Source organism: Geodermatophilus sp. SYSU D00663 (assembly GCF_054050655.1).
On record NZ_JBJGZT010000008.1, the window covers coordinates 1 to 55,256 of the forward strand.

General features: G+C 76.7%; 60 protein-coding genes (1 of these 60 running past the window's edge). 26 read left to right on the plus strand and 34 right to left on the minus strand.

The window, feature by feature from the left end:
• Positions 1-98 precede the first annotated feature (98 nt).
• From ACI79Z_RS07715 to ACI79Z_RS07730, 4 genes are all read right to left on the minus strand, one after another.
• The gene (locus ACI79Z_RS07715) at positions 99-833 is read right to left on the minus strand and encodes a DUF6542 domain-containing protein (protein ID WP_456902240.1); all 735 of its coding nucleotides are present in this window, start codon (positions 831-833) and stop codon (positions 99-101) included.
• Between the two features lie 204 nt (positions 834-1,037).
• Entirely contained in the window at positions 1,038-2,162 is a 1,125-nt protein-coding gene (locus ACI79Z_RS07720; RefSeq protein ID WP_456902241.1) for a DNA recombination protein RmuC, read from the minus strand.
• Positions 2,163-2,278: 116 nt separating this feature from the next.
• Positions 2,279-2,815: a methylated-DNA--[protein]-cysteine S-methyltransferase gene (locus tag ACI79Z_RS07725; RefSeq protein ID WP_456902242.1), complete on the minus strand. Its 537-nt coding sequence runs from the start codon at positions 2,813-2,815 to the stop codon at positions 2,279-2,281.
• Entirely contained in the window at positions 2,812-4,296 is a 1,485-nt protein-coding gene (locus ACI79Z_RS07730; RefSeq protein WP_456902243.1) for an AlkA N-terminal domain-containing protein, read from the minus strand. The genes ACI79Z_RS07725 and ACI79Z_RS07730 overlap by 4 nt, the downstream gene beginning before the upstream one ends.
• Before the next feature lie 102 nt (positions 4,297-4,398).
• On the opposite strand from ACI79Z_RS07730, the gene ACI79Z_RS07735 reads away from it, so the two are divergent.
• From ACI79Z_RS07735 to ACI79Z_RS07755, 5 genes are all read left to right on the plus strand, one after another.
• Positions 4,399-4,998 (plus strand): hypothetical protein, encoded by a 600-nt coding sequence (locus ACI79Z_RS07735; RefSeq protein WP_456902244.1) that lies wholly within the window; start codon positions 4,399-4,401, stop codon positions 4,996-4,998.
• 91 nt (positions 4,999-5,089) lie between these two features.
• Entirely contained in the window at positions 5,090-5,995 is a 906-nt protein-coding gene (locus ACI79Z_RS07740) for an ABC transporter ATP-binding protein (protein WP_456902245.1), read from the plus strand.
• The gene (locus tag ACI79Z_RS07745; RefSeq protein WP_387986537.1) at positions 5,992-6,822 is read left to right on the plus strand and encodes an ABC transporter permease; all 831 of its coding nucleotides are present in this window, start codon (positions 5,992-5,994) and stop codon (positions 6,820-6,822) included. Before ACI79Z_RS07740 ends, ACI79Z_RS07745 begins: the two co-directional genes overlap by 4 nt.
• A complete protein-coding gene (locus ACI79Z_RS07750) occupies positions 6,819-8,054 on the plus strand; it encodes a sensor histidine kinase (protein ID WP_456902246.1) in 1,236 nt (411 codons plus the stop codon). Before ACI79Z_RS07745 ends, ACI79Z_RS07750 begins: the two co-directional genes overlap by 4 nt.
• Complete coding sequence (locus tag ACI79Z_RS07755; RefSeq protein WP_387986532.1) at positions 8,051-8,686, plus strand: response regulator; 636 nt, start codon at positions 8,051-8,053, stop codon at positions 8,684-8,686. Before ACI79Z_RS07750 ends, ACI79Z_RS07755 begins: the two co-directional genes overlap by 4 nt.
• Before the next feature lie 7 nt (positions 8,687-8,693).
• Here ACI79Z_RS07755 and ACI79Z_RS07760 read toward each other — a convergent pair whose 3' ends face one another.
• Entirely contained in the window at positions 8,694-9,647 is a 954-nt protein-coding gene (locus tag ACI79Z_RS07760) for a helix-turn-helix domain-containing protein (protein ID WP_456902247.1), read from the minus strand.
• 57 nt (positions 9,648-9,704) lie between these two features.
• Here ACI79Z_RS07760 and ACI79Z_RS07765 point away from each other — a divergent pair, with 57 nt between their 5' ends.
• The 3 genes from ACI79Z_RS07765 to ACI79Z_RS07775 all read left to right on the plus strand — a co-directional run bounded on the left by ACI79Z_RS07765 (position 9,705) and on the right by ACI79Z_RS07775 (position 13,646).
• Entirely contained in the window at positions 9,705-10,904 is a 1,200-nt protein-coding gene (locus tag ACI79Z_RS07765; RefSeq protein WP_456902248.1) for an MFS transporter, read from the plus strand.
• A 110-nt stretch (positions 10,905-11,014) separates the two neighbouring features.
• Entirely contained in the window at positions 11,015-12,139 is a 1,125-nt protein-coding gene (locus tag ACI79Z_RS07770; protein ID WP_456902364.1) for a DUF222 domain-containing protein, read from the plus strand.
• A 109-nt stretch (positions 12,140-12,248) separates the two neighbouring features.
• Positions 12,249-13,646, plus strand: a complete 1,398-nt coding sequence (locus tag ACI79Z_RS07775; RefSeq protein ID WP_387986522.1) for a TonB-dependent receptor — start codon at positions 12,249-12,251, stop codon at positions 13,644-13,646.
• Between the two features lie 7 nt (positions 13,647-13,653).
• On the opposite strand, the gene ACI79Z_RS07780 is transcribed toward ACI79Z_RS07775, so the two are convergent.
• Positions 13,654-14,694, minus strand: coding sequence for an alpha/beta fold hydrolase (locus ACI79Z_RS07780; protein ID WP_456902249.1), 1,041 nt, complete (start codon positions 14,692-14,694; stop codon positions 13,654-13,656).
• A 52-nt stretch (positions 14,695-14,746) separates the two neighbouring features.
• Positions 14,747-16,276, minus strand: a complete 1,530-nt coding sequence (locus tag ACI79Z_RS07785) for a flavin-containing monooxygenase (RefSeq protein WP_456902250.1) — start codon at positions 16,274-16,276, stop codon at positions 14,747-14,749.
• Positions 16,277-16,387: 111 nt separating this feature from the next.
• Between ACI79Z_RS07785 and ychF the strand changes: the two genes are divergently transcribed.
• Together ychF and ACI79Z_RS07795 are read left to right on the plus strand one after the other, a co-directional pair.
• Positions 16,388-17,461 carry a redox-regulated ATPase YchF gene (gene ychF / locus ACI79Z_RS07790; RefSeq protein WP_387986513.1) on the plus strand — a complete coding sequence of 358 codons (1,074 nt, stop codon included), beginning with the start codon at positions 16,388-16,390 and terminating at the stop codon, positions 17,459-17,461.
• Between the two features lie 148 nt (positions 17,462-17,609).
• The gene (locus tag ACI79Z_RS07795; RefSeq protein WP_456902251.1) at positions 17,610-18,971 is read left to right on the plus strand and encodes an ammonium transporter; all 1,362 of its coding nucleotides are present in this window, start codon (positions 17,610-17,612) and stop codon (positions 18,969-18,971) included.
• Between the two features lie 71 nt (positions 18,972-19,042).
• Here the strand turns inward: ACI79Z_RS07795 and ACI79Z_RS07800 are convergent, their stop codons facing one another.
• On the minus strand, positions 19,043-19,657 hold the full coding sequence (locus ACI79Z_RS07800; protein WP_387986507.1) for a helix-turn-helix domain-containing protein: 615 nt from the start codon (positions 19,655-19,657) through the stop codon (positions 19,043-19,045).
• Positions 19,658-19,789: 132 nt separating this feature from the next.
• Between ACI79Z_RS07800 and ACI79Z_RS07805 the strand changes: the two genes are divergently transcribed.
• The 10 genes from ACI79Z_RS07805 (at position 19,790) to ACI79Z_RS07850 (ending at position 28,890) form a co-directional block, all read left to right on the plus strand.
• Positions 19,790-20,146, plus strand: a complete 357-nt coding sequence (locus ACI79Z_RS07805) for a cupin domain-containing protein (RefSeq protein WP_456902252.1) — start codon at positions 19,790-19,792, stop codon at positions 20,144-20,146.
• A gap of 57 nt (positions 20,147-20,203) precedes the next feature.
• Positions 20,204-20,665 (plus strand): dimethylamine monooxygenase subunit DmmA family protein, encoded by a 462-nt coding sequence (locus ACI79Z_RS07810; RefSeq protein ID WP_456902253.1) that lies wholly within the window; start codon positions 20,204-20,206, stop codon positions 20,663-20,665.
• Positions 20,662-21,642, plus strand: a complete 981-nt coding sequence (locus tag ACI79Z_RS07815) for a PDR/VanB family oxidoreductase (RefSeq protein ID WP_456902254.1) — start codon at positions 20,662-20,664, stop codon at positions 21,640-21,642. The genes ACI79Z_RS07810 and ACI79Z_RS07815 overlap by 4 nt, the downstream gene beginning before the upstream one ends.
• A complete protein-coding gene (locus ACI79Z_RS07820) occupies positions 21,639-22,610 on the plus strand; it encodes a heme-dependent oxidative N-demethylase family protein (protein ID WP_456902255.1) in 972 nt (323 codons plus the stop codon). The genes ACI79Z_RS07815 and ACI79Z_RS07820 overlap by 4 nt, the downstream gene beginning before the upstream one ends.
• Positions 22,611-22,808: 198 nt before the next feature.
• Complete coding sequence (glnT, locus tag ACI79Z_RS07825; protein ID WP_387986493.1) at positions 22,809-24,167, plus strand: type III glutamate--ammonia ligase; 1,359 nt, start codon at positions 22,809-22,811, stop codon at positions 24,165-24,167.
• A 32-nt stretch (positions 24,168-24,199) separates the two neighbouring features.
• Positions 24,200-25,093 carry a hypothetical protein gene (locus tag ACI79Z_RS07830; protein ID WP_456902256.1) on the plus strand — a complete coding sequence of 298 codons (894 nt, stop codon included), beginning with the start codon at positions 24,200-24,202 and terminating at the stop codon, positions 25,091-25,093.
• Positions 25,081-25,800 carry a GltB/FmdC/FwdC-like GXGXG domain-containing protein gene (locus ACI79Z_RS07835; RefSeq protein WP_456902257.1) on the plus strand — a complete coding sequence of 240 codons (720 nt, stop codon included), beginning with the start codon at positions 25,081-25,083 and terminating at the stop codon, positions 25,798-25,800. The genes ACI79Z_RS07830 and ACI79Z_RS07835 overlap by 13 nt, the downstream gene beginning before the upstream one ends.
• Before the next feature lie 11 nt (positions 25,801-25,811).
• On the plus strand, positions 25,812-27,116 hold the full coding sequence (locus tag ACI79Z_RS07840) for an FMN-binding glutamate synthase family protein (RefSeq protein ID WP_456902258.1): 1,305 nt from the start codon (positions 25,812-25,814) through the stop codon (positions 27,114-27,116).
• Entirely contained in the window at positions 27,113-28,222 is a 1,110-nt protein-coding gene (locus ACI79Z_RS07845) for an FAD-dependent oxidoreductase (protein ID WP_456902259.1), read from the plus strand. Before ACI79Z_RS07840 ends, ACI79Z_RS07845 begins: the two co-directional genes overlap by 4 nt.
• Before the next feature lie 206 nt (positions 28,223-28,428).
• Positions 28,429-28,890: a hypothetical protein gene (locus ACI79Z_RS07850; RefSeq protein ID WP_456902260.1), complete on the plus strand. Its 462-nt coding sequence runs from the start codon at positions 28,429-28,431 to the stop codon at positions 28,888-28,890.
• A gap of 102 nt (positions 28,891-28,992) precedes the next feature.
• On the opposite strand, the gene ACI79Z_RS07855 is transcribed toward ACI79Z_RS07850, so the two are convergent.
• From ACI79Z_RS07855 to ACI79Z_RS07870, 4 genes are all read right to left on the minus strand, one after another.
• Complete coding sequence (locus ACI79Z_RS07855) at positions 28,993-29,862, minus strand: RNA polymerase sigma-70 factor (protein WP_456902261.1); 870 nt, start codon at positions 29,860-29,862, stop codon at positions 28,993-28,995.
• A complete protein-coding gene (locus ACI79Z_RS07860) occupies positions 29,859-30,452 on the minus strand; it encodes a carboxymuconolactone decarboxylase family protein (RefSeq protein ID WP_456902262.1) in 594 nt (197 codons plus the stop codon). Before ACI79Z_RS07860 ends, ACI79Z_RS07855 begins: the two co-directional genes overlap by 4 nt.
• A 94-nt stretch (positions 30,453-30,546) precedes the next feature.
• On the minus strand, positions 30,547-31,014 hold the full coding sequence (locus tag ACI79Z_RS07865) for a hypothetical protein (RefSeq protein ID WP_456902263.1): 468 nt from the start codon (positions 31,012-31,014) through the stop codon (positions 30,547-30,549).
• Positions 31,015-31,090: 76 nt separating this feature from the next.
• Complete coding sequence (locus ACI79Z_RS07870) at positions 31,091-32,089, minus strand: LLM class flavin-dependent oxidoreductase (protein WP_456902264.1); 999 nt, start codon at positions 32,087-32,089, stop codon at positions 31,091-31,093.
• A gap of 111 nt (positions 32,090-32,200) precedes the next feature.
• Between ACI79Z_RS07870 and ACI79Z_RS07875 the strand changes: the two genes are divergently transcribed.
• The 3 genes from ACI79Z_RS07875 (at position 32,201) to ACI79Z_RS07885 (ending at position 37,103) form a co-directional block, all read left to right on the plus strand.
• A complete protein-coding gene (locus ACI79Z_RS07875; RefSeq protein ID WP_456902265.1) occupies positions 32,201-35,053 on the plus strand; it encodes an AfsR/SARP family transcriptional regulator in 2,853 nt (950 codons plus the stop codon).
• Between the two features lie 99 nt (positions 35,054-35,152).
• Positions 35,153-35,986 (plus strand): class I SAM-dependent methyltransferase, encoded by an 834-nt coding sequence (locus ACI79Z_RS07880; protein WP_387986468.1) that lies wholly within the window; start codon positions 35,153-35,155, stop codon positions 35,984-35,986.
• 61 nt (positions 35,987-36,047) lie between these two features.
• Positions 36,048-37,103, plus strand: coding sequence for a DUF2855 family protein (locus tag ACI79Z_RS07885; RefSeq protein ID WP_456902266.1), 1,056 nt, complete (start codon positions 36,048-36,050; stop codon positions 37,101-37,103).
• A 22-nt stretch (positions 37,104-37,125) separates the two neighbouring features.
• Here ACI79Z_RS07885 and ACI79Z_RS07890 read toward each other — a convergent pair whose 3' ends face one another.
• The 5 genes from ACI79Z_RS07890 to ACI79Z_RS07910 all read right to left on the minus strand — a co-directional run bounded on the left by ACI79Z_RS07890 (position 37,126) and on the right by ACI79Z_RS07910 (position 39,234).
• Positions 37,126-37,452 carry a hypothetical protein gene (locus ACI79Z_RS07890; RefSeq protein ID WP_456902267.1) on the minus strand — a complete coding sequence of 109 codons (327 nt, stop codon included), beginning with the start codon at positions 37,450-37,452 and terminating at the stop codon, positions 37,126-37,128.
• On the minus strand, positions 37,449-37,757 hold the full coding sequence (locus ACI79Z_RS07895) for a hypothetical protein (RefSeq protein ID WP_387986462.1): 309 nt from the start codon (positions 37,755-37,757) through the stop codon (positions 37,449-37,451). Before ACI79Z_RS07895 ends, ACI79Z_RS07890 begins: the two co-directional genes overlap by 4 nt.
• Positions 37,758-37,960: 203 nt before the next feature.
• Entirely contained in the window at positions 37,961-38,407 is a 447-nt protein-coding gene (locus ACI79Z_RS07900) for a YdeI/OmpD-associated family protein (protein ID WP_456902268.1), read from the minus strand.
• A gap of 42 nt (positions 38,408-38,449) precedes the next feature.
• Positions 38,450-38,953, minus strand: a complete 504-nt coding sequence (locus ACI79Z_RS07905; RefSeq protein ID WP_387986457.1) for an inorganic diphosphatase — start codon at positions 38,951-38,953, stop codon at positions 38,450-38,452.
• Between the two features lie 68 nt (positions 38,954-39,021).
• On the minus strand, positions 39,022-39,234 hold the full coding sequence (locus ACI79Z_RS07910; protein WP_456902269.1) for a response regulator transcription factor: 213 nt from the start codon (positions 39,232-39,234) through the stop codon (positions 39,022-39,024).
• 54 nt (positions 39,235-39,288) lie between these two features.
• On the opposite strand from ACI79Z_RS07910, the gene ACI79Z_RS07915 reads away from it, so the two are divergent.
• Positions 39,289-40,149: an SRPBCC family protein gene (locus ACI79Z_RS07915; protein WP_387986452.1), complete on the plus strand. Its 861-nt coding sequence runs from the start codon at positions 39,289-39,291 to the stop codon at positions 40,147-40,149.
• Here the strand turns inward: ACI79Z_RS07915 and ACI79Z_RS07920 are convergent, their stop codons facing one another.
• From ACI79Z_RS07920 to ACI79Z_RS07950, 7 genes are all read right to left on the minus strand, one after another.
• Complete coding sequence (locus ACI79Z_RS07920; protein WP_456902270.1) at positions 40,150-41,259, minus strand: winged helix DNA-binding domain-containing protein; 1,110 nt, start codon at positions 41,257-41,259, stop codon at positions 40,150-40,152.
• 31 nt (positions 41,260-41,290) lie between these two features.
• A complete protein-coding gene (locus ACI79Z_RS07925) occupies positions 41,291-41,626 on the minus strand; it encodes a hypothetical protein (RefSeq protein ID WP_456902271.1) in 336 nt (111 codons plus the stop codon).
• Positions 41,627-41,687: 61 nt separating this feature from the next.
• A complete protein-coding gene (dhaM, locus tag ACI79Z_RS07930) occupies positions 41,688-42,095 on the minus strand; it encodes a dihydroxyacetone kinase phosphoryl donor subunit DhaM (protein ID WP_387986445.1) in 408 nt (135 codons plus the stop codon).
• The gene (gene dhaL / locus ACI79Z_RS07935) at positions 42,092-42,724 is read right to left on the minus strand and encodes a dihydroxyacetone kinase subunit DhaL (RefSeq protein ID WP_387986443.1); all 633 of its coding nucleotides are present in this window, start codon (positions 42,722-42,724) and stop codon (positions 42,092-42,094) included. The genes dhaM and dhaL overlap by 4 nt, the downstream gene beginning before the upstream one ends.
• A 2-nt stretch (positions 42,725-42,726) precedes the next feature.
• Positions 42,727-43,725 carry a dihydroxyacetone kinase subunit DhaK gene (dhaK, locus tag ACI79Z_RS07940; protein ID WP_387986441.1) on the minus strand — a complete coding sequence of 333 codons (999 nt, stop codon included), beginning with the start codon at positions 43,723-43,725 and terminating at the stop codon, positions 42,727-42,729.
• 131 nt (positions 43,726-43,856) lie between these two features.
• The gene (locus ACI79Z_RS07945; protein WP_456902272.1) at positions 43,857-45,170 is read right to left on the minus strand and encodes a PRC-barrel domain-containing protein; all 1,314 of its coding nucleotides are present in this window, start codon (positions 45,168-45,170) and stop codon (positions 43,857-43,859) included.
• 125 nt (positions 45,171-45,295) lie between these two features.
• Positions 45,296-46,135: an alpha/beta hydrolase gene (locus tag ACI79Z_RS07950; protein ID WP_456902273.1), complete on the minus strand. Its 840-nt coding sequence runs from the start codon at positions 46,133-46,135 to the stop codon at positions 45,296-45,298.
• Between the two features lie 225 nt (positions 46,136-46,360).
• On the opposite strand from ACI79Z_RS07950, the gene ACI79Z_RS07955 reads away from it, so the two are divergent.
• Positions 46,361-47,326: a helix-turn-helix domain-containing protein gene (locus ACI79Z_RS07955; RefSeq protein WP_456902274.1), complete on the plus strand. Its 966-nt coding sequence runs from the start codon at positions 46,361-46,363 to the stop codon at positions 47,324-47,326.
• Positions 47,327-47,387: 61 nt separating this feature from the next.
• Here the strand turns inward: ACI79Z_RS07955 and ACI79Z_RS07960 are convergent, their stop codons facing one another.
• From ACI79Z_RS07960 to ACI79Z_RS07995, 8 genes are all read right to left on the minus strand, one after another.
• A complete protein-coding gene (locus tag ACI79Z_RS07960; RefSeq protein ID WP_456902275.1) occupies positions 47,388-47,780 on the minus strand; it encodes a DUF1761 domain-containing protein in 393 nt (130 codons plus the stop codon).
• Positions 47,777-47,971: a DUF1905 domain-containing protein gene (locus ACI79Z_RS07965; RefSeq protein WP_456902276.1), complete on the minus strand. Its 195-nt coding sequence runs from the start codon at positions 47,969-47,971 to the stop codon at positions 47,777-47,779. Before ACI79Z_RS07965 ends, ACI79Z_RS07960 begins: the two co-directional genes overlap by 4 nt.
• Positions 47,972-48,030: 59 nt before the next feature.
• A complete protein-coding gene (locus ACI79Z_RS07970) occupies positions 48,031-48,672 on the minus strand; it encodes an SDR family NAD(P)-dependent oxidoreductase (RefSeq protein ID WP_387986426.1) in 642 nt (213 codons plus the stop codon).
• Entirely contained in the window at positions 48,669-50,612 is a 1,944-nt protein-coding gene (gene nhaA / locus ACI79Z_RS07975; protein ID WP_456902277.1) for a Na+/H+ antiporter NhaA, read from the minus strand. The genes ACI79Z_RS07970 and nhaA overlap by 4 nt, the downstream gene beginning before the upstream one ends.
• Positions 50,609-51,430, minus strand: coding sequence for an SDR family oxidoreductase (locus ACI79Z_RS07980; RefSeq protein ID WP_387986420.1), 822 nt, complete (start codon positions 51,428-51,430; stop codon positions 50,609-50,611). Before ACI79Z_RS07980 ends, nhaA begins: the two co-directional genes overlap by 4 nt.
• Before the next feature lie 104 nt (positions 51,431-51,534).
• Positions 51,535-52,359, minus strand: coding sequence for a VOC family protein (locus ACI79Z_RS07985; RefSeq protein WP_387986417.1), 825 nt, complete (start codon positions 52,357-52,359; stop codon positions 51,535-51,537).
• On the minus strand, positions 52,356-52,760 hold the full coding sequence (locus ACI79Z_RS07990; RefSeq protein ID WP_456902278.1) for an SRPBCC family protein: 405 nt from the start codon (positions 52,758-52,760) through the stop codon (positions 52,356-52,358). Before ACI79Z_RS07990 ends, ACI79Z_RS07985 begins: the two co-directional genes overlap by 4 nt.
• A 78-nt stretch (positions 52,761-52,838) precedes the next feature.
• Positions 52,839-53,093 carry a glutaredoxin family protein gene (locus tag ACI79Z_RS07995; protein ID WP_387986411.1) on the minus strand — a complete coding sequence of 85 codons (255 nt, stop codon included), beginning with the start codon at positions 53,091-53,093 and terminating at the stop codon, positions 52,839-52,841.
• Between the two features lie 266 nt (positions 53,094-53,359).
• Here ACI79Z_RS07995 and ACI79Z_RS08000 point away from each other — a divergent pair, with 266 nt between their 5' ends.
• On the plus strand, positions 53,360-53,638 hold the full coding sequence (locus ACI79Z_RS08000; RefSeq protein WP_387986409.1) for a DUF1905 domain-containing protein: 279 nt from the start codon (positions 53,360-53,362) through the stop codon (positions 53,636-53,638).
• On the opposite strand, the gene ACI79Z_RS08005 is transcribed toward ACI79Z_RS08000, so the two are convergent.
• Positions 53,599-54,441: a PIG-L deacetylase family protein gene (locus ACI79Z_RS08005; RefSeq protein ID WP_456902279.1), complete on the minus strand. Its 843-nt coding sequence runs from the start codon at positions 54,439-54,441 to the stop codon at positions 53,599-53,601. The two genes, ACI79Z_RS08000 and ACI79Z_RS08005, sit on opposite strands and share 40 nt — an antisense overlap.
• A 10-nt stretch (positions 54,442-54,451) precedes the next feature.
• Positions 54,452-55,256: the 3' portion of a glycosyltransferase family 4 protein gene (locus tag ACI79Z_RS08010; RefSeq protein ID WP_456902280.1), read on the minus strand. The gene runs 404 nt beyond the window's last position; 805 of the gene's 1,209 nt are visible here — the last part of the coding sequence; its start codon lies beyond the right edge, outside the window; it ends in the stop codon at positions 54,452-54,454.

Genomic DNA, 55,256 nt, shown 5'->3' on the forward strand with positions numbered 1-55,256 from the left:
CCGGGGCCGCGCCACCCCCCCGCGCGGGACCCATGGCCCCGGGGCCCCCCGCCCCCCCCCCCCGGCCGGGGGGGGGGGGGGGGGGGGCCGGGAGGCGTCTAGCGCCGGGCGGCCCAGCGGACGATCGCCAGGACCAGGGCCACGGCGGTGGCGACGGCCATCGTGGGGAAGCCGCGGATGAGCACCGTCGCGAGCGTCGGCAGGCTGAACGTCGCCGACGGCGCCAGGCCGATGTTGACCAGCGCGACCGCCACGAACACCAGCGGCGGCGCGACGACGACCGAGAGCAGGTCGCGGCGGCGCACCAGCAGCGTGCCGACGGCGGCGGCCGCGACCAGCGTGACGAGGGTCAGCGTGCCCAGGCCCGTGCCGAGGAACGAGTCGACGGCGCCCCCGGCGAGGGTGATGACGAAGACGCCGAGGACGACGAGCAGGCCGCGCATCCGGCTCCCCTGGGTCGGCTCCGCGGCGGCCCGCCCGGCCGCGCGCGCGGCGGCACGGGTGCCGTGGGCGCGGGGCGGCGTCGCGGGCTCGGGACGCTCGGCGAGCGGGTGGACGCCCGGGTGGGGGGTGCGCTGCTGCGCCGGACGCGCGGCCGGAGGGCGGGCCACGGGCCGGGCCTCGACGGGCGGGCGCGCCGGGACGGCGCCGCGGCCGGCGCCACGGTCGCCGGGGCGGCCGCGCGGCGGGGGCGGCGGCACCGGCGGGAGGCCCATGCGCAGCGAGCGGTCCGGGCCGGTGGCGTCGGGACGCCCCGCGCGCGGGCCGGCGTAGGGGCGCTGCGCACCCACCCCGCTGTCCCGCCAGGTGTCGGCAGTGCTCGCCGAGGCCATGGCGTACCTCCCGGTCCGGACGTCCTGGCCCCTCCGGGCCGCTGTCGGTCCTCACGGTAGCGACGGGGAGCCGCCAGCAGGGGGAGTTGCCGGGCTCGACGCGCGACAGGTCGGCCTGTCGATTTGGCAACTCTGGGTGAGCCGCGGGGTGGGTGTGACGGGCGTGTCGCCCGGGCCGGGCGGGACGACCCGCGGGGAGGACGCTCAGCGCCCCTCGGGCAGCCGCCAGCGCAGCGGGGGAGCGGCGGCGGCGTCGTCGGCGTCGTCGGCGTCGTCGGCGTCGTCGGGGAGGGGCAGGTCCTCCGCGGCCGGCCGCAGCTGCCGGACCACCGCCTCGACCTCCGCCGGGACGGGCACCGGCGTCTCGCCGACGCCGAGGTCGTCGAAGCGGCGCGCGGCGGCGAGCACGGAGCGCTCGTAGGAGCCGACCGTCTCGTTGTAGCGGGTCAGCGTCGAGCCCAGCGCCGAGCCGAGGCGGGTGAGGTGGCCGGAGAGCGTGGTGAGCCGGGCGTGCAGCCGGCGGCCGGTCTCGATGACCTGGTCGGCGTCGCGGGCCAGGCGCTCCTGCCGCCAGGAGTGCGCCACCGTGCGCAGCAGCGCGAGCAGCGTGCTCGGAGTGGCGATGACGACGTCGCGGCCGAAGCCGTACTCGAGCAGGCCGGGCTCGGCCTCCAGGGCGGTGGTGAGGAACCCGTCGGAGGGGACGAACAGCACGGTGAACGGCGCGGCCGGGCGGAACGCGGTGGGGTAGCGGCGCTGGGCGAGGGCGTCGACGTGCGCGCGCAGCTGCCGGGCGTGCGCGGCGACCCGCTGCACCCGCACCGTCTCCTCGGTCGCCTGGGTGGCCTCGATGTAGCCGGTGAAGGGGACCTTCGCGTCGACGACGACCTGCCGGCCGTCGGCGAGGGTGACCACGAGGTCGGGCCGGACGCCGGCGCCCTCGTCGTTGGTCGACGACGGCTGCTCGACGAAGTCGCAGTGCTCGAGCAGGCCGGCCACCTCGACCACCCGGCGCAGCTGGATCTCGCCCCAGCGGCCACGGACGTGCGGCGTGCGCAGCGCGGTGACCAGCGCCGCGGTCTCCTGGCGCAGCATCGCACTGGTCTGCCCGACGGTGCCCATCTGCTCACGCAGCTCGCCGTGCGCGGTGGCCCGGGCCTGTTCCATGCCGGCGAGCAGCCGGTGCAGGTGGTCCAGCGACTCGTGCAGCGGGTCCAGCCCGGCCTCGGCGGGGCGGCGGCGGGCCAGCAGCGCGACCACCCCGAGGGTCACGGCCGCCCCCAGCAGCACCCCGAGGAGCAGACCGAGCAGGAGGGAGGCAGCGTCCACGGACAGCAGGGTGCAACACCCGGCCGACAACTCCCGGGAGGCGGCCCCGTCCCACCTCCCGTGGCCCCCCTGCAGGGTCCGCCGCGAGCCTGCGGGGGGCAGGGGGGTCCTCCTTTTCAGGCGTCGACGGGGACCGGGGCGTGTGCCGCCTCGTGGTCGAGCAGCCAGCGCTTGACCGGCGTGCCCCAGCGGAAGCCGCCCAGCCCGCCGTCGGAGCCGAGCACCCGGTGGCACGGGACGAACAGCGCGGCGGCGTTGCGGGCGCACGCGTTGGCCGCGGCCCGCACCGCCGAGGGGCGGCCGCAGCGGGCGGCGAACTCGGCGTAGGTGTCCGGCTGCCCCGGCGGCACGGTCCGCAGCACCTCCCAGGCGTCCTCGAGGAACGGCCCGGAGCGCTGCCGGACGGGGACGGTGTCGATCGCGCCGACGTCGCCGGCGGCGTGCGCCTCCACGACGTCGAGGACCGGCAGGTGCTCCACCCGCTCGACCCAGGTGGGCCGCAGCGCGCGGTGCACGACGGGCAGCAGCTCGGCGACGTCGCCGGTCCAGCCGGCGGCCAGGACGACGTCGCCGCCGTCGGGCCCGGGTGTGACGACGACGGTGAAGGGACCGGGCGGGGTGGCCACGGTCGCGTAGCGGGCGGACGGGGTCATGACGCACTCCGATCGGCGGGGGAGCGGGTGAACAGTGTGGGCGCCGCGAGCGCCCAGAGGTGCACCGCGGCGTACGAGCGCCACGGCCGCCAGCGCCCGGCGGCCTCGGCGTCGGAGCTGCCGAGGGCGGCAAGGGCGCGGCGCAGCGCGAGGTCACCGGGCAGCCACACGTCGGGGTCGCCGAGGCCGCGCATCACCACCAGCGCCGCCGTCCACGGCCCGATGCCGGGCAGCGCCAGCAGGTCGCGGGCGGCCGCCTCGCGGTCGCAGCCGGGGTCGAGGACCACCCGCCCGTCGGCGAGCGCGGCGGCCAGGCCGCCCAGCGTGCGGCGGCGGGCCCCGGTCAGGCCGACGGCGGACAGGTCGGCGTCGGCCAGGGCCTCCGGCCGGGGGAAGGCGTGCGTGAGGGTGCCGACCGGCTCGGCCAGCGGCGTCCCGGCCAGCGTCAGCACCCGCGTGGTGAGCGTGCGGGCGCCGGCGACCGACACCTGCTGGCCGAGCACCGCCCGCGCCGCCGACTCCGGGGCGTCGGGGGAGGCGGGCACCCGGCGGCCGGGCGCGACGGCGACCAGCGGGGCCAGCGCCGGGTCGGCGCCGAGGACCTCGTCGACGGCGGCGGGGTCCGCGTCGAGGTCCAGCAGCCGCCGGCAGCGGGGGACGGCGGCGCGCAGGTCGCGCAGGTCGGTGAGCAGCAGCCGGGCGGTCACCGCGGCGCCGCCGTCGGCGGCGGGGGACAGCCGGACGACGCCGGGACCGGCGGGCAGGTCGAGGACGCGGGAGAACGTCGTCCCGTCCCACTCCTCCAGGCCCGGGACCGCGTGCGCGCCGAGGAAGTGCAGCACCTCGGCGGCGTCGAACGGGGCGCGGGCGGCCAGCCGCAGGGTCAGCCAGCCCGGTGTCCCGCCGACCGTGCCCGGACGGCGGCCGCGCAGCTCGGTCGGGGTGCAGGCGAAGACCTCGCGGACGGTGTCGTTGAACTGCCGGATGCTGGCGAACCCGGCGGCGAAGGCGACGTCGGCCATCGGCAGGTCGGTGGTCTCGACCAGGACCCGGGCGGTCTGCGCTCGCTGGGCGCGGGCCACCGCCAGCGGGCCGACGCCGAGCTCGCCGACCAGCAGGCGGTGCACCTGCCGCTCGGAGTAGCCGAGCCGGGCGGCCAGCCCGGGCACGCCGGTGCGCTCGACCTCGCCGTCGGCGATCAGCCGCATGGCGCGGGCGACGACGTCGGCGCGCACGTCCCACTCGGGCGAGCCGGGGACGGCGTCGGGCCGGCAGCGGCGGCAGGCGCGGTAGCCCGCGGCCTGGGCGCCGGCGGCGGTGCCGAAGAAGGAGACGTTGGCGGCCGCCGGCGTGCGCGCCGGGCACGAGGGGCGGCAGTAGATGCCGGTGGTGCGCACCGCGGTGAAGAACCAGCCGTCGAACCGGGCGTCGCGGCTGGCGACCGCGCGGTAGCAGCGTTCGGCGTCGAGGGGGGAGAGCACGATCCCGAGCATGGCACCGGTCGGAGCCGGGGACCGGCGGTTTCCGGACGCGGCCGTGGACCCTCCGGGGACCTCCGCGGCCCGCCGTCCGTTGACCGGTGTGTGCAGACGCCGGAGGCCGCCCCGCCCCGGCAGCGGCAGGTGGCGGCCCTCGTCGTCGGCGTCCTGGTGCTGCTGGCGGCGTTCCTCGTGGTGCGCCAGGTGACGACGCCGCCGCGGTCGGCGGACTGCGCGGCCGCCGGGCCCGGGGTGCGGGTCGACCCGGCCGCCGTGCCGGGCGGGCCGGTCGCCGGGTACGGCGGGGAGCAGCTGGCCAACGCCGCGGCGATCGTGAACGCGGCCGCGGTGCTGGGCCTGGACGCCTGCGCGCAGGTCATCGGGGTCATGACGGCGATGGGGGAGTCCTCGCTGCTGGTGCTGGACCGCGGCGACGCCGCCGGGCCCGACTCCCGGGGGCTGTTCCAGCAGCGCGACAACGGCGCCTGGGGCTCCTACGAGGACCGGATGGACCCCACCACCAGCGCCACCAACTTCTTCCTGGCGCTGCAGGAGGTCCCGGGCTGGCAGGCGCTGCCGCCGACGATCGCCGCGCACCGCACCCAGCGCAACGCCGACCCGTACCACTACGAGCGCTGGTGGGACGACGCCGTCGAGGTGGTCAACGCCCTGGCCGGGCGGCCGGTGCTCGGCACCGGGACCTGACCGGGGGACCCCGGCCGTCCACCGACCGGTGGACGCAAGGACCCACCGCGAGGCCGTCCCGGCTGCCGGTGCGCGGCGACAGGCTCGGGTCGTGACAGCGACCTCCCCCGCCCCGGCCGGCACGGCCGCGGCGCGCGACGACGACACGGCGGTCCGCGTGCGCGGACTGGTCAAGCGGTACGGCGACCGGACGGTGGTCGACGACCTCGACCTCGAGGTCCGGCGCGGCGAGGTGTTCGCCCTGCTCGGACCCAACGGCGCGGGCAAGACGACGACCGTCGAGATCCTGGAGGGCGTGCGGCGCCGCGACGGCGGCGACGTCAGCGTGCTCGGGCAGGACCCGGCCCGCGCCGGCCGGGCCTGGCGCGACCGGACCGGCGTCGTCGGCCAGAGCACCGGCGGCGGCAACGCGCTCACCGTGCGGGAGACCCTCGAGCACTTCGCCCGCTACCACGCGACGCCGGTGCCGACCGGGGAGCTGCTGGACGACGTCGGGCTGACCGGGTCCGCCCGGACCCGGGTGGACCGGCTCTCCGGCGGCCAGCGGCGCCGGCTGGAGGTGGCGCTCGGCGTGCAGGGGCGCCCGGAGCTGCTGTTCCTCGACGAGCCCACCACCGGGATGGACCCGGTGGCCCGGCGCTCGTTCTGGACGCTGGTCGAGGGTCTGCGGGACCGCGGCACCACCGTGCTGCTCACCACCCACTACCTCGACGAGGCCGCGCACCTCGCCACCCGGGTCGGCGTCATCACCGCGGGCCGGCTGGTCGACGTCGCCCCGCCCGACGAGCTCGGCGCCGAGCTGCGGCGGGTGGCCACCGTCCGCTGGCTGGAGGGCGGTGAGCTCCGCGAGGTCACCACCCCGGAGCCGGCCGCCCTGCTGCGCGACCTGGTCGCGGCCTCGCCGACCGGCGAGGTCCCCGGCCTGACCGTCACCCGTCCCGGCCTGGAGGACGTCTACCTCCGGATGGTCGCCACCCCGGAGGGGCAGGACCGATGACCGCCGTCCGCACCACCCCCGCCACCCGTCCCGCCCCGCCCTCGGCCGCCGCCATCGGGCTGGCCCGCATCGGCCTGGAGCTGCGGCTGTTCGCCCGCGACCCCGGGCAGGTGGTCTTCTCCTTCGCCTACCCGGTGATCATGCTGGTGATCTTCGGGTCGGTCTTCGGCGACGAGGTCGTCGTGCCGGGGGTCGGCTTCCGGCAGTACTTCCTCGCCGGGATCGCCGCGACCGGCGTCATGCTGACCAGCTTCCAGGCCGTGGGCACCGCGGTCACCGAGGAACGCGACCGCGGCGACCTCGCCCGGCTGCAGACGCTCGGGACGCCCGCGCTGGCCTACGCGATCGGCAAGGCCGGCCAGGTCGTGATCACGACCGTCGTCCAGCTGGCCCTGCTGCTGGTGGTGGCCGCCTACGCCTACGACGTCCCGCTGCCCACCGAGGCCTCGCGGTGGCTGACCTTCGGCTGGGTCGTCGTCCTCGGCATCCTGGCCGGCACCGTCCTCGGCCTCGCGGTGGCCTCGTTCATCGGCAGCTCGCGGTCGGCCGGCGCCGGGATCCCCGCCTTCGCCGTCGTCCTGCAGTTCATCTCCGGCGTCTTCTTCATCGGCTCGGACCTGCCGGCCTGGATGGACCAGGTCGCGGCGCTGTTCCCGCTCAAGTGGATGGTGCAGGGCATGCGGTCGGTGTTCCTGCCCGACTCCGCCGCCGTCGCCGAGCAGGCCGGCAGCTGGGAGCACGGGACCACTGCCCTGGTGCTGGCCGCGTGGGTGATCATCGGTGCCGTGGTGTGCGCCCGGACCTTCCGCTGGCGCCGGGCCGCGTGAGCCTGACCCGCCGCCTGGCCGCCGCCGTCGTCCCCCCGCGGGACGACGGCGGCGAGCCGCTGCCCGAGCGCGGCTGGCGGGCCACCGTCACCGGCGTGCACGTGATCTCCACCGTCGTGTGGGGCCTGGCCGTGGTGTCCGCGACCGCCGGGGACGCCGTCGACGACGACCGGCGCGCGGCGGCGCTGGCGGTGCTGGGTGGGCTGGCCGTCGCGTACGCCGTCCTCGGCGTCCCCGCGATCGGCCGGGGAGCGCGGCGGCGGGCGGTGGCCTACCTGCTCGTGCTGGTCACCGCGTTCGCCCTGCTCGGCTGGGTGGCGCCGGGGCTGCTGTTCCTGCTCTTCCTCGCCTACCCCCAGGTCTGGTTCGCCGTCCAGGGCACCCTCACCGGCGTCACCTGGACCCTGCTGCTCGGGCTGGCCAGCGCGGCCGGCCCGGTGCTGGGCGCGGCCTCGGACCGCAGCGCCGCCGACGTGTTGCTCGAGACCGGCATCGGCATCGGCTTCAGCCTGGCGCTGGGCGTCTGGATCAGCCGGGTGCTGCACGAGAGCGCCGAGCGCGCGTCGCTGATCGCGCAGCTGGAGGCGACCCGGTCGGAGCTCGCGGCCGCCGAGCGCGAGCGCGGGGTGCTGGCCGAGCGGGAGCGGCTGGCGCAGGAGGTGCACGACACCCTGGCGCAGGGCTACACGTCGATCGTCGTGCTGTCCCAGACCGCGGCGGCGCTCGTCTCCTCCGACCCCGCCGCCGCCCGCGAGCGGCTGGCGGTGATCGAGGAGGTCGCCCGCGACAACCTGGCCGAGGCGCGGGCGGTGGTCGCGGCGTTCCGGCCGGTGGCGCTGGACGGCTCGACGCTGGTGGAGGCGCTGGAGCACCTCGCGGGCCGGTTCGCCCGCGAGACCGGGCTGCCGGTGCGCGTGGACACGCAGGCGCTGGACGGGGGGACCGGGCTGCGCACCGACGAGGAGGTCGTGCTGCTGCGCGGGGCGCAGGAGGCGCTGACCAACGTCCGGCGGCACGCGGACGCCACCGCTGTGGTGCTGCGGCTGGCGCGGGTCGGCGGGCAGGTGTCGGTGAACGTCGAGGACGACGGCGTGGGCTTCGACCCGTCGTCGGTCGCGGTGTCCGGGCTCGACGGCCTGCGCGGGCGGGTGGCGCAGGTCGGGGGCGAGGTCGACGTGGCCTCGGTGCCGGGCTCGGGCACCCGGGTGACCGTGCGGGTGCCCGGCCCGTGATCCGCGTGCTCGTGGTCGACGACCACCCGGTGGTGCGCGGCGGGCTGGTCGGCTGGCTGACCGCGCAGCCCGACCTCGACGTCGTCGGGGAGGCCGGTGACGGGCAGGAGGCCCTGGCGCAGGTCGCCGCGACGCGGCCCGACGTCGTCCTCATGGACCTGCGGATGCCGCGGATGGACGGCGTCACCGCGATCGAGCGGCTGGCCGTCACGCACCCCGGCGTCCGGGTGCTGGTGCTGACCACCTACGACACCGACGCCGACATCGTGCGCGCCGTCGCCGCCGGGGCGACCGGTTACCTGCTCAAGGACGCGCCGCTGCCGCAGCTGGCCGACGCCGTCCGGGCGGCCGCCCGCGGGGAGACCGTGCTCGCGCCGCCGGTGGCCGCCCGGCTTGTCTCCCGCATGCGGGCGCCCGCGGCGGAGGAGCCGACGCCGCGGGAGCTCGAGGTGCTCGCCGGGGTCGCGCGCGGGCTGACCAACGCCGAGATCGGCCGGGAGCTGTACATCGGCGAGGCCACGGTGAAGACCCACCTGCTGCGGGTGTTCGCCAAGCTCGGCGTCGACGACCGCACCCGCGCGGTGATGGTCGCCGTCGAGCGCGGCCTGCTCCCCGGCCCCGGCTCCGGCTGAGCGCGGGTCACCCGGCGGCCTCGAGGAGGGCCTCGCCGGCGCCGCTGCGCCAGTAGAGGACCTCGCGTCCCGACCGGCGGCGCTCGAGCAGGCCGGCGTCGAGCAGCACCCGCAGGTGCCCGCCGACGCTGCCCAGCGGCAGGCCGGTCCCGGCGACCAGCGCGCTGGTGCTGCGCGGCGCGTCGAGCGCGGTGAGGACGCGGGCGCGGTTGCGGCCGAGCAGGCGGACCAGCGGCTCGGGCAGCGGGGCGGGGCCCGACGCCAGGGTGCCGGTGACCGGGTAGACGACGGCGTAGGTGTCCGGCAGCCGCCAGCTCACCCAGCTGCCGCGGCTGTGCGCGGCGATGAACAGCAGGTCGCGGCCGCGGACGTCGCGCGGCGGGTAGGGGTGCGCGTTGACCTGCAGCCGGCCGTCCCGGAGCCAGCGGACCCCGGGCGCGATGCCGTCGAGCGCACCCGACCAGCCCTCGCGGCTCAGCCGGGCGGTCCGCGCGACGACGTCGGCGCGCAGCACCCGGAGCCGCCGCGGCCACTCGTCGCGGATCGTGTGCTCCCACGTCCAGCGCAGCAGGTCCGCGGCGGTGCGGGCGAGGCCGGTGCCGTGCAGCGCGGGCGGCACCGGTCCGGTGGCCACCTCGAGGTCGGCGCGGACGGCGTCGTCGTCGAGCGACTCGAGGGGGGCCAGTTCCTCGTCGAGCGCGAGGTCGGGCGCGGCGGGCGGCACGGTGAGGAAGTCGGCGGTCCAGGTGGCGCCGAACGCGGCGCGGAGCAGGGCGGCGCCGACCGGGTCGGCGTCGAGGCGGTCGCGCAGCGCGGCGGCGTGGGTGTCGCGCCAGGGGCGGTGCCACGGCGGGACCTGCCGGGAGAGCAGCAGCCGCAGCCCGGCGAGGGTCTCGGTGAGCTGCGAGGTGCCGAAGCGGGCGCGCGCCATGACGTCGGCGTCGACGATGAACTCACCCACCTTTCGACCGTAGGCGAAAGTGTGGGCCGGGGGCGTCCCGCGCCGCACGGTCCTGACGTGCTCACCTACCGGGCGCTGTTCGCCCTCCCGGAGTTCCGGGCGCTGTGGACCGGCACCGCGCTGACGACGACGGCCGCGACGACGTCGTCGCTGGCCCTGGCCACGCTGGTGCACCGGCAGACCGGCTCGGCGCTGCTCACGGCGCTGGCGGTGTCCGGCCCGTCGGTGGCGCAGGCCCTCGGCGCGACGACGCTCATGTCGGCGGCGGACGCCGGCCCGCCGCGGCGCACGCTGGTCCTCGTCGGGGCGCTGTCCACCGTGGCGCTGGGTCTGCAGGCGCTGCCCGGCCTGGACCCCGCGGTGCGGCTGCTGCTCGTCGTCGCCACGGCGTACGTGGTCTCGGTGGGGTCGGGGGCGCGCTGGGGGCTGCTGTCGGAGCTCGTGCCCGCCGAGGCGTTCCCGCTGGCCCGGTCGACGGTGAACGTCGCGGGCGGCGCCTTCCAGGTGGTCGGCTTCGCGGCCGGCGGCCTGCTGCTCACCGCCCTGACGACGACGCAGGTGTTCGTGGTGGCCGCGGTCGTGTCCGCCGCCGCCGTGCCGGTGCTCCGGTTCGGGCTGGCCGAGCGGCCGCCGCGCCGGCGCGGGGGGACCGGTCTGGCGGAGACGCTGCGCGGCAACCGCCTGCTGCTGGCACGGCGGGACACGCGCACGCTGCTCGCGGCGCTGTGCGTCCCGAACGGGCTGGTCGTCGGCTGCGAGGCGCTGTTCGTGCCGTACGCGGGGGAGCGGGGCGGCTGGCTGCTGGCGGCCGGCGCCGTCGGCATGACGACCGGCGACCTGGTGGTCGGGCGGTTCCTGACCCCGGCCGGCCGGCGGCGGTCGAACGCCGCGCTGCGGCTGCTGCTGGCCGCGCCGTTCCTCGCCTTCGCGCTCGGGCCGTCCGTGCCGGTCGCCGTCGTGCTGGTGGCGCTCGCCTCGGTCGGCTACGCCGCGTCGCTCGCGCAGCAGGAGTGGCTCGTCGTGCTCACGCCGCCCGGCCTGCGCGGCCAGGTGCTCGGTGTCGAGTCCGCGACGCGGTTGACCGGGCAGGGGGTGTTCGCGGTGCTGGCCGGGGTGCTGGGCGACGCCGTCCAGCCGGGGGCCGCGATGGCGGTGTTCGCGGCGGCGTCGCTGGCCGTGTCCCTCGCACTGACACCCGGGCTCCGGCGGGTGGCCGGCCGGGCGGCCGACTGTCAATGGCGGGCGCGGATCTGTTGACAGGCGTTTGACCTGCGGGTTCAGGATGCAGGCGGTCGTCGAACCCACTAGACTTCGTACATGTGTTCGGGTGAGCCGGGAGCGGTGACGTCCTCGAGGACGTCGCCGCGCTGGTCGCCGAGCGCAACCGGATCGACGCCCGCCTGGCCCGCGCGGTCCGTGCCGCGGAGCTGTCCCAGGCGCCGGAGCGGGACGGGCTGGCGTCGATGGCGTCGTGGCTGCGCGGGCACTGCCGGCTGTCGACGGCGGAGGCGTCGCGCCTGGTGCGCACCGGGCGGGCGCTGGAGCACCTGCCGGCTCTCGCCGAGGCGCACGACGCCGGTCTCGTGTCCGCCGACCAGGTCGCCGTCGCGGCGAAGGCGGTGACACCCGAACGCCTCACCGCAGCTGCGGCCGCCGGGGTGGACCTGGCGGCGGTCGACGCGGTGCTCACCGGTGTGGCGGTCGAGCAGTCGCACCCCGACCTCGTCGCGGTGGTGCAGCACTACTGCAACGACCTCGATCCCGACGGGCCGGAACCGGACCCGACCGAGGGGCGGTCGTTGACGCTGGCCCGGCACGCCGACGGCTCCCTCACGATCCGCGGGCACCTGGACGCGGTCGGCGGGGAGAGGCTGCAGACCGCCCTGGAGGCGCACGTGCAGGCCGACCGGCCGGCCGGAGACGAGCGCAGCCGCGCCCAGCGCCTCGGCGACGCGCTGGTGCAGGTGGCCGACAACGCCCTGGCCGCCGGGTCGCTGCCGCAGCTGCGCGGGCACAGGCCGCAGGTCGCCGTCGTCATCGACGTGGCGGACCTGGCCGATCCGCACGGGCGGCCGAACGCCGGACGGATGGGCTTCGGCGCCGCCATCTCCGCCGCCCGCGCCCGCTGGCTGGCCTGCGACGGGGCGGTGTCCCGGGTGGTGTTCGGTCCCGACGGCGCACCGCTGGACCTGGGCCGCGAGCGGCGGCTGGTGAGCCGCCACATCCGCAAGGCCGCCGAGCTCCGTGACGGGGGGTGCGTGTTCGCCGGCTGCGGCGCCCCGACGTGGTGGTGCGACGTCCACCACCTGGTCCACTGGATCGACGGCGGCGACACCTCGCTGGAGAACTCGGCGCTGCTCTGCGAGCGCCACCACACCAAGGTCCACCACGGCTTCCGGGTGGAACGACGACCGGACGGCCGATGGCGCTCCTACCGGCCTGACGGCACCGAGATCACCACCCCGGCACCCCTGCTCGCTCCCGCCGCCTGACCGCCTCCCAGGGGATCGACGGCGGTGCCTGCGGCGATGTCGCGGGAGGTGATGTGGGTCACAGGTGGCTACGCTCGCGCAGCACCCGGACCGCACCCGGAGGTGCCCCATGGACGCCGGTGTCGACACGCTGCAGAAGGCCCTGCAGATCAACCTGGACCTGCGCTGGTACGGCACGATCGCCGAGATCGGGGCCGGGCAGGAGGTCGCCCGGTGGTTCTTCCGCGCCGGCGGCGCGGCGGGCACGGTGGCCAAGTCGATGTCGGCCTACGACATGGCGGTCAGCGACGCCGTCTACGGCAAGGCCGACCGCTACGTCTCCAAGGGCCGGCTGCAGGCGATGCTCGACCGCGAGTTCCAGCTCAACGTCGACCGGCTCGGCGACCAGCGCGGCGACGACACGTCGTTCTTCGCCTTCGCCGACACCGTCGTCGCGCGCAGCTACCGCGGCGGCAACGAGTGCCACGGCTGGATGGGTGTGAAGTTCCAGGCCCACCCGCGCGACGAACCCAGCCAGGTCGTCGTCCACGTGCGGATGCTCGACGACGAGGCACCGCAGCAGCAGGAGGCGCTCGGCATCGTCGGCGTGAACCTGCTGCACGCCGCCTTCTTCCAGCACCACGAGCCCGACCGCCTGGTGGAGAGCCTGCTCGACCGGCTGACCACCGGCCGGATCGAGATCGACCTGCTGGAGATGAGCGGCATCGAGTTCCGGATGGTCGACAACCGGGTCATGGCGCTCAAGCTCGTGCAGGTCGGGCTCTCCGGCGCGGCCATGTTCGGGCCCGACCGGAAGGTGCTGCAGCCCAGCGAGGCGCTGCGCAAGAAGGCGATCCTGGTCGAGCGCGGCAGCTTCCGCCCGCCGACGGTGGTCAACCTCGACATGCTCGAGGCGGCCCGCACCGCCTTCGAGCGGGACCCGGCGGTCGCCGAGCGCGAGGTGCTCGTCCTCGCCGAGCTCACCATGGCCAACCTGCGCGCCGGCGGGGACGTCGTCGACCGGCGGGACTTCCTCGCCCGGGCCGACCTGCTCGCCGCCTGCGGCCTGCCGGTGCTGATCTCGGACTACCTGGCCCACCACCGGCTCGCCGCCTACCTGGCCTGGCGCACCGACGGCCGGATCGGCATGGTCATGGGGCTGCCCAGCCTCCTCGAGCTGTTCGACGAGGACCGGCACGCCGGGCTGCCCGGCGGCATCCTCGAGAGCTTCGGCCGGCTGTTCAAGAACGACCTGCGGCTGTTCGTCTACCCCATGCTGCGCGACGGCCAGGTGGTCACCGTCGACACCCTCGAGGTGGCCGAGCAGCTGCGGCCGCTGTTCGACTACCTGAACCGGCGCGGCAGCTTCGTCGGGCTCGACCACAAGCCCGACCACCTGCCGATCCTCAGCCGGGACGTGCTCCGGCGGATCCCGACCGAGGACACCGGCTGGGAGGCGATGGTGCCGCCCGAGGTGGCCGCGCTGATCAAGAAGCGCGGCTTCTTCGGCTACGACCGGTCGCGCTGAGACCTCCTCAGGCGCTGCGCTCCTCGAGCACGGGCGCCGCGGCCGCGGCGAGGGCCCGGTCGAGGAGCGCGAGCAGCCGGCGGCTGACCTCGGGACGGCACTCCAACTGCACCATGTGCCCGGCGCCCGGGTAGACGGCGAGCTCGGCGGTGGGCAGCGCCGCGGCGAGCGTCCGGCTGTGCTCGACGGGGCACAGCCTGTCGGCGTCGCCGACGACGACCAGCGTCGGGACCTCCGCCAGCGCCTCGAGCGCCGTGGCGCGGTCGTGGTCGGAGAAGGTGGGCAGGAAGGCGGCCACCGTCTCGGCCGAGCAGGCGCGGTGCACCTCCATCGCCGCCTGCAGGTCCGCCGGGTCGGCCGCGCCGCTGAAGATCAGCCACATGTCGGCCCTGCCGACCGCGCGCGGCTTGCCGGCCTGCTCGGCCCGGACCGCCCGCTCGTTGAGCACCGGCAGGGCCCGCTTGACGACCTTCGCCACCGGCCCGGGCAACCCCCAGGTGACCGCGTCCAGCCCGCCGGAGCTGGTGCCCACGAACGCGACGCCGGCGACGCGGTCGCCGAACAGCTCGGGCCGCTGCTCGGCCAGCGCCATGAGCGTCATGCCGCCCATCGAGTGGCCGCCGAGCAGGACCGGCCCGTCCGGGGCGACCGCGTCGAGCACCTCGGCCAGGTCGCGGCCGAGCTGGTCGATGGTGGCGCGCTCCCGCGGCGTCGGGCCGGAGGCGCCGTGGCCGCGGTGGTCGTAGGTGACCACCCGCAGGTCCGGGCGGGCCTCCAGCAGGTCGCGGACCTGGCCGGCCCACAGCCGCGAGGACTGCACGTAGCCGTGCGCGAGGACCACGGTCGCCGTCGGCCGCTCGGCGCCGAACTCCTCGACGTGCAGGTCGACGCCGTCCTCGGTGGTCACGGTCCGGACGCGGCCGCGCAGCGGGGGAGCCGGCTCGGGGGCAGGGGCCTGGGCGACGGCGGGACGGGCGGCGCGGCGGCGGGCGACGACGGCCCCGGCGGCGAGGACGGCGAGACCGGCGGCGGCGGTGGAGGTGCGCATGGGGGTCGGGGGCTCCAGGGTCGGGCGGCGGCGAGGTCGGGCGGGGACGAGGTCAGGCGGGGACGGGGACGCGGGGGGCCGCGCGCAGCTCGTACGCGTCGGCGTCGAACCGCTGCATCTCCCGCATGAACGTGTACGTGTGCGTCGGCCACAGGGTGAAGTTGCGGCCCTGCTCGTCGCGGTACCAGGAGCGGCAGCCGCCGGCGTTCCACACGGTGTCGGTGAGCTCGGCCTGCATCCGGGCGTCGTAGGCGTCCTGCGCCGAGCGGCGGACCTCCAGCGCGCCGGCGCCGGTCTCCCGCATCCGCTCCAGCGCCGCGACGACGTAGCCGATCTGCGCCTCGATCATCAGGACGACGGAGGTGTGGCCGAGCGCGGTGTTCGGCCCGAGCAGCAGGAACAGGTTGGGGAAGCCGGCGACGGTGGTGCCGCGGTGCGCGCGGACGCCGTCGCGGTCCCACTCCTCGCGCAGGGTCCGACCCTCGCGGCCGACCAGCCGGTGCCCGAGCGGGATGTCCATGGCGCGGAAGCCGGTGCCGTACACGACGACGTCGACCTCGTGCTCGGTGCCGTCGGCGTCGACCACCGCGTGCGGGCGGACCTCCGCCACCGGCGAGGCGACCACCTCGACGTTCGGCTGCGTGAGCGACCGCAGGTAGTCGTCGCTGACGATCACCCGCTTGCAGCCGATGGCGTAGTCGGGCGTCAGCTTGACGCGCAGCTCGGGGTCGGGCACCTGCTGCTCGAGGAACGCGAGCGCCTGCCTGGTGACGAAGCCGCGCAGCCGGCCGCTGCCGGTCCACATGCCGAGCCGGGCCTCCCGCGCCAGGTACTGCCCGCCCCGGGCCAGCCGGAGCAGCGCCGGGACGCGTGCCCACAGCCGGTGCTCGCGCTCGGTGTAGGGGCGGTCCTGCCGCGGCACCACCCACGGCGGCGTCCGCTGGAACACGACCACCTCGGCCGCCGTCTTCTGCAGCTCCGGCACGAACTGCGCGGCCGAGGCGCCGGTGCCGACGACGGCGACCCGCTTGCCCGCCAGGTCGACCGAGTGGTCCCAGCGGGCGGAGTGGAACGACGGGCCCTGGAACGTCCCGATGCCCGGGACGTCGGGCAGGTGCGGCTCGACCAGGCCGCCGGCGCCGCTCACCAGGACGTCGGCGGTGAGGCGGCCGCGCGAGGTCTCCAGGTGCCAGACCAGCGCGTCGTCGTCCCACCGGCCGGAGACGACGTCCGTGTCGCAGTGCAGGTGCGGCAGCACGCCGTGCCGGGTGGCGACGTCCTCCAGGTAGGCGCGGATCTCCGGCTGCCGCGAGTAGACGTGCGACCAGTCCCGCTTGGGCGCGAACGAGAACGAGTAGAGGTGGCTGGGGACGTCGCAGGCGGCGCCCGGGTACTCGTTGTCGCGCCAGGTGCCGCCCAGGCTGTCGGCGCGCTCGAGGACGACGAAGTCGTCGATGCCGGCGCGTTGCAGGGCGACGGCGGTGCCGATGCCGGAGAAGCCGCTGCCCACGATCGCCACGCGGGTGTGCGCGGGCAGCGGGCCGGTGGCGGTGGCGTGGCGTGACGTCGTCGTCAGGGTCACGGGACCTCCTGGTCTCGGTGGTGTGACGAGCGTCGCACGTGTTCCACCCGAGCCGGCAGGGACCCGCCGCTCGTCGTCCGCGCTCCGGGCGGACCCGTAGGCTGGACTCCCGTGAGTCTCACCATCGGGATCGTCGGGCTGCCCAACGTCGGCAAGTCGACGCTGTTCAACGCGCTGACCAAGAACGACGTCCTGGCGGCCAACTACCCCTTCGCCACCATCGAGCCGAACGTCGGCGTCGTCGGCGTGCCCGACGAGCGGCTGGGGAAGCTGGGCGAGCTGTTCGACTCGCAGAAGGTCGTCCCGGCGACGGTGTCGTTCGTGGACATCGCCGGCATCGTGCGCGGCGCCAGCGAGGGGCAGGGGCTGGGCAACAAGTTCCTCGCCAACATCCGCGAGAGCGACGCGATCTGCCAGGTGATCCGCGTGTTCAGCGACCCCGACGTCGTGCACGTCGAGGGCAAGGTCGACCCGGCCGACGACATCGAGACGATCAACACCGAGCTCGTCCTCGCCGACCTGCAGACGCTGGAGAAGGCCATCCCGCGGCTGGAGAAGGAGTCGCGCAAGGACAAGGAGCGGGCCGCGCTGCTGTCGGCGGCGCAGTCCGCCGTCGAGGTCCTGAACACGGGGAAGACGCTGTTCGCCGCCGGGGTGGACCCCGCGCCGCTGCGCGAGCTGACGCTGCTGACGACCAAGCCCTTCCTCTACGTCTTCAACGTCGACGCCGACGAGCTGGCCAACGAGGAGCTGATCTCCGAGCTGCGGGCGCTGGTCGCGCCGGCCGAGGCGATCCTGCTCGACGCCAAGACCGAGGCCGAGCTCGCCGAGCTCCCCGCCGAGGAGGCCGCCGAGCTGCTGGAGTCGATCGGGCAGAGCGAGCCGGGCCTGGACCAGCTGGCGAAGGTCGGCTTCCGGACGTTGGGCCTGCAGACCTACCTGACGGCGGGCCCGAAGGAGGCACGCGCCTGGACCATCCCGGTCGGCGCCACCGCCCCGCAGGCCGCCGGTGTCATCCACACCGACTTCCAGCGCGGCTTCATCAAGGCCGAGGTCGTCTCCTACGACCAGCTCATGGAGGCGGGCTCCATGACCGAGGCCCGCTCCCGCGGCTGGGTCCGCATCGAGGGCAAGGACTACGTGATGCAGGACGGCGACGTCGTGGAGTTCCGCTTCAACGTCTGACCGGGTACGTCCGCACCCGGTCGCCGCCGGAGCGCTCGAGGCGACCGGGCATGTCACACGGAAGTCACCTGCGGAGAGCGCGGGGGCAACACTCGGACCGTCTACTGCTGCCGAACAGTGACCACTGTCAGTAGACGAAAGGTGTGCCGTGGACGTCGGCAGCACTGCATTCATCCTCGCGGCCACGATGGCGGTCGCGCTCATGGTCCCGGGCCTCGCGCTCTTCTACGGCGGCATGGTCGGGTCCCGCTCGGTCCTGAACATGATCATGATGGTGTTCGGAGCCGTCGCCGTCGTCGGCGTCCTGTGGACCCTCTTCGGCTTCTCCGCGGTCTTCGGGAACAGCTACGGGAGCCTGGGCCTGCTGGGGGACGTCACCGAGTACCTCGGTCTCGGTGACCTCGTGGCCGGAGACGAGGCGGCCGCCCTGCCGCCGGCCCTGGTGGCGGTGTTCCAGGCCCTGTTCGCCGTCATCACGACCGCCCTCATCGCCGGCGCGGTGTCCGACCGCGTCCGGTTCGGCCCGTGGCTGCTGTTCACCGGGCTCTGGGCGGCGCTGGTCTACTTCCCCGTCGCGCACTGGGTGTTCGCCTTCGACTCCGCCGACGGCAGCGTCCAGGGCGGCTGGATCGCCAACACGCTCGGCGCCGTGGACTTCGCCGGCGGCACGGCCGTCCACATCAACGCGGGCGTGGCCGCCCTCGCCCTGGTGCTCGTGGTCGGCAAGCGCACCGGCTGGCCCCGGCAGGCCCGGCCGAACAACCTGCCCTTCGTCGCCCTCGGCGCCGGGATCCTGTGGTTCGGGTGGTTCGGCTTCAACGGCGGGTCGGCCCTGGCCGCGGGCAACAGCGCCTCGGTCGTCATGCTGACGACGTTCAACGCCACCTGCGCGGCGATCCTCGCCTGGCTCCTGGTGGAGCGGCTGCGCGACGGTCACGCCACCACCCTCGGCGGGATGTCCGGCGCCATCGCCGGGCTGGTGGCCATCACCCCGGCCTGCGGCGCCGTCACGCCGCTCGGCGCCCTGGCCGTCGGGGCCATCGCCGGTGCGGTCTGCCCGCTGGCCATCGCGCTGAAGTACCGCTTCGGCTACGACGACGCCCTGGACGTGGTCGGCGTCCACCTCGTCGGCGGCGTCGTCGGCACCCTCCTGGTCGGCCTGTTCGGCTCCGCCGAGGCGCCCAGTGGTCGGGCCGGCCTGTTCTACGGCGGGGGGCTGGGGCTCCTCGGCATGCAGGCCGTCGCCGTCGTGGCGGTCGTCGCCTACTCCTTCGTCGTCAGCCTGCTGATCGCCCTGGTCGTCAAGCACACGGTGGGCCTGCGGGTGTCGAAGGAGGGCGAGCTCGCCGGTCTCGACCTGACCGAGCACGCCGAGGTCGCCTACGACCTCGAGGGCGCCGTGCACACCCCGGGGAGCGGCCCGACCCCCGAGGCCGTCGTCGCCTCGGCCGAGCGGCTGGTCGCGGGCTCCGCGCCGGCCCCGCGCACCGGGAGCGGCACGCCGCACTGACCGTCCACGGACGACGGAGGCCGGTCCCGCGCCGCGGGACCGGCCTCCCGCGTGTCCGGGGGTGAGGAGGATCAGGTCAGGTGGCCGTAGGCCGTGACGCTGAGGAAGCGGACCGGCAGCTCGACGAGCTCGACCGGGCCGTGCGGCCCCTCGCCGTCGAAGACGAGGGAGTCCCCGGCGCGCATCTCGTACCGCGCCTCGCCGTGCCCGTAGACCAGGACCCCCTCCAGCATGTGCAGGAACTCCGTCCCCGGGTGCTGGAACAGGGGGAACACCTCGCTGGCCTCGGTGAGGGTGACCAGGAGCGGCTCCAGCCGCTTGTGCTCGCCCCGCAGGGACCCCAGCAGCTGGTAGAGGTGGCCGACGTTGCTGCCGCGGCGGACGATCTGCGATCCGTGTCCGGCGGGTGTGAAGACGGCCTCCCGCTCGGCGTCGATGCCCCGGAACAGTGCGGTGACCGGCACGGCGAGCGCCTCGGCGAGGCGGGCGAGGCTGGACAGGCTGCAGGAGGTCTGCGCGTTCTCGATCTTGGACAGCATGGCCTTGCTCATGCCGGTCAGTCGGGCCAGTTCCGCCAGCGAGATGCCCTGCGCGAGCCGGAACTCCCGCACGCGCAGCGCGATGACGTCCTCGAGATGACCGCTCGGCGCGTCGTCGTGCGCGCCGGGACCGGGGGAGACCTCCACCCGGCGAGCCTAGGTCGCGTGCGCTCGTCCGAACCGCCCGGCGACGAGAACGTAACGGACGGGTAACCCGAAGGAGGGTCCACCGCTCGTAGCCTCCGTTTCACATCAGTGGACGACTCTTGGGGAGGACCCGTGCCCGTCACCGGCACCATCGGCCACGTCACCGGAGGCTCGCTGGGGCTGCCCAGCATGGAGGTCGAGGGGGTGCGCGCCCACATCGGTGACGTCTTCGCCAACCCCGGCGGGGCGGCGATCTGCAGCGGCTTCTTCGAGCTCTTCGCCGGCGCGCCGCTCGACTACGAGTACACCTACGACGAGATGAAGGTCGTCGTCGAGGGCGAGTTCCACCTCACCGACCTCGACTCCGGTCAGCAGGTCGTCGCGCGGCCGAAGGACGTCCTGTTCTTCCCCGCCGGCTCGCGGATCCGCTTCGAGACGCCGGACCGCGCGCTCGGCTTCTACACCGGCCACCGCTCCTTCGCCCCCTGACCGGCCGTGGGAGCCGAACACACGAGCGTCCCGCGCTGGCCGGCGAGCGTGCCGCCGGTGGACCCCGCCGGCCGCACCGTCTCCGTGCTGGGTTTCGGGGACCGCGGGCGGGAGATCGTCGCGGACTGGCTCGCCGCCACGCCGGCCGGACGGGTGGTCTGGAGCCTCGTCGCCGAGCGGGCCGACGACGCGACGCTGGCGGCCCTCGCCGGCCAGGTGCGCGCAGCCCGGGTCGGCTGGCGGCTCATGCTCTCCGGGCCCGAGGTCGACGTCCTCGCCGCCCGCGCGGTCGCCACCGGCCTCGGGCTCCTCGACGCGGAGATCCGCGCGGCGGTCACCGGCGCGGACCGCAAGCGCGTGCACTGCGCGCACTGTCGGGTCACCACCGAGGCAGAGGTCCCGGTCGGCGCCGAGGTGCCCTGCCGGGGCTGTGCCCGCCGGCTGCACGTGTACGCGCACGTCGCCCGGCGCACCGGCGCCTACCTGGGCTTCATGGCCGACGCGGAGGAGGTCGCGTGACCGCCGTCCTGCCCGCGCCGCCGACGGCGGCACCGGGGGAGGCCCTGCCGCCGCAGCTCGAGGTCGCCGCCGTCGCCGATGCCGCACCCGGCATCCGGACGCTCGTCCTGCGCCACCCGGACGACGCCCTCCTCCCGGGGTATGCGCCCGGGAGCCACGTGGTGCTCACCTGCGGGGAGCGGCGCAACGCCTACTCGCTCACCGGGGACGGCGCGCCGGGCCAGGAGTACCGGATCTCGGTGCTGCTGTGCCCCGACGGCCGGGGCGGCTCCGCGTTCGTGCACGGTCTCGCCGTCGGCGACCGGGTGGCCGTCTCCCGGCCGCGCAGTGCCTTCGCCCCGGTCGCCAGCGCGCGGCACCACGTGCTGGTCGCCGGGGGCATCGGGATCACCCCGATGCTGTCCCACGCCCGGGCCGCGGTCCGCTGGGGGCGCTCGTTCGAGCTGGTCTACGGCCACCGGCCGGGTGCGGGTGCGCACCACGAGGAGCTGGCGGCCCTGTGCGGGGACCGCCTCGCCGTGCACGAGTCCACGCCGGCGATGCTCGACGCCGTCGCCGCGGTGCTCGCCGACCGGCCGATCGGCACGCACGTGTACGTGTGCGGCCCCGCGCCGCTCCTCGAGTTCGTCGAGCGGACGGCGACCGAGCTGGGGTGGCCGCCCGCGCGCGTGCACGCCGAGCGGTTCTCCGCCGCCGACCTCGACCCGGGGGAGCCGTTCACCGCGCACCTGGCCCGCTCCGGCGTCCGGGTGCCCGTGCCCGCCGGCGTCAGCCTGCTCGCGGCGCTGGAGGGCTCCGGCGTCGCCGTCCCGAGCATGTGCCGCCAGGGCGTGTGCGGCGAGTGCCGTGTCCCGGTCGTCTCCGGCCGGCCGCTGCACCGCGACCTGTACCTGTCCGAGACCGAGCGCGCCGCCGGCGACGCGGTCGTGTGCTGCGTCTCGCGCAGCCTCGACGACGACCTGGAGCTGGACCTGTGACCACGACGCTGCCGCCACGGGTGTCCCGCTTCCCGTTCCCCTTCCCGGCCGACGCCTACCGCTACGCCACCAACGTCGAGCCGGCCCGCCGCCCGGTGGGGACCGCCGCGGGCACCTGGGGCGAGCACGTGATCGACGTCGACGACGACTACGCGCTCGAGCTCGCGGTCCGCCGGGACGTGCTGGCCGCCGATCCCTCCCGCTGCGCCCAGCTGCCGCACATGCGCGTCGCCGCCTGGGACGCGCTGGCCACGCTGCTGGCGGAGCTCGCGGCCACCCGTCCCGACGTGATGGCGCTGCACCGGCGCGGCGACCGGTGGCACTGGCGCAACGACCTGCTCGGGACGTCGTCGTCCTTCGTCCTCGGTGACGACGACTCGCTGCCCGGCGGTCCGCTGGCCTTCCTCGGCAGCCAGGTGCAGGAGGACGTCGTCCTGCTCGACCAGCGCGAGGGCTCGCTGTGGGCCGACGCCGGGCTGGCCACCTTCGCCGCCGACTGGTCGCTGGGGTTCGACGTCGGCATGCGCTTCCTGGAGGTCCACGGGCCGGTGCCGCGGGTCCACGAGACCGGCGTGGTCGCCCGCGCCGAGCAGTTCCTCATGCGCCTGCAGCCCGGCGACGCCTACCGCCGGACCAACTGGACGATGACCGTGGACCGGCGCCTGGACACCTCCACGGAGACCTACCCGGAGTGGGGCCGGGAGAGGCGACTCGTGGTCGACGACCCAGCGCTGCCCGACCGGCTGCACCTGCGGGTTGAGGTGCAGCACCTGCTGCGCCTGGGCGTCTCGAACGCCGTCTGCTTCCTCATCCGCACCCACCTGCTGTCCCTCCGCGAGCTCGCGGCCGTCCCCGAGTGGCGGCGGAGGACGGCCGCCGTGCTCACCGAGCTGCCCGACGACATGGCCGCCTACAAGGGCATCGAGCGCTACCGGCACGCCGCGGCCGCCTGGCTGGCCGGCGGCTGACCGGCACGGGCACGCCCGGCGGCCCGTCGTCCTCCCCGGGGACGGCGGGCCGCCGCCGTGTGGCCCGGCGCCCGCTGCCCGGGGACAGGAGGAAACAGGGATCTCCCCGGACGGTCACGTCGCGGAAACACGCAGCCTGTTCACTCCGGGGCGACAGAGGTTCACAGCAGTGAACACCTCGACCACCCGGGAGGACCCGTGTCGCTCACCGCCACCCGCCCCGAGGCCCCGCCGGCGCCCGTCGAGCTGCCCACCGGAGGAGAGCTGGCGCGCCGCGCCCGCGCCGACGGGATCGAGTTCGTCATGGCGCTGTTCGTCGACCTCACCGGCAAGCCCTGCGCCAAGCTGGTGCCGGTCGAGGCGGTCGAGGAGCTGGAGACCGAGGGCGTGGGTTTCGCCGGCTACGCGGTCGGCGCGATGGGGCAGGAGCCGAGGGACCCCGACCTGATGGCCGTCCCCGACCCGTCGTCCTACATGCCGGTGCCCTTCATCCGGCCGGGGCTGGCGATCGTGCACTGCGACCCGCACGTGGAGGGCCGGCCCTGGCCGTACGCGCCCCGGGTGCTGCTCAAGGCGCAGCTGGCCCGCGCCGCCGAGCTGGGCCTGGAGCTCAAGGTCGGTGCCGAGGTCGAGTACTTCCTCGTCGAGCGCGGCCCGGACGGCGCCCTGCGGCCGGCCGACCCGAAGGACACCGCGGCCCGGCCCTGCTACGACGCCCGCGGGCTGACCCGCATGTACGACCACCTGACCGAGGTGTCCAAGGCGATCAACTCGCTGGGCTGGGGCAACTACGCCAACGACCACGAGGACGGCAACGGCCAGTTCGAGCAGAACTTCGCCTACTCCGACGCCCTGACCACCGCCGACCGGGTGGTCACCCTGCGCTACCTGCTGTCGGTGCTCGCCGAGCAGCGCGGCATGACCGCGACCTTCATGGGCAAGCCGTTCACCGACCGGACCGGCAGCGGGCTGCACATGCACCTGTCGCTGTGGCGGGACGGTGAGCCGGCCTTCCCGGACCCCGCCGACCCCCGCGGCCTGGGTCTCTCCCCGCTGGCGTACTCCTTCGTGGCCGGTCTGATCGAGCACGCCTGCGGCCTGCAGGCGGTGCTCGCCCCGACGGTGAACGCCTACAAGCGCACCGGCGCCAGCTCCACCCGGTCCGGCGCGACCTGGTCCCCGCGCACGGCGTCCTACGGCGGCAACGACCGCACCCACCTGCTGCGCGTCCCCGACGGCAACCGCGTGGAGCTGCGCGGCGGTGACGGCTCGGCCAACCCCTACCTCGCCGCGGCGGCGGCGCTGGCCGCCGGCCTCGACGGGGTGCGCCGCGGCCTGGACCCCGGCGACCCCGGCGCCACCACCAGCAGCCCGCTGCCGCCGACGCTGCTGCACGCGGTCGAGGCGCTGCAGGCCGACCCGGTGGTCGCCGCGGCCCTGGACGCGGCCGGGCCCGGGGTCTGCGAGTACTTCGCCGGCCTCAAGCGCGAGGAGTTCTTCGAGTGGCACGGGCAGGTGACCCCCTGGGAGGTCGACCGCTACGTGACCGCGTTCTGACCCGACCGACCGACGAGAGGAACCGTCCTGCGATGTGCGGGATCGTCGGGCTCCACCTGCGGGAGCCCTCCCTGTACCCCCGGCTGGGCGAGCTGCTGACCGGCATGCTCTGCCAGGTCACCGAGCGCGGCCCGGACTCCGCCGGCGTCGCCGTCTACGGCGACCCGCGCTGGTCCCCGGTCGGCGAGGCGTCGGTCTCGCTGCTCACCGGCGACCGGACCGCCGACGACGTCGCCACCGCCGTGCGCGCCGCCTTCCCCGAGGCCGGGGTGGTGGACGCCGGCCAGACGCTGGTCGTCCACGCGGCGACCGACCCCGGCGCGCTCGCCGCCGCCGTCCGCGAGACCGTCCCGGGCGCGGTGGTCATCGGTGCCGGGGAGGAGGTCGCCGTCCTCAAGGGCGTCGGGCACCCGCAGGCCCTGGCCGCCGAGTTCGGCCTGGCGGCCGCGCAGGGCTGGCAGGGCGTGGCGCACACCCGGATGGCCACGGAGTCGGCGGTCACCCCCGCGCACTGCCACCCCTTCTCCGTCGGGACCGACCAGTGCCTGGTGCACAACGGCTCCTTCGCCAACCACGCCACCATCCGCCGCGAGCTGCGGGCCGCCGGCGCGGTCTTCGACAGCGACAACGACTCCGAGGTCGGCGCCCGCTTCGTCGCCGCCCAGCTGGCCGCCGGCTACGACCTGGAGAAGTCGCTGAAGCTGCTGTGCGAGCGCTTCGACGGCTTCTACACGCTGCTGGTCAGCACCCGCGACAGCTTCGCCGTCGTCCGCGACGCCATCGCCTGCAAGCCCGCCGTCGTCGCCGAGACCCCGCAGTGGGTCGCCATGGCGTCGGAGTACCGCGCCCTGGCCGGCCTGCCCGGCGTCGAGGCCGCCCGCATCTTCGAGCCCGAGCCGGAAGAGGTCTACGCATGGCAGCGCTGAGCACGACCGACGTCACGGTGGAGCCCGCCGTCGTCGACCTGTCCCTCACCGGCGTGCGCGAGCTCAACGCGGCCCTGCACGCCCCGGACGTCGCGGACAAGGCGTCCGCGTGGCGGGTCACCTCACCTGCCGGGCGGCACAACATCGCCGTCGGGCTCGACGCGGCGGTCGACGTCCGCATCGAGGGACACGTCGGCTACTACTGCGCCGGGATGAACCAGCTGGCGACGGTGACCGTCGAGGGCAACGCCGGGGTCGGGGTCGCCGAGAACATGATGAGCGGCACGGTGCGGGTCCGCGGCAACGCCTCCCAGTCGGCCGGGGCGACGGCGCACGGCGGTCTGCTGGTCGTCGAGGGCTCCGCGTCGGCCCGCTGCGGGATCTCGATGAAGGGCGTGGACATCGTCGTCGGCGGCGACGTCGGGCACATGAGCGCCTTCATGGGACAGGCCGGTCGGCTGGTCGTGTGCGGCGACGCCGGCGACGCGCTCGGCGACTCGCTCTACGAGGCCCGGATCTACGTCGCCGGATCGGTGAAGAGCCTCGGGGCGGACTGCGTGGAGAAGGAGGTCCGGCCCGAGCACCTGGCCGAGCTCGCCGGCCTGCTCTCCGCCGCCGGCATCGACGCCGACCCCCGGGACTTCCGGCGCTACGGCTCGGCCCGCCGTCTCTACAACTTCCACGTCGACAACGCCTCGGCGTACTGAGGGGGATCCCCGTGCTCCGCGAGTCCGCGACCTTCGACCGCGCCACCATCGCCGAGATCCAGCGCGCCGCTGAGACCGGCATCTACGACATCCGCGGCGGCGGCGCCAAGCGCCGGGTGCCGCACTTCGACGACCTGCTCTTCCTCGGCGCGAGCATGTCCCGCTACCCGCTGGAGGGGTACCGGGAGCGCTGCGACACCGACGTCGTCCTCGGCGACCGCCACGCCACGTACCCGCTGCACCTGTCCACCCCGGTGACCATCGCCGGGATGAGCTTCGGCGCGCTGTCGGGCCGGGCCAAGGAGGCGCTGGGGCGCGGCGCCAGCGAGGTCGGCACGAGCACCACCACCGGCGACGGCGGCATGACACCGGAGGAGCGCGGCCAGTCCAAGCACCTCGTCTACCAGTACCTGCCCTCCCGCTACGGCATGAACCCCGACCACCTGCGGGCCGCCGACGCGATCGAGGTCGTCCTGGGCCAGGGCGCCAAGCCCGGCGGCGGCGGGATGCTGCTCGGCCAGAAGATCACCGAGCGGGTCGCCGGGATGCGCACCCTGCCCATGGGCGTCGACCAGCGCAGCGCCTGCCGCCACCCGGACTGGACCGGCCCCGACGACCTCGAGATCAAGATCGGTGAGCTCCGGGAGATCACCGACTGGGAGAAGCCGATCTACGTCAAGATCGGCGCCAGCCGCACCTACTACGACGTCAAGCTCGCGGCCAAGGCCGGCGCCGACGTCATCGTGCTCGACGGCATGCAGGGCGGCACCGCGGCGACGCAGGAGGTGTTCATCGAGCACGTCGGCATCCCGACGCTGGCCGCCCTCCCGCAGGCGGTGCAGGCGCTGCAGGAGGAGGGACTGCACCGGCAGGTCCAGCTGGTCGTGTCCGGCGGGATCCGCAACGGCGCCGACCTCGCCAAGTGCATGGCGCTCGGTGCCGACGCCGTCGCGATCGGGACCGCGGCGCTGGTCGCCCTGGGTGACAACGCCCCGCACCTCGACGCGGAGTACCGGGCGCTGGGCTCGGCGGCCGGCTTCTACGACGACTGGCAGGCCGGCCGCGACCCGGCGGGCATCACCACCCAGGACGAGGAGCTCGCGGCCCGCCTGGACCCGGTCGTCGGCGGCCGGCGGCTGGCCAACCTCATCCGCGTGATGACCATGGAGGCCCAGGTCATCGCCCGCGCCTGCGGCAAGGCGCACCTGCACTCGCTGGAGCCCGAGGACCTGGTGGCGCTCACCATCGAGGCCGCCGCGATGGCCCGCGTGCCGCTGGCCGGCACGTCCTGGATCCCCGGGCAGGGCGGGCTGTGAGCGACCTGCGGGTCGACGTCGCCGTCGTCGGTGCCGGCCTGATGGGCTCGGCGACGGCGTGGCAGCTGGCCCGGCGCGGGGTCTCCGTGGCGCTGGTCGAGGCCTTCGGCGCCGGGCACGTCCACGGCAGCTCGCACGGCACCTCCCGCATCGTGCGCCGGGCCTACGCCGACCCGTTCTGGGTCCGGCTGACCGGCCGCGCGTACGACGCCTGGGCCGAGGCCGAGGACGACACCGGGACGGCGCTGCTGCGCACCACCGGCGGCCTCGACACCGGCGCCCGTCGCGACCCCGTGGGGCTGGCCCGGCTGATGGCCGCCGAGGGCGTGCCGCACGAGCTGCTGTCGGCGGGGGAGGCGGAGGCCCGCTGGCCGGGGATGCGCTTCGACGGGCCGGTGCTCTTCCACCCCGAGGGCGCGGTGCTCGACGCCGACGCCGCGGTCGCCGCCTGGGTGCGGCGCGTGCGAGGGCTCGGCGGGGCCGTGCTCGAGCGCACCCGTGTCCTCGCCGTCGAACCCGACGGAGGCGGCGCGCGGGTGGTCACCGACGGGCCGGAGCTGACGGCGGGCAGCGTCGTCGTCGCGGCCGGACCGTGGCTGCCCGAGCTGCCGCTCGGCCTCCCGCTCCCGCCGCTCACCGTGACCCAGCAGCAGGTCTTCCACTTCCGTCAGCGCGACCAAGCCGCCGCCTGGCCGACCTTCGTGCACAAGGGGGACCTGCAGTTGTTCGGCCTGCCCTCCGGCGCCGACGGAGGGCCGCGCCCGGCGGTGAAGGTCGCCCAGCACGACGGTGGCCGGCCGACGACGGCGTCCACCCGCGACGGCGTGGTCGACCCGGCCTCGCGCGAGCGGGTGACCGCCTTCGTGCGGGAGTGGCTGCCCGGCCTGGACCCGGAACCGGTCGCCCAGGGCAGCTGCCTCTACACCGTCACCCCGGACGAGGACTTCCTGCTCGACCGGGTCGGCCCCGTCGTCGTGGCCTCGCCCTGCTCCGGACACGGCGCCAAGTTCGCCGCCCTGATCGGGCGGATGGCCGCCGACCTCGCGCTCGGTGCGGCGGAGGTGGAACCGAGGTTCGCGCTGAGCCGGATGGGCTCCCTCGTCTGACGGAGGGGCTCCCGGTGACGCTCCGCCCCCGTGGGCCGGCGACCCGTGAGGGTCCGATGGGTCGCGGGGCAGGGCCGAGGCCCCAGGTCCCGGCCCGGAGGGCGCGCTGGCTCGCCGCCACCCGGTCGAGATGAGGCGTTCCGATGCCGAGGACGACGGGGGCTGTCCGGCTCTCCCCACCTCCGCCGCCTGCTGTCCTGAGGGCGGTGAACGTCGTCGTGCGGCCGCTGCTGGCGTCCCCGCTGGGACGTCGCATCGGGGGTGTCATGCTGATCGAGTTCACCGGCCGGCGGAGCGGGCGTCGGATCAGGGTCCCGGTGAACCTCCACCTGGTCGACGGCGTCCCCACGGCGTCCACGGACGCGCCCTGGCGGTTCGACTTCGACGGGGGCGCGCCCGTCACCGTCCGGCACCGTGGTCGCGTCCACGAGACCACGGGCACGCTGGTGCCGACGACGCCGGACGAGATGGGCCGGGCCGTCCGCGAGTCCCTGGACCACGGCGGGTCAGCGCAGCGGATGGGGATCAGGACGCCGCGCTGTCACCGGCCGACGGCCGCCGAGCTCGCGGGCCCGGGACCGGTGTCGGGCACCTCGGTGATCAGGTTCGACTCCACCCCGCTGCGGGCCGCGCCTGACCCGGCTCGCGGGCCCGGTGCAGCAGCCTGACCGCCGCCGGGTCGGGCGCCGCGCACCGGGCGGACGGTGCGCCGGGCCGCCCGACGGATCGTCGTCACGCCGGCCGGGCGGCTCGGCCGAGGACGGGCGCCGTCACCGCCGGAGGTCGGCGGGCTCGTCGAGCCGGCCGAGCTTGTGCGGGTTGCGCATCGCGTACAGCCGGCTGATCCGGCCGTCCTCGACGACGACGGTGATCGCCGTGTCGAACTCGCCGCCCGGGTCGATCCGCAGGGCCACCGCGCCGTTGACGAGCGGCGTGGTGATCTCCACGTCGGGCACGAGGTCGGCGAACCGGGACAGCGCCCGGGCCAGCCGTTCCCGGCCCGCGATCGGGCGCAGGACGGCCGGCGCCAGGCCCCCGCCGTCGGCGACCGCGACGACGTCGGGTGCGAGCACGTCCATGAGGCCCTGCAGGTCGCCGGCGGTGAGCGCGGCGAGGAACCGGTCGACGACCCGCTGCTGCTCGGCGCGGCTGACCGTCGTCCGCGGACGGCGCGCGGCCACGTGCTCCCGCGCCCGGTGCGCGATCTGCCGCACCGCGGCGGCCGACCGGCCCACCGCCTCGGCGATCTCGTCGTAGGGCACGTCGAACACCTCGTGCAGCACGAGGACCGCGCGCTCGGTCGGTGCCAGGGTCTCCAGCACGGTGAGCACCGCGATCGACACGCTCTCCGCCAGCTCGACGTCCTCGGCGACGTCCGGGCTGGTCAGCAGCGGCTCGGGCAGCCACTCGCCGACGTACTCCTCGCGGCGGCGGGCCACGGTGCGCAGCCGGTTGAGCGCCTGGCGGGTGACGATCCGCACCAGGTAGGCCCGCGGGTCGCGCACCGCGGCCCGGTCCGCCTCCGCCCACCGCAGCCAGGTCTCCTGCACCACGTCGTCGGCGTCGGCGGCGGAGCCGAGCATCTCGTAGGCGACGGTGAACAGCAGGCCGCGGTGGGCGACGAAGGGGTCCTCGGTCATGCCGTGGCGACGCCGTCCCGCGACGGGGCCGCCAGTGGCGGCAGGCCGCAGGACGCCGAGAACTCCTGCGACCGGATGCCGAGGGCGACGTTGCTGCGCGCGCTGGAGTTCATGAAGGCGATCCTGGCGGTCAGCTCCACCAGCGCGGCCGGTCCCAGCTCGTCCAGCAGGGCGGCCGACAGCTCGTCGGTCACGGCCGGCGGGGTCCGGCTCATCGCCTCGGCGTACTCCATGACCCGCCGCTCCAGCGGGGTGAAGACGGCGGACTCCCGCCAGCGCGGCACCTCCCGCACCCTGGCCTCGTCGAGCCCGCGGTCGTTCGCCAGGAAGTGGTGCAGGTCCAGGCAGAAGCCGCAGCCGATGGTGGCGGCCGCGGACATGGCCGCGAACGTCGCGAGGTGCGGGTCCAGCCGGTTCCAGGAGTCGACCTTGCGGCCGAAGGCCATCGAGTCCTTGAGCACCGCCGGGTGGTGCCACATGACGCCGGCGCCCTCGGGCACCTGGCCGAGCACCCGGCGGCTCATCGTCTTCAGCAGGGCCCCGTACAGGCCGGTGATCTCGGTCGCGGGGACCCGGGTGCCGCTCGCCATGTCTCCTCCAGGGTGTGCGGTGGCGTCGACATGGAGACACCGGCCGCGCCCCGCGTGTGACACCCCGGAGGAGACGGGGCGAGCAGCCTCCCGGCTACTGGCCCGACTTGGCGGGCGGGATCAGCGGGTCCGGCACCGGGCCGGCCGTCCCCCCGGTGGTCCGCGTGTCCGCGGCCGGGGTGGTCGGCGTCTCGACGTCGGCGTCCTCGAGGACGAACGCCTCCGCGACCGTCGGCGGGGTCGGGGGGACCACCGCGTCGGCGTTGCTGCCCGCGGCCACCGTCCCGGCATCGACGGTGCCACCGACGGTGCCACCCACCGTGCCGCCGCCCGTGCCGCCGCCCGTGCCGCCGCCCCCGGACGCCTGCGCGGTGAGCTTGTCGATGCCGCCCTGCAGCGGGGCGGGCGCGGCCTCGCGGGCCCTCTCGAGGGTCTGCTGCACCTCCGGCCGGCCCAGCAGGTCCCGTGCCGTCTTCGCGATCTGCTCGTACCGCTCGCGCCCGGCACGCGCGCCCAGCACGAAGCCGACCCCGAGGCCCAGTCCCAACGACAGCTTGCCCATGTCTCTCCTCCAGTCGCTCGGTGGTTCTGCCGCCGCTACCCAGGAGGAGACGGGCCAACCCGTCCCGGCGGGCCGCTCACGCCGGCACGGGCACCCGCCGCGGGCTGAGTGCCTCGAGCGCGGCGTCCAGCTCGGCCACCGGCCGCCCCGGCGGCAGGACGACGACGGGCAGCTCGGCACCGGCCCCGCGCCAGGCGTCGAGCGTCGCCGCCGCGCTGCCGGCGTCGCCGTGCAGCAGCAGCTCGTCGACCAGCACCTCCGCCCCCGCGGGCACCTCCCCGGGCCGGGCGGCCGGCACCGCGTCGACGGCGGTGCCGAGACCGGCGCGGCGCATCGTCCGCGGGTAGAGGGGGCCCATCGCCGTCAGGTAGGTGGTCAGCCACCACGACGCCGTCGCCCGCGCGACCGCCGGGTCGTCGGCCACCGCCACCGGGATGCCGGGGCTGACCAGCGGCACCGGCCGCCCCGCGCCCGCCGCGCCCTCCCGCAGCAGGGTGCGGCCCGCCGCCAGGCCGGACCGGGGGAGCAGGAACGGGTACCAGGCGTCGGCCACCTCCCCGGCCAGCCGCACGGCCTCCGGCCCGAGCGCGGCCAGGTGCACCGGGAGGCGCGGCCGCGGCGGCACGGCCAGCCGCAGCGGCCGCTGCCCGCCCGGCCGCGACGGCGTCACGCGCTCGCCGGCCAGCAGCGCCCGCACCTGCCGGGTGACCGCGCCGAGGCGGGCGACCGGCGCGGTGAACGGCTCGTCGTGCAGGCCCTCGGCGAGCTGCGGCGAGCCCGCGCCCAGGCCGAGGACGAACCGGCCGCCGGAGAGGGTGTCCAGCGACGACGCGAGCATCGCCAGGTGCGCGGGGCTGCGCCCCCACACGTTCAGGACGCCGGTGCCGAGCCGGATCCGCCGGGTCCGCGTGGCGATCGCGGCGAGCAGGACCGGCGCGTCGTGCGCCCAGCCCTCGGCCAGCAGGAACGCCTCGTACCCCAGCTCCTCGGCGCGGTCGGCGAGGTGCAGGACGACGTCGGGACGGGTCTCCATCGGGGTCACGCCGACGGCGAGCCGCCGGGCCGGTGCGGTCATGGTGCTGCCCTCCTCGTGCAGGCCGGGAGCGGGTCCGCGTCTGGTCGCGCTCCCGGGGCCGCCACTAGGGTCGGCCGCGCCCGTTGCAGTCCGCTTGCAGGCGAGGCAGCGATGACCGGTGCGACGCACCTGCACTTCCGGGTCCTGGGCCCGCTGCAGGTCGAGGACGGCTCGGGACCGGTCGCCGTCGGCGGGCACAAGCCGCGCACCCTGCTCGCGGCGCTGCTGGTCGCCCGCGGCGAGGTGGTGCCCGCCGACCGGCTGCTCGCCGCGGTGTGGGGCGACGCGCCGCCCGACGGCGCGGTCACGGCGCTGCGCGCCTACGTCTCCCGGCTGCGCGGCGTCCTCGGCGACGCCGCCCCGCTCCGGCACCGCCCGCCCGGCTACTGCCTGGAGCTCGACGGCGCGACGCTGGACGCCGTCGAGTTCGAGCAGCGCGTCCGCACCGCCCGGGCGGCCGCGGCCGCGGGCGACCCCGCGCGGGCGCTGGCCGACCTCGACGCCGCGCTGGCGCTGTGGCGGGGCGACGCGCTCGCCGAGTTCGCCGACGACGACTTCGCCGGCGCGGAGGCCGCCCGGCTGACCGAGCTGCGCACCGGCGCCGCGGCCGACCGCGCCGACGCGCTGGTGGAGCTCGGCCGCGCCGCCGAGGCGGTGCCCGAGCTCGAGGCGCTGGTGCGCCGGCACCCGACGTGGGAGCGGCCGGCGGTGGCGCTCATGCGGGCGCGGTACGCCACCGGGCACCAGGCCGACGCGCTCGCCGCCTTCCACGAGCTGCGCACCCGCCTCGACGACGAGCTGGGGGTGGAGCCCGCCGCGCCGGCCCGGGAGCTGTACCGGCGGATCCTCGTGCACGACCCCGCCCTCGCCGCGCGGCCGCCGCCGGGCAACCTGCCCCGCCGGGCCAGCGGGTTCGTCGGCCGGGAGTCCGAGGTCGCCCGGGTGCTGGAGGCGCTGCGGGCCGGCCCGCTGGTGACGCTGACCGGCGTCGGCGGGACGGGGAAGTCCCGGCTCGCGGTGGAGGTCGCCGCCCGGGACCGGGCGCGGTTCGACGACGGCGTGTGGCTGTGCGAGCTCGCCGCCCTGCCCGACGGCAGCCCGGTCGGGGACGCCGTCGCCGCGGCGCTGCGCATCCGGCAGCGGTCGGGGCTGTCGGTCGAGGAGACCGTGCTCGACTACCTGCGCGGGCGGTCGCTGCTGCTCGTCGTCGACAACTGCGAGCACGTGCTGCCGCACGCCGCGGCGCTCGTCGCCGAGGTCGTCCAGCGCTGCCCGCGCGTGGTGGTGCTCGCGACCAGCCGGGAGCCGCTCGGGGTCGACGGCGAGCAGGTGTGGCCGGTGCCGCCGCTGCCGCTCGCGGACGCCACCGCGCTGTTCGTCCAGCGCGCCCGCGCCGCGACACCGGACTTCCGGCTGGACCCCGCGGCCGCCGACGCCGTCGCCGCCATCTGCAGCCGCGTCGACGGCCTGCCGCTGGGCATCGAGCTGGCCGCGGCCCGGATGCGGGTGATGAGCCCGGGCGAGGTGGCCGCCCGGCTGGAGGACGCCCCGCTGCTCGGTGGCGGGCGCGGGCCGGTGCCCCGGCACCAGAGCCTCGTGGCCGCGATCGAGTGGTCCTACCGGCTGCTGCCCGAGGACGAGCAGCGGCTGTTCCGCGGCATGTCGGCGTTCGCCGGCGGAGCCGACCTGCGCGCCGTCCACGCCGTCGCCGACCCCGCCGCCACCGAGGACGACGTCCTCGACCGGCTGACCCGCCTGGTGGACCGGTCCATGGTGGTGGCCCGCAGCGGGGTGCACAGCCGCTACGGACTGCTGGAGACCCTGCGGGCCTACGGCCGGGCGCAGGCCGGGGCCGCGGGCGAGTCCGCGGAGCTGGCCCGGCGGCACGTCGCCCACCACGTCGACTACGCCGAGCGGGCCGGCGCGGGGCTGCAGGGACCGGACGAGCGGGCGTGGGCGGAGGAGGCCCTCGGCGTCTACGACGACCTGCGCGCCGCGTTCACCCGCGCCGCCGCCGACCGGGAGTGGGACCTCGCCGTGCGGCTGGTCTCGGCCGTGCCCGAGCTGGTGCACCTGCGGGTCGGCTACGAGGCCTACGCCTGGGCCGAGCAGCTGCTGCCCGTCGTGGACCCCGGCCACCCGCTCTACCCGGCCGCCGTCGGCGCCGCCGCCCGGGGCGCGTGGAACCGCGGCGACTTCGCGCGCGCCCGGGCCACGGCCCGCCTGGCCGGAGGGCGGCTGCCGCTGCCCGGCACCGCCCGCATCGCCTACCCGGGCGACGTGCTCGCCGACGTCGCGCTCTACGAGGGCGACGTCGGCACCGCGCTGGCCCACTACGCGGCCGAGGCGGAGCGGGCCCGGGCCGACGGCGACCGGATCCGGCTGGTGTGGACGCTCTACTACGTCGCCGTGTGCCAGGCGGTCCGCCGCCGGCCGGAGGAGGGGCTGGCCGCCGCCCGGGAGAGCCTCGACGTCGCCGAGGCCACCGCCAACCCGACGGCGCAGTCGATGGGCCGCTACGCCCTCGGCCTGGTGCTCAAGAAGTCCGACCCCGACCGGGCGCTGGCGCTGTTCGACGAGGCCGGCGCGCTGGCCGCGGCCGTGCACAACTTCTGGTGGCACGGCATCGCGCTGATGGAGGCGGCCGCGACCCGGGCGGTGCACGGCGACCCGGCGGCGGCCGCCCGCGCGCTGCTCGCCGTCATCGACCACTGGGACCGGGTCGGCGACTCGACGCAGCAGTGGCTGGACCTGCGCTACGTGGCCCGGCTGCTGCAGCGGGTGGGCGCGGAGGCGGACGCCGCGGCCCTGCACGCCTGCCTGGTGGCGGCGGGCAAGCCGTCCCCGCTCGGCCCGCCCGCCGAGGGCGCACCCACCGGCGACCCCCGCGCCGCGGAGGCGGCGGCGGTCGCGCAGGCCCGCGCCGCACTCGGCCGGGTCGCCGCCGGGCAGGCCGGTGCATGACCGCTGCATCCGCGGTGCACGCGGTCTGCAACCCGCCGGCACCAGCGTCGTCGGCACACCGCGGGGACGTCCCCCGCACGACGACGAGGAGCACTCCCGATGACCGACACCATCGACGCGACCGCCGACCGCGCGCTCAAGGCGAAGCACCGGGCGATGTGGGCGCTGGGCGACTACCCCTCCGTGGCCCGGGACCTCATCCCCGAGCTGGGCCGGGTCCTGGTCGCCGCCACCGGCGTGGGTCCCGGGGACCGGGTGCTGGACGTCGCGGCCGGCAGCGGCAACGCCGCCGTGCCCGCGGCGCTGACCGGGGCGGAGGTCGTGGCCTCGGACCTCACGCCGGAGCTGTTCCCGGCCGGCCGCGCGTTCGCCGCGCGCGAGGGCGCCGAGGTGACGTGGGAGGAGGGCGACGCCGAGGCCCTGCCCTACCCGGACGCGAGCTTCGACGTCGTCCTCTCCTGCGTCGGCGTGATGTTCGCGCCGCACCACCGGCAGGCCGCCGACGAGCTGGTGCGGGTGTGCCGCCCCGGCGGGCGGATCGGGCTCGTCAGCTGGACGCCGGAGGGCTTCGTCGGCGAGATGTTCCGGACGATGAAGCCCTACGCGCCCCCGCCGCCGCCCGGCGCGCAGCCGCCGCCGCTGTGGGGCGACGAGCGGCACGTCCGCGACCTGCTCGGCGACCGCGTCACCGACGTCGTCGCCCGCCGGCAGACCGTGACGGTCGGCGGTTACCCGTCGCCGGAGGCGTGGCGGGACTCGTGGAAGACGGTCTACGGGCCGACGATCGCGACCTACCGCAACGTCGGCGACGACCCCGAGCGGGTCGCCGCGCTCGACCACGACCTCGCCGCGCTGGCCGCCCGGTACGACCGCGGCACCGACGGGATCGTCCTCGACTGGGAGTACCTGCTGCTCACCGCGCGCCGCGCGTGAGACCACCCGGCCGGCGCCGGGGGATCCCGGCGCCGGCCCGGCACGAGAGGGGAGGGACGACGTGGTCGACGTCCTCGTCCGGCGCGACGACCCGCGGACCGTGCGCTGCGACCCGGGGGAGCCGCCGCGGACCGGGGTGCCGCAGGGCTCGGTGCAGTTCGCCGTCGAGCGCTTCGGGCTGACCGCGAACAACCTCACCTACGCCGTCCTGGGCGACGCCTGGCGGTACTGGGACCACTTCCCCGCGCCGGAGGGCTGGGGCCGGGTCCCGGTCTGGGGCTTCGGCCGGGCCACGGCCTCCGGCGTCGACGGCGTCGCGGCGGGGGACCGCTTCTTCGGCTTCTGGCCGATGTCGAGCCGGGTCACCCTCGAGGTGGCGGCGGGCCCGGGCGGCCTGGCCGACCGCTCGGCCGCCCGCGCCTCCCTCGCCCGGGTCTACGGCCGCTACGCCCGCGCCCTGCCCGAGACGGGCTTCCCGCCCGGGCTCGACGACGTCGCGGCGGTGCTGCGGCCGCTGTTCCAGACCGGGTGGCTGCTCGCCGACCGCGTGGCCCGCGAGGGAGCCGGGGTGGTGGTCCTGACGTCGGCGTCGAGCCGCACCGCCGTGTGCACCGCGGCGGCGGTCCGCGCGCACGGGGACCCGCCGGAGCTGGTCGGGCTGACGTCGTCCCGGCACGCCGCGGCCACGGCGGCGCTCGGCCGCTACGACCGCGTCCTGACCTACGAGGAGGTCGGGGCCCTGCCCGCGGACCGCGGCGCCGTGCTGGTCGACCTCGCCGGCGACCCGGACCTGCGCGCGGCGGTGCACCGCCGCACCGCGGGCGTCCTGCGGGCGTCGGTCGTGGTCGGCGCGACGCACTGGACGCGGGCGTCGTTCGCGAGCAGCGGCCTGCCCGGGCCCGAGCCGGAGGTGTTCTCCGCGCAGGACGCGGCGGCCGCCCTGGACCCGTCGTCCGCCCGCCGGATCGCGGCCGCGTGGCCGGACTTCGCCGCGACCCGGGCGCCCGGGCTGCTGACCGTCGAGCACCGCACCGGGGCGCAGGCGGTCACCGAGGCGTGGGCGGCGCTGCTGGACGGCGACGTCGACCCGCGCCGCGGGCTGGTCCTCTCGCTCTGAGGCCTCAGCCCGGCTCGGCGCCTCAGCCCGGCTCGGCGCCTCGGCCAGGCTCGTCCGCGGTCCCCGGCTCCGGTGGGCGGGGCGCCGACGCCCGCTGACCCTGCAGCTGCCGGCCGAGCTCGTCCCGCACGCGGTACAGCTCGGCCAGCACCTGCCCCCGCGCGGAGTCGCCGAGGGCGGCCGCCGCGCTCCGCAGCGCCGGGCCGTGGTCGCGCCAGTAGGCCCCGACCGCCCGCGCCACCTCCCCGGGGTCGGCCCGGTCCCGGCCGGCCCGCCGGAGCAGCTCCTGGAGCCGCTCCAGCTCCGCCGCGGCGGCCGCCGCGGGCTCGGGGTCCCGGGGGCCGGTCACGCCGCCGCCTGCTGCGCGACCGGCGCGGTGCCGCCGCCTCCGCCGCCGCCCCCGCCGATGCCCTCGAGCAGGCGGATGAGCGCGTCGATGAGCTCCTGCAGCAGGTTGCCCAGGACGCCGCCGAGGTCGACGCCGTCGAGCAGCCCGGCGATCGCGCACAGCAGGTTGCCCAGCAGGTTGCCCGGGCCGGGGATCGCCTCGACGTCGAGCACCACCTCGTTGAGGTGCACGTGCAGGCCCAGCAGGTTCAGGTCCAGCGGCCCGAGGTTCAGGTCGAGGATCGGGCAGGGGGTGGGTTGCGTCATCGGGAGCACCTCGGCTCTGAGGAACTGCCGCCGGTGCGGCAGGTGCCCGACGCAGGGCGCGCGCACAGTGTGGGAGCGCCCGGGCCCGCCCGGAAGGCACCCGGTCCGCCGCCCGGAGCGGGCCGGGTGTGCCCGTCACCGTGCGCGCTCGACCGCCAGCCCTTGGTGAGACGAGATCGTCCGTAAAGGGGTGCGGCGGGGCCTCAGCCGGAGACGGCGTCCACCACGGCGCTCACCCGGCGGGCGCGGGTCTCGGGCCTCTTCGCGTCGGCCACCGACCGCGCGTGCTCCTTGCGGGAGGTGTACGACAGCCGGTCGAAGGCCTCCCGCACGCCCGCCGCGGCCAGCGCCTCGGCCAGGTCCGGCGGCACCTCGACGGTGCGCTCGCCCCGGTCGAGGGCGACGACGACGTCGACGGTGTCGCCGATGGCCACCCCGAGGGCGGCCCGGCGCTCCTTGCTCAGCCCGATGAGGTTCTCGCCGCCCATCCGCGCGACCCGGCCCTCCACGGTCACCGTGCCGACGGTGACCCGGACGGGGAACGCCTTGGCGCCCCCGCCGAGGCCGGCGACCTGCTCGTCGGTCAGCACGACGGCGGCCGCCGGGCCGCGTGGTGCGAGGGTGGTGGTCAGCCGCAGCTCCTCGGTCACCGGGTCACCCTGGCGTCCCGGCGGTCGCGGCGGAAGCCCCTGTCATCCCCTCGGCCCACCGGCGGCCCGCTCGGCGAACCGCCGCTGCGCGTCCTCCAGCGCCGCGACGGCCTGGGCCCGGCGCTCCCACCCGCGGGTCTCGGCGGACTTCTCCGGCGTCAGCGCCTCGTAGATCTCGAAGAAGTGCCAGATCTCCGCGACCTGGTGGATGGGGACGTCCTCGAGCTCCTGCAGGTGCTCCATCCGCGGGTCGCTCGCCGGCACGCACAGCAGCTTCGCGTCCGGGCCGCGCTCGTCGTGCACCCAGAACACGGCGATGACCCGGGCGCGCACGAGGCAGCCGGGGAAGGTCGGCTCGCCGAGCAGCAGCAGGGCGTCGATCGGCTCGCCGTCCTCGGCGAGGGTGTCCGGGACGAACCCGTAGTCGCCGGGGTAGCCGGTGGCGGTGAACAGCATCCGGAGCAGCCGGATGCGGCCGAGCCGGTGGTCGTACTCGTACCTGTTCCGCGAGCCCTTGGGGATCTCGACGATCACGTCGGCTTCCACGGGCACCCTCCTCCGGCCGGACCGCGAGGAGACACTGGCCCAGGACCCGCTCCCCGGCAACCCGGCGGTCAGCGCAGGGGGACGAGGCCGGACTCGTGGGCGGCGATGACGGCCTGCGTCCGGTCCCGGGCGCCGAGCTCGCGCAGCAGGCTGCTGACGTGGGTCCTCGCCGTCTGCAGGCCCAGGGACAGCTCGCCGGCGATCTCGCCGTCGGACAGCCCGCGCGCCACCAGCAGCAGGACCTCCGCCCGCCCGGTGGGACGCGTGACCCGTTTGACCACGGGTGGTCCAGGTCACACCCGTCGGGCAGCGTCCCGAGACGGAGGAGGTCGGCGATGACCACCAGGGTGGAGAAGTCGATCCAGGTCGACGTGCCGGTCCGCACGGCGTACGACCAGTGGACCCAGTTCGAGGACTTCCCGCGCTTCATGGGCGGGGTCGAGGAGGTCCGCCAGCTCGACGACCGGCGCCTGCACTGGGTGGCCGAGATCGCGGGCGTCCGGCGGGAGTGGGAGGCGTCCGTCCTCGAGCAGGAGCCGGACCGGAAGGTCGCCTGGGCCGCCACCAGCGGGGCCACCAACGCCGGCGCGGTCCGCTTCGAGCCCGCCGGGCCCGACTCGACGGTCGTGTACCTGGAGCTGGAGTACGAGCCCGAGGGCGTCGTCGAGCAGGTCGGCGACAAGCTCGGCATCGTGGAGCGGCAGGTCCGGTCCGACCTGGAGCGGTTCAAGGCGCTCGTCGAGAGCCAGGGCCACGCCACCGGGGCCTGGCGCGGCTCGATCGGCGAGGGGCTCGACGTCGGCACGCCCACCGCGGAGACCGCTCACGGGTCGCGCGGGGACAGCGGCAAGGCGGGCGTGTCCGGGACGGCCGTCGCGGCCGGGGTCGCCGCGGTGGCCGGAGCGGCGGCCGCCGGCGTGGCCGCGGCCACCGCGGGCTCGTCGGGCTCGTCGGGCCCGTCGGGCTCGTCGGAGGGCGGGCAGCAGGAGGTCGGGACGGAGACCCCGGAGGGCGTCGTCCAGTCACCGGAGGTCACCCAGGTCGAGCAGCCGCCGCCGGATGCCGTCGTCCGGGACGACGTGCTCGTCCCGGAGTCCCACCCCGAGGGCTACACCGCCGGGCCGTCCACGGAGGGCGTCGAGCGGGGCGTCCGTGACGACGGCGACGACCCGATGATCGGGGGCGGCAGCCGCTGATCACCGGGTCACCTCGGCCGGTCCCGGTACGCCGTCGCCGAGGAAGGCGGCGAGGGCGGTGCCCTCGGCCTCGACGTCGTCCCGCTCGGCCGGCGTGAGCCGCCGCAGCGGCTGCACGGTCACCGCCACGCCGCCGTCGTCCCGGTCGCGGGTCGTCCAGGTGGCGGCCACGGTGCCGTCGACCAGGACGAAGCGGGCTCCGGTCACGCTCAGGCCGCGGTGCTCGTCGGCGATCAGGCGGGACCGGTCGTCGTAGCCGAGGACCGCGTTGTCGAACGCGGGCAGGAAGCGCACCGGCGCGGGCTCGTCGCGGTCGGGGAGGAGGCCGTCGGGGACGTCGAGCAGCTCGCGGCCGCGCTCGTCGCGGGAGGTCCGCAGCCGCGGCCGCAGCCGGGCGACCACCGCCGGGAGGCCGCCCAGTCCGCTCCAGGACCGCAGGTCCGCGGTCGCCGCCGGCCCGTACGCGCGCAGGTAGCGCAGCACCAGGTCGTCGAGGACGTCGTCGGGCGGCCCGTCCTCGACGTCGCGCCCCAGCCAGGCGCGCACCGTGGTGTTCCGGGCGGGGGCGCGCTGCCGCCACAGTCCGCGCGGCGGGACCTGCACCAGCGGCACCAGGCTGGACAGCGCGTCGCCGAGGTCGCGGGCCGCGGCGTCCGGCCAGCGGTCGCCGACCAGCCGGCCGACCTCGGACAGCAGCCGCGGCGCCTCGGCGAACCGCGGTTCCCCGGCCGCGGCGAGCTCGCCGAACTCCACGCCGGGCAGCCGGCGCCCGAGGGTGCCGCGCGCCCGGGCGACGAGCATCGACCGGTGCACCGGCCGCAGGCGCAGGCAGTCCCCGGCGGTGACCAGGTGCAGCGTCCGGCGCATGAGCAGCGTGCGGACGACGCGGCGCGACTCCAGCAGGTCGTCGAGCCCGGCCGGCCGGAACGCCGTCAGCCGCGACCACAGCCCGACGAAGGGCTCCTGCGGCTCCTGCGCCTGCAGGCCGACCAGGTGGCCGACCGCGTCGAGGACGCTGCGCCCGTCCCGCCGGAGCAGCAGCTGCCGGGCGAGCGTGGCGCGGCCGAGCGCGCGCCGGTCGAGCACCTCGGCTCCCCGGCGCGCGCCCACCCCCGCTGTCTACCGCAGGGGACCGACGGGATCAGGCGGCCAGCGGGTGGTGGTGGCAGCGGCCGCCGCTGGTGGCGCGGGCGGCGCAGGGTGCGCCGGCCTTCGTGACGCCGCCGGTGTCGCCGCAGCGGGCCGGCCGGGCGGCGGGCTGCTCGACGACCTGCTCGGCGGGCAGCGCCGGGCGGGGGAAGGGGAGGACGACGGCGTCCCGCGTCCGGACCGGCGCGGCCGGCTCGACGGCGGTGTCGACCCCGGTGTGGACGAGGGGAGTCGGGACCGGGCGGCCGGCGCGGCGGTGCAGCGCGGACGCGGCGGTCAGGCCGGCGGTGAAGGCGGCGAGTGCGGTGGCGACGTGGCTGGCGCGCATGCCCGGCTCATCGGCCGGCGGCGTCCCCGTGGGAAGGCCGCCGTCCCGTGCGTCCCAGCCGTCACGCCAGGTGCGCCTGCTTGGGCGCCAGCCCCCGCTCGGCCTCGGCGGCGACCTGCTCGCGGGAGGCACCGGTCGACGCCAGCACGACCGCGCCGACCAGCCCCTCCACCAGCGGCGCGGGGGAGAGGGTCACCCGCGACCGGACGTCGTCGTCGAGGAACTCCAGCGCGGTCTCGGCCGAGAGCACCGCGCTGCCGAGGTCCATGAGCACGACGACGCCGTCACCGGAGTCGGCCTGCCCGACCGCGTCGGCCACCGCGGCGGCGTCGGTGCCGAGCCCGCCGTCCTCCGTGCCCGCGGCGACCGCGATCGCCAGCTCCCGCCCGGGCAGCATCTGCCGCGCGAGCTCGACGGCGGCGTCGGCCAGCGCCCGGCTGTGCGAGACGACGACGAGGCCGACGCTCACGAGCGTCCCAGGGTCGCCGCGGCGGCCTCGACCAGCAGCGCCGTCGACGTCGCCCCCGGGTCCTGGTGCCCGGCGCTGCGCTCGCCGAGGTAGCTGGCCCGGCCCTTGCGGGCGACCATCGGCACGGTCGCGTCCCGGCCCTGCGCCGCCGCGTCCGCCGCCGCGGCGAGCGCGTCGGCCAGCGGCTTGCCCGCCTCCACCGCGGCGTCGAGGGCGTCGCAGGCCGGGCCGAGCGCGTCGACCATCGTCTTGTCGCCGGGCTCGGCCCTGCCCCGGGCGACCACGCCGTCCAGGCCCGCGCGCAGCGCCCGCGCGAACGCGGCGTCGTCGAGGTCGCCGTCGCCGGCCGCGCCGGCCATCCGCAGGAACAGCGTGCCGTACAGCGGGCCGCTGGCCCCGCCGACCTTGCTCACCAGGGTGGCGCCGGTCTTCTTGAGCAGCGCCGCGGCGTCGGCCGGCGGCGACTCGTCCAGCGTGGCGACGACGGCGGTCATGCCGCGGTCCATGTTGGCGCCGTGGTCGGCGTCGCCGATGGCCGCGTCGAGCGCGGTCAGCCGGTCCCGCTGCTCGTGCACGGACTCCGCGAACCGGCGCAGCCAGGCGGTGAGGTCCTCCGTGCCCACCGCCATGCTCAGGCCCCCCACCGCAGGCCCGGGGTGACCACCGGCGCGTCCCACAGCCGCAGCATCTCGTCGTCGGCCTGCAGGAGGGTGACCGAGCAGCCGGCCATCTCCAGGCTGGTCATGTACGGCCCGACCAGCGACCGGGCGATCCCGATCCCCGCCTTCTCCAGGATCGCGGCCACCTCGGCGTAGACCACGTACAGCTCGATGAGCGGGGTGCCGCCCATGCCGTTGACGAAGCAGATGACGCCGTCGGTGTACCTCCGGTCGGCGAGGATCGGCTCGACCAGCATCGCGGCGACCTCGCGGGCGGGAGCCAGCGGCACCCGGCGCCGGCCGGGCTCGCCGTGGATGCCGATGCCGATCTCCATCTCGTCCTCGCCGAGGGAGAAGGTCGGCGTCCCGGCGGCGGGCACGGTGCAGGAGGTGAGCGCCATGCCCATGCTGCGGCCGGCGTCGTCGACCCGCTTGGCCAGGTCGGCCACCTCGATCAGCGGCCGGCCCTCCTCGGCGGCGGCGCCGACGATCTTCTCCAGCAGCACCGTGGTGCCCACGCCGCGGCGGCCGGCGGTGTAGAGGCTGTCGGTGACGGCGACGTCGTCGTCGACGACGACGGTGGCCACCTCGATGCCGCTCTCGGCGGCGACCAGCTCGGCGGCCATCTCGAAGTTCATGACGTCGCCGGTGTAGTTCTTCACGATGTGCAGCACGCCGGCGCCGCTGTAGACGCCCGCGGTGGCCGCCTGCATCTGGTCGGGCACCGGCGAGGTGAAGACCTCCCCGGCGCAGGCGGCGTCGAGCATGCCGCGGCCGACGAAGCCGCCGTGCATGGGCTCGTGGCCGGAGCCGCCGCCCGAGACGATGCCGACCTTGCCCTGCACGGGCGCGTCGCGGCGGAACACCACCCGGTTCTCGTGGTCGACCCGGAGCAGGTCCGGGTGCGCCAGCTCCATGCCGCGGAGGGCGTCGGAGACGACGTCGGACGGGTCGTTGATGAGCTTCTTCATCGTGCACCTGACCTCGGGGGAGTCGAGCAGGGACCGTCCCGGAGGCTAGGGCTCATGTGATCCGCGGCACAACGAGGCGGTGCCCCCGGGTGCAGGACGGAGCCTGCACCCGGGGGCACCATGACGACGGGTCAGCCCCGGCCGGTGACGCGCGCGGCGGCCTGCTGGATCTGCCCGTAGTCGCCGTAGCGGGCGCCGACGACGTAGCCGGTGCCCAGGCCGGCCCCGAGCGAGGTGAGGCGGGCGACGCGCCTGCCCCGCTTCCGGATGCGGTGGCCGACCTCGGCGACCTCCTCGGGCACCGCCTCGACCGCGCCACCGACCCTGGCGGCCGCGCGGAGGGCGGCCTGCCCGATCTCGGCGCCGGCCTCGGTGGCCCGGGAGACCACCGTGGACGTGAGCTCCGGGAGGGCGTCGAGGGCCTGCTTCGCGGCCTCCGCACCGACGCTGGCGCCGGTCTGCAGCGCCTGGCCCGTGGTGGCCAGCAGGGGAGCGGCCGCCGCGGCGCCGGTCCGGGTCACCTCGCCGACGCGCTGGGCGGCGGTCGCCAGGACGGGCCCGGCCGCGGACGCGCCGCCGCGGGCGGCCTCGCCGACACCGCGGGCGGCCTCGCTGACGAGGTGCGCGGCGTTGGCCACGGCGGGTCCGGCCGCGGACGCGCCGCCGCGGGCGGCCTCCCGCACCGACGAGGCGGCGTCGGTGACCACCGGGACTGCCGCGGCCACGAGGTGCTCCACCCGCGCCCGTCCGGCCGCCGGCACCGCCCGAGCCTGCCGGGCGGCCTTCCGCCCGGTCCGCCGGGCGGCCTTGCCCCCGCGGCGGGCGCGGCGGGACACCGTGGCGGCCGGCTGCCGGCGCCGCCGCAGCACCGCGAACAGCAGGCCGCCGAGCGCCAGCAGCGCGGCGAGCCCGCCCGCGGCCCCGCCGGCGCGGGCGGCCAGCGACCGGCCCTGGGGCTCGTCGGCGCGGCCGAAGTCCTCGTCGCCGGGCTGGGCCACCGGTGGCGGTGGCGGGAGCTCCTCGTCGGCGTCCGGGGTGGGCAGGGGCGCCACCTCCTCGCCGGACACCGCCACGGCAGTGGTCGCCGGCGGCTCCGCGTCGGGCGCCGGCAGCAGGGTCTCGGAGGTCTCGGTGCTCGCCTCGATGCCGTAGTGCCGGTACAGCGCGGACTCCTGCTCGGTGGTCAGCTCGCGGCTGTCGCCGAAGCGCGGGGCGCCGTCGACCAGCCCGCGGTCGACCACCACCTGCACCCGGTCGCCCTCGCCGGTGGCGTCGAACAGCGGGACGACGACGGTCGTGCCGGCCATGTCCGCGTACAGCCACTCCGGCCGGCCGGTTCCCTCGTCGGCGAGCAGGTGCGTCACCGTGCCGATCTCCGCGCCGTGCCGGTCGACCACCGTCCTGCCGACCCAGTCGACAACTGAGTCCCGTTCGGGCAGTGCCATGGTCGCCTCCCCACTTCTCGGGGCCGGGCCGGGGTGGCCCGGCGCTGCCGTCCGGGCGGCCCTACCCCGCTGGTCGCGGCCCCACCCGTGCCGATCACGGGAGGTCGCGGAGGCCGGTCCGGACCTCAGCGGACGCCCTCCACCGGCTCGGGGGACGGCGCGCCGACGCCGTGGCGGGCGAGGAAGTCCAGGGCGGCGCCGGCCACCTCCGCCCAGCCGGAGTCGGCGGCGAGGGAGTGGCCGCGGTCGGGGAAGGTGAGCAGCTCGGTGACGCCGGTGCCGTGCCGCCGCTGGATGCGGTACGCGGCGCGGACGCCGGCGGCCGGCACGGTGCGGTCCAGCCCGGCGGCCACGAGCAGCACCGGCCCGCGCTCCCGCCGGGTCTCGACGGCGGCCTCGCTGCGCGGCGTGAACGCGGCGGACCCCGCCTGGAACAGCGGCCGCGCGGGGGAGGGGATCGCGTACGCGTCCCAGAGACGGTCGGCCTCCTCGCGCGGCACCGCGCTGGCGAAGCCGCGCGCCCAGCTGTCCCGCGTGTGCGCCCAGGTGCCCGTCCGCAGACCGGGGCGCGAGAGCACCGGCCAGGCCGTGCGCAGCTGCGCCGGCGGCAGCACCAGGTTGCCGCGGAACTGCGCGGGCGAGAGCGCCACGCAGGCGCGGGTCAGGCCCATCCCGTGCAGCTTCTGCGCGACCAGCCCGCCGAACGAGTGGCCCACCACCACCGGTGCCGCGGGCAGCCCCGCGATGACGTCGGCGTGGTGCTGCGTGACGTCGCCGATGCCCACGCCGGCGACCGCCCCGGGGTGCGCCCGCGCCTCCTCGGCGGTGGCCGGCTCGCCCGGCCAGCCCGGCGCGACCGGGTCGTAGCCGCGGGCGGCGAACAGCTCCAGCCACGGCGCCCAGCTGCTCGCGTGCAGCCAGAGGCCGTGCACGAAGACGACGGGGACGGGGGCGGCAGCGGTCACGGTGGTCCTCCGGGAGCGGGGTGCGGCCACCCGACCGGGCCGCGGACGCCGCGGACGCTAGGGGCGCACCCGCGACGGCGGCTGTGCCCTGCGTGACCGGTGCCGGACCCAGGCTGCCGAGCCCGCCGGGGCGACGGCCTTCCGCCGCCTCCCGCTCCCGGCCAGGATCGGCCCAGGCGACGACGCCGACCTGCCCGCCGACCCGCTGCCGACCCTGGAGGCCCCGTGGCCACCCTCGTCGACACCGACGCCCTCGCCGCCGCCGACCGCCGTCCCGCCCGGGTGGCCGACCTGCTCGAGGCGACGATGTCCTCGCGGATCCGCTTCCCCGACCCCTCGGCGCCCGCCCGTGCCCGCCTCGACGGCTGGGACCTGGCGGGTGTCTCGGTGCTGCGGCTGGACCTGACCGGCGAGGTGACCCTGCTGCGCACCGCCCGCCACGCGCGCGCCGACCCGGAGCCGGTGCTCTCCCTCGCCGTGCAGGAGACCGGCACCGCCCGGCAGGAGCAGTTCGGCTCCCGCCGGCTGGTGGCCGCCGGCGAGCTGTCGTTCAGCGAGGTGTCGTCGCCCTACGAGTACGCCTGGTCCGGGCGGGGCGTGTGCCGGGCGCTGCGCATCCCGGCCGCCTCCCTCGGCCTGCCGATCGACACCGTCCGGCGGGCCCTGCCGGTCGCCACGCGCAGCCCTCTCCACGGCCTGGTGCGCGCGCACGTCACCCGGCTGACCCGCGACGTCGCGCTGCTGGCCGCGGAGCCGCTGGTGCACTCGCTGGCGTCGGCGACGGTCGACCTGGCCCGCGCGCTGCTGGCCTCGGCCGCCGACGGCGCCCGCGGTGCCGACGACGTGCTCGGCGAGACGTTGCCGGCCCGGGTGCGCGGCTACGTGCGCCGGCACCTGACCGAGCCGGACCTGGACGCCGAGCGCATCGCGCGGGCGCACGCGGTGTCGGTGCGGCAGCTGTACCGGATCTGCGCCGCGGCCGGGTTCAGCCTCGAGCAGGAGGTCATCGCGCAGCGGCTGGAGGGCGCCCGGGCCGAGCTGGCCCGGCCGGGCGACCGCTCGATCGCCGCGGTCGCCCGGCGCTGGGGCTTCACCGACGCCTCCTACTTCGCCCGCCGGTTCCGGGCGGGGTACGGCGTCAGCCCGCGGGAGTGGCGGGACCGCTCACGGGCGGGGGCCGCCCCCGGCTGACCGCGGGCGGGTGCGCCGGCGCCGCACCCCGGGCGCCGGAACGCGGCCCGGGCGCACCCGCTCAGCCGTCGCGGCCGACGACGGCGGAGACCAGCAGCAGCTTGACCAGCCAGTCGCCGGCGTGGATCGCGGCCTGCTGCCAGGGCACCTTCTCGTGGACGACCGAGCCGGTGAGCAGGACCAGCGGGAACGCCGCCCACAGCCCGGCGCCGAGCGTGAGCGCCGCGCGCGGGCCGCGGGCCGGCAGCCGGTCGGCGAGCACCGACACCGCGGCCGCCACCACCCCGCTGCGCGCCAGCTCCACCGGCGCGACCGCCGCCGGGGACGGGCCGGGCTGCGCGTAGGCCTCGTCGAGGCGGGCCAGCCGCTCGCCGAAGGCCGTGTACCAGGCCGAGCTCGCCACGAACGCGGCCGCGGACGCGACCGCGACCCGCCCCGGCGACACCGCGCTCACCGGGTCCCGATCCGCTCGAGCAGGTGCACCTCGACCTCGTCGCCGGCCTGCTTGCCGATGGCCCGCCGGATCGCCGCGGCCACCGGCAGCTCGCGCGTGCCGAACACCCGCACCGACTCCGGCCACACCGGGCAGGTCCACCCGCCGGGTGCCGGGCTCCTCCGCAGGGTCGCCCTGAACCGCTCGTCCACCGTCCGCCTCCTCGCCGTGGGGTGCAGGGGAGACCGCCGCCGGCCCCCGCACTCATCGCTCAGCCGCTGCGGGTCGTCAGCAGCGACACCTCGGCGACGTTCGTCGTCGGCGGCAGGGTGAGGGTGAACAGCACGGTCTGCGCGACGTCCTCGGGGAGCAGCGCGGTCCCGCCGTCGGCCGCGGCGGCGGGGGACACCCAGCCGACGGCGACGTGCCGCACCCGCACCAGGGTGCCGCCGAGCTCCAGCCGCAGCGTGCGGGCGAGCTGGGCGGCGCCGGCGGCCGTGGCGGCGTGCACGGCGAACGCCGGCACCAGCTCCGACGCCGCCGCCGACCCGACCAGCACCAGGTCGGCGGCGGAGTCGTTGGCCGCCGCGGTCAGCAGGTCGTCGAGGAACGCGCGCGCCGCCAGCACCGCGTCGCCGGCGCCCTGCTCGATGACCTCCGCCCACCGCTCGGCCGGTGACAGCCCGAACGGGCCCCCACCGACGCCGCCCAGCACGGCCACCACCAGGTCGACGCCGCCCAGCCGCTCGCGCACGCCGTCGGCGGCCGCGAGCACCTCCCGCGCGGAGGCCACCTGCTCGACCACCGCTCCCGCCGCGGCCAGTTCGGCGACCACCGCGTCGGCGATCAGCGGCAGCCCGATGACGACGGCGCGGCGGCCGGCGACCGGCCGCACCCTCCCCGGCGCGGTCACGCCACCGGCTCCGCGTCGGCGGTCTCGCGCACCGCCGGCGAGCGCACCGGCAGCGCGTCCTCGGCCGGCGCGTCCGCCGGGGCGGCCGCCCGCACCCGCGACCGCCCGGCGGTCTGCTCCAGCGCCGTCCGCATCGGCCCGACGTCGAGCGGGCCGTCGTAGAGCTGGCCGTTGACGAAGAAGCGCGGCGGCTCGTCCAGGCCCATCGCGCGGGCGTCGTCGTCGTCCTCGCGGACGCGCGCGGCGTGCGCGCCGGAGGCGACGGCGTCGTCGACCCGGGCGAGGTTCAGCCCGGCGTCGACGGCGCAGCGCCGGATCGCCCGGTCGTCCAGCCGCCCGGCCCGGGCGGCCAGCGCGTCGTGCATCGGCCAGAACCGCGACTGGGCGTCGGCGGCCTCGGCCGCCTCGGCGGCACGGGCCGACACCGGGTCGTCGGTGAGCAGGTGGCGGTAGACGAAGACCAGGTCGTCGCCGAGGACCTGCCGCAGCTCGTCGACCACCTCGGCGGTGCGCCCGGCGTTGGTGAACACGAACGAGGCGTGGACGACGAGCTCCATCGGCGCGCCGACGCGGCCGCGGACGTGGTCGCGCGTGGCGCTCACCGGCCGCGCCAGCCGCTGCCGGCCGGGCAGCCGGGACCGGTCCACCGCCCGGACGACGGCGACCGCGCCCAGCGCCAGCAGCGCGGCGAGGACCGACGCGGCCAACACGCCGATCCGGGCCTGCGCGGCCAGCGCCTCGTCGTCGAGGGTCAGGTCGATGATGAACAGCGAGATCGTGAAGCCGATCCCGCTGAGCACGCCGGCGGCGAACACGTGCCGCGGGAACAGCCCCGAGGGCAGCCGGCCGATCCCGAGCCGGACGGCGGCCAGCGACGCGGTGGTCACGCCCAGCACCTTGCCGACGACGAGCCCGATGACGACCGCCCAGGTCAGGCCGGAGGTCGCGGCGGCGGACAGCGTCTCGGCGCTGAGCACGACGCCGGCGTTGGCCAGCGCGAACACCGGGACGACGGCGAGGTTGACCCACGGCCGGAACAGCCGCTGCCCGCGCTCGTTGACCGACACCGACCGGGTCAGGCTGAGCACCGCGCGGTGCGCCCCGCTGGAGGTCGGCGTCCGCCCGTAGTCCCGGGCCGCGGCCTCGGCGGCGTCGACCTCCTCCGCGCTGGGCGGGTACACCGGCAGCAGCAGGCCGATCGCGACGCCGGCCACCGTCGGGTGCACGCCGGACGCGAGCACGCCCAGCCAGACCGGCACCGCGACGAGCAGGTAGGCCCCGCCGCGCCAGACGCGCATCCGCCGCAGCCAGACCACCGCGACCAGCCCCACGGCGGCCACCGCCAGCGGCAGGATCGTGAGGTCCTCGGTGTAGGCGACGGCGATGACGGCCAGCGCGCCGACGTCGTCGACCACCGACAGCGCGAGCACGAACGCGCGCAGGTTGACCGGCACCGCCCGGCCCACGACCGCCAGCAGGCCGAGCACGAACGCGGTGTCGGTGGAGATCACCACGCCCCAGGCGGCGCGCGCCTCGCCGGCCTGGTCGCTGAGCCCGGTCACCGCGAGGAAGACCAGGGCGGGCACGACCAGGCCGGCCAGCGCGGCGACGACCGGGATGCGGATGCGGCGGGTGTCGCGGAACTCGCCGAGCACCAGGTCCCGCTTGACCTCAAGGCTGATCAGGCAGAAGAACAGCGCCATCAGCGCGTCGTTGACCCAGTGCCGCAGGTCCATCTCGAGGACCGTGTCGCCCAGGCTGACGGCGAACGGCGTGTGCCAGGTCTCCTCGTAGGTCGAGCCCGGCACGTTGGCCCACACCAGCGCCACCAGCGTCGCGACCAGCAGCACGGCGGCGGCCGCGGCGTCGGAGTCGGCGAGCCGGAGCACGCGCCCGAGCGCCGAGGGCCGCTCCAGCTCGCCCCGCGGGGTGCCCCTCACCGGACCCCCGTCCCGCGCCGCGTGGGCAGGTAGGGGTCCTGGCGGGTGGGCAGCACGAGCAGCTCGGCGACGTTGACCCGCGGCGGCAGGCCGGCGCCGAACAGCACGGTGCGGGCCACGTCGTCGGGGTCCATCGGGACGACGACCTCGCGGTGCTCGGCCCAGCCGCGCGCGGTGCCGTCGTGGCTGATCTCGGAGCCGAGGTCGGTGTCGGTGAGGCCGGGGGCGACCACGTGCACGCGCACGCCGCGGCGGCCGTACTCGGCGCGCAGCGCCCGGGCCAGCTGGGCGACCGCGGCCTCCACCGCCGAGTAGACGGCGTAGCCGGGGAAGCGCACCTGGCCGGCGAGCGCGCCGATGAGGAACAGGTCGGCCGGGCGGCCGGTCCCGGCGGTGGCCAGCAGGTCGCGGGCGAAGGTCTGTGCGGTCCGGAGGATGCCGCCGAGGTTGACGTCGATCATCTCGATCCACTCGGCGGGCACGCCGTCCTCGAACGGCGCGCCGGTGAGCACACCGGCGCCGGCCACGACCAGGTCGGCCGGGCCGAACCGGTCGTGCAGGGCGTCGAGGGCGTCGGCGAGGTCGAGCCCGTCGGAGACGTCGGCGGCGACGGTGAGGGTGCGGGCGGGGTCGGCGGTGCTGTCGGCGACGGCCTGCAGGCGGTCACCGCGGCGGCCCAGGAGCGCGACGCGGCAGCCGGCGGCCACCAGCGAGCGGGCGGTCGCGGCGCCGATGCCGCTGCTGGCGCCGGTGACGACGGCGACCCTGCCGTCGAGCGCGCCCGGGGCCGGCCGGAGGGCCGGGGAGGGTGAGGACACGGTTCCCCTCTCGGAGGTCAGCGGGGGACCCGCCGATCATGCCGTCCCGGGGGCGTCCTGGTCGATGCGCGCGGCGAGGCAGCGCAGCCGGCCGGGCACGGACGTCACCAGTCGCCGTCCGGAGGGGTGAACTGGCTGACGGTGAGCTCGGCGCCCTGCGGGTCGCGCAGCAGGGCGGTGCGGGTCCAGGTGCCCTCGGCGGTGCGCAGCACGGTGGCGCCGAGCCGCTCGGCGGTGGCCGCGCACGCGTCCCGGTCGGCGACGGTGACCACGACGTGCCAGTGCGGCGGCTCGTCGGCGGTGACCAGCAGGCCGCCGATGACGTCGGCGAAGCCGGGCGGCGCGGACGCCTGCCGCTCGCGGATGCCCGGGTCGACGGTCGCGGCCAGGTGGTCGCCGTAGCCGGGGACCTGCAGCATCGTGCCGGCGTCCTGGGCCATGTCGACGTCCCGCCAGCCGAACAGCGGCCGGTAGAAGGCCATCGCGGCCGCGCGGTCGGGGGTGTGCAGGTCCGAGAAGTTCCAGGTGCCCGGCACGTTGGTGAGCTGGGCGCCCGGGCGCCGGCGGGCCTGCCACAGCCGGAACGCCGCCCCCTGCGGGTCCAGGCAGGTCGCCGTCCGCCCGCCGGGCCCGGCGTCCTCGGGGCCGGAGAGCACCGTGCCGCCCAGCCCGGGCACCGCGGCGGCGGTCGCGTCGGCGTCGTCGACCGCGACGTAGGTGTTCCAGGCCGGCGGGCCGTCGCCCGGCGCGACGGCGGCGACGTCCCGCCCGTCCAGCGTCGCGACGAGGTAGGAGCCGGGCGCGCCGGGCGGCACCGCGTCGGTGAACTCCCAGCCGAGGAGGGCGCCGTAGAAGGCGGCCGCGGCGGCCGGGTCGGGCTGCTCGGTGTCGATCCAGCAGGTCACGCCGTGCGGGTACGTGCGGATCACGACGGCCTCCGGTCGATGGCCGCGCGCATCGTGGCGGCGCCGGCCTCCATCGCCCGGTCCAGGCGGTCCCGCACGCCGTGCGGCAGGACGTCGACCACCCACTCGAGCCGGGTGCCGGCGCCGTCGGGGAGGACCTCCACCGAGGCGTTGTGGTGGGTGGCCCCCAGCGGCGAGTCGACGGCGGTGTGGACGAGCCGGCGCCGGTCGTCGTCGACGTCGACCAGCGGCTCGCGCTGCACCGTGCCGTCGGCGAAGGTGACCACCCGCGCGTCGTCCTCGAGCCGGGTGTCGACGACGAAGCCGGGGACCAGGCGCTCGTGCAGCGCCCCGACGCCGCGGACGGCGTCCCACACCCGCTCGGGCGGGGCGTCGAGGTGGACCTGCTTGCGCACCGAGGCCATGCCGCTCCTCCCACCGGGATCGAGGTGGCGCGGAGCGTAGCGGCGCCCGCGGACGGTCCCGGCGCCCCGCGGCCGCCGTCAGCGCCCCGCCATCGCCTCGCGGACCTCGCGCAGGCTCGGGTTGGTCAGGTACCGGCCCCGGACGACGACGGTGGGGGAGACCTCCCAGCCCTCGGGGTGGTGCGCGCGGACCGCGGCGGCCCCCTCCGGGTCGTCGGCGAACCGCACCGCGCGGTGGGGGAGGCGGGTGGCGGCCATCTTCGCCCGCAGCGTGGTGCTGTAGGGGCACCCCGGCTTGTAGTAGACGGTCACGGCCTCGTCGGTCCAGGTCACGGCGGCCTCCGGTCTGGGACGGAGCGGGTCCCCGTGCCGGTCACGGTCGCAGGGCGGCGGCCGTCGGGCAACGGGGATCGTGGACCCCGTGTCGCGGGCGGCACGGCACGTCCCCGCGGGCGGGTGCCGGGTCCCACGGTGGACGGCTCCCGAGCGGACCACCGCCGGCCCGGCGCGGGTCGCCCGCGGCACCGAGGAGGCCGAGGCCGGCTCGGCCGGAGTCCGCCTCGCGATGAGTCCGGGGCGCCGCCGCGGTCAGGACCGGCATGGCTCCCCAGGACCTCGCGACCACGTTCACCGCGCCGATCGAGAAGGACGGCGCCTTCCCCACCTACCTCACCGTCCCCGGCTCGGCTGAGCTGTTCGGCACCCGGAGGGCGGTCAAGGTGGGCGGCACGATCGACGGCCACCCCTTCACCGCCACCTGCATGCCGTCGGGGGAGGGGCCGCACTGGCTGCCGCTGCGCAGGGCGCTGTGCGAGGCGATCGGCAAGGACGCGGCGGGTCAGGAGGTCTCGGTCCACCTGGAGCAGCGGTTCACCTGAGCACGGGCGGACGACAGAGCCCGAGCGGACCCGGGCACGCCCCCCGCGCTGGTGCTCTGCCCACACCTGTGGGCAGAGCACCAGCGAGCGGGGGACACCATCCCGAGGGCGAGCTCCCGGGCTCTGTCGTCGGCGAGCAGCACCTCCGGCAGGCCGGCCAGTGCGGCGCGCATCGCGTCCGCGCCGCCGAACTGGAAGCCGAGCTGGGTGGCGTAGCGGGCGCAGGCGTCGGCCCGCCGGCCGAGGTCCTGCGGCAGCTCCAGCGGGGTCAGCCCGCCGGGCAGGTCGGGTCCGGGGACGGCGTCCGGGGCGCGCAGCACGTACGGCGAGTCGCGCCACCACAGCACCGGCCGGCCGGTCCCCGCGACGGCGCGCAGCACCTGCAGGTGGTCGACGTGCCCGCCCAGCGCCTGCGGGGCCAGCCACAGGTCGCCGGGCAGGCCGGTCAGCGCGGCCCGCACGTCCAGCCACACGTCGTCGTCCTCGTGCACGCCGGCGAACAGGTCCGCCGCGCTGCCGTAGCCGCGGTGCGGCGCCTCGGCCAGGTCCAGGTGCAGCGGCGCCGCACCGAGCACGGCCATCGCGGCGGCGTCCTCGTCGCGGCGCAGGGCCATGTAGTCGACGTCGGCCGGCAGGCCCTTGTCCAGCTGGCAGGCCAGCGCAAAGCCCTCGGGGTCGGGCACGCTGCGGGTGAAGCAGGTGACCACGGTGACCTCGTGCCCGGCGTCGGCCAGCGCGGCGAGGGTGCCGCCCACCGAGAACGCGGCGTCGTCGAGGTGCGGGCTGACCGCCAGGACCTGCATCAGCGGACCCTCACAGCAGGTGCGCCGCGCCGCGGAACCGGCAGGAGAGGTCGACCGTCGGCGGCATCGTCCAGTCCGCGCACGGCGTCGACCCGGCCACCGAGCGGTACACGTCGTCGATCGAGGCGGCGAGCACCGGCCACGAGTACAGCCGGCGCACCTCCTCCAGCGCCGTCGTCGCCAGCCGCCGCCGCAGGGCGCCGTCGGACAGCACCCGGTCCAGCGCCGCGCGCAGCCCGGCGACGTCGCCCGGCGCGTGCAGCAGCCCGTTCTCGCCGTCGCGCAGGCAGTCGACGACGCCGACCGAGTCGGTGCTCACCGTGGGCAGCCCGCTGGCCATCGCCTCGAGCAGCGTGTTGGAGAACCCCTCGCTGTAGGTCGGGCTGACGAACACGTCGGCCGAGCGGTACACCGCGGGCGCCTCGTCGGGCGGCACGTAGCCGAGGAACGTCGTCCGCGCGTTGGCGCGGGCACGGGCCTCGTCGAGGTCGGGGCCGATGCCGGAGACCACCAGGCGGACGCCGTCGGGCAGCGCCTCCAGCAGGTCGAGCACGCCCTTGCGGCGGTCGACGCGGCCGTGGAACAGCAGCACCGGCGGGTCCTGCAGCGCGCCCAGCGGCCGCTCGGCGGGGGTGAAGCGGCGGGTGTCGGTGGCGCCCGGGACGATCGTGAACCGCGCCGGGTCGCTGCCCAGGTTGCCGACCACCTCGTCGCGGAAGCTGGCGCTGCCGATGAGCACCGCGGACGAGGCGTCGACGACCGTGCGCATCGCGTGCGCGTGCGTGGCGCAGCAGGTGCCCACCCAGTGCCCGTCA

What these genes read in the sequence shown, in the direction of transcription:
- ACI79Z_RS07715 (WP_456902240.1), bottom strand. Translation starts at nt 833, where the DNA reads ATGGCCTCGGCGAGCACTGCCGACACCTGGCGGGACAGCGGGGTGGGT.
- ACI79Z_RS07725 (WP_456902242.1), bottom strand. Translation starts at nt 2,815, where the DNA reads ATGACCCCGTCCGCCCGCTACGCGACCGTGGCCACCCCGCCCGGTCCC.
- ACI79Z_RS07745 (WP_387986537.1), top strand. Translation starts at nt 5,992, where the DNA reads ATGACCGCCGTCCGCACCACCCCCGCCACCCGTCCCGCCCCGCCCTCG.
- ACI79Z_RS07775 (WP_387986522.1), top strand. Translation starts at nt 12,249, where the DNA reads ATGGACGCCGGTGTCGACACGCTGCAGAAGGCCCTGCAGATCAACCTG.
- ACI79Z_RS07780 (WP_456902249.1), bottom strand. Translation starts at nt 14,694, where the DNA reads ATGCGCACCTCCACCGCCGCCGCCGGTCTCGCCGTCCTCGCCGCCGGG.
- ACI79Z_RS07830 (WP_456902256.1), top strand. Translation starts at nt 24,200, where the DNA reads ATGTGCGGGATCGTCGGGCTCCACCTGCGGGAGCCCTCCCTGTACCCC.
- ACI79Z_RS07835 (WP_456902257.1), top strand. Translation starts at nt 25,081, where the DNA reads ATGGCAGCGCTGAGCACGACCGACGTCACGGTGGAGCCCGCCGTCGTC.
- ACI79Z_RS07855 (WP_456902261.1), bottom strand. Translation starts at nt 29,862, where the DNA reads ATGACCGAGGACCCCTTCGTCGCCCACCGCGGCCTGCTGTTCACCGTC.
- ACI79Z_RS07860 (WP_456902262.1), bottom strand. Translation starts at nt 30,452, where the DNA reads ATGGCGAGCGGCACCCGGGTCCCCGCGACCGAGATCACCGGCCTGTAC.
- ACI79Z_RS07865 (WP_456902263.1), bottom strand. Translation starts at nt 31,014, where the DNA reads ATGGGCAAGCTGTCGTTGGGACTGGGCCTCGGGGTCGGCTTCGTGCTG.
- ACI79Z_RS07870 (WP_456902264.1), bottom strand. Translation starts at nt 32,089, where the DNA reads ATGACCGCACCGGCCCGGCGGCTCGCCGTCGGCGTGACCCCGATGGAG.
- ACI79Z_RS07875 (WP_456902265.1), top strand. Translation starts at nt 32,201, where the DNA reads ATGACCGGTGCGACGCACCTGCACTTCCGGGTCCTGGGCCCGCTGCAG.
- ACI79Z_RS07880 (WP_387986468.1), top strand. Translation starts at nt 35,153, where the DNA reads ATGACCGACACCATCGACGCGACCGCCGACCGCGCGCTCAAGGCGAAG.
- ACI79Z_RS07895 (WP_387986462.1), bottom strand. Translation starts at nt 37,757, where the DNA reads ATGACGCAACCCACCCCCTGCCCGATCCTCGACCTGAACCTCGGGCCG.
- ACI79Z_RS07915 (WP_387986452.1), top strand. Translation starts at nt 39,289, where the DNA reads ATGACCACCAGGGTGGAGAAGTCGATCCAGGTCGACGTGCCGGTCCGC.
- ACI79Z_RS07925 (WP_456902271.1), bottom strand. Translation starts at nt 41,626, where the DNA reads ATGCGCGCCAGCCACGTCGCCACCGCACTCGCCGCCTTCACCGCCGGC.
- dhaL (WP_387986443.1), bottom strand. Translation starts at nt 42,724, where the DNA reads ATGGCGGTGGGCACGGAGGACCTCACCGCCTGGCTGCGCCGGTTCGCG.
- dhaK (WP_387986441.1), bottom strand. Translation starts at nt 43,725, where the DNA reads ATGAAGAAGCTCATCAACGACCCGTCCGACGTCGTCTCCGACGCCCTC.
- ACI79Z_RS07945 (WP_456902272.1), bottom strand. Translation starts at nt 45,170, where the DNA reads ATGGCACTGCCCGAACGGGACTCAGTTGTCGACTGGGTCGGCAGGACG.
- ACI79Z_RS07990 (WP_456902278.1), bottom strand. Translation starts at nt 52,760, where the DNA reads ATGGCCTCGGTGCGCAAGCAGGTCCACCTCGACGCCCCGCCCGAGCGG.
- ACI79Z_RS08000 (WP_387986409.1), top strand. Translation starts at nt 53,360, where the DNA reads ATGGCTCCCCAGGACCTCGCGACCACGTTCACCGCGCCGATCGAGAAG.
- ACI79Z_RS08005 (WP_456902279.1), bottom strand. Translation starts at nt 54,441, where the DNA reads ATGCAGGTCCTGGCGGTCAGCCCGCACCTCGACGACGCCGCGTTCTCG.